57 protein-coding genes, 1 pseudogene and 1 riboswitch (2 of these 59 only partly in view) are annotated in these 54,373 nt (G+C 63.3%); of the genes and pseudogenes, 25 read left to right on the top strand and 33 right to left on the bottom strand.

What is annotated here, in order from left to right; all coding sequences use genetic code 11:
• Window positions 1-396, top strand: the 3' portion of a protein-coding gene (locus NKK47_RS13805; protein WP_352577246.1) for a lysoplasmalogenase family protein. The gene continues 276 nt to the left of window position 1, outside the view; 396 of the gene's 672 nt are visible here — the last part of the coding sequence; its start codon lies off the left edge, out of view; its stop codon occupies window positions 394-396.
• Between the two features lie 4 nt (window positions 397-400).
• Here NKK47_RS13805 and NKK47_RS13800 read toward each other — a convergent pair whose 3' ends face one another.
• Both NKK47_RS13800 and gloB read right to left on the bottom strand, forming a co-directional pair.
• Complete coding sequence (locus tag NKK47_RS13800) at window positions 401-829, bottom strand: cupin domain-containing protein (protein WP_352577244.1); 429 nt, start codon at window positions 827-829, stop codon at window positions 401-403.
• Between the two features lie 21 nt (window positions 830-850).
• Window positions 851-1,618 carry a hydroxyacylglutathione hydrolase gene (gloB, locus tag NKK47_RS13795; protein ID WP_352451211.1) on the bottom strand — a complete coding sequence of 256 codons (768 nt, stop codon included), beginning with the start codon at window positions 1,616-1,618 and terminating at the stop codon, window positions 851-853.
• A 98-nt stretch (window positions 1,619-1,716) separates the two neighbouring features.
• Here gloB and NKK47_RS13790 point away from each other — a divergent pair, with 98 nt between their 5' ends.
• The 3 genes from NKK47_RS13790 (at window position 1,717) to NKK47_RS13780 (ending at window position 5,330) form a co-directional block, all read left to right on the top strand.
• A complete protein-coding gene (locus tag NKK47_RS13790) occupies window positions 1,717-2,487 on the top strand; it encodes a class I SAM-dependent methyltransferase (protein ID WP_352451212.1) in 771 nt (256 codons plus the stop codon).
• Window positions 2,488-2,614: 127 nt separating this feature from the next.
• Window positions 2,615-4,447, top strand: a complete 1,833-nt coding sequence (locus NKK47_RS13785) for an ABC transporter ATP-binding protein/permease (protein WP_352577242.1) — start codon at window positions 2,615-2,617, stop codon at window positions 4,445-4,447.
• 76 nt (window positions 4,448-4,523) lie between these two features.
• The gene (locus tag NKK47_RS13780; RefSeq protein ID WP_023677905.1) at window positions 4,524-5,330 is read left to right on the top strand and encodes a DUF1194 domain-containing protein; all 807 of its coding nucleotides are present in this window, start codon (window positions 4,524-4,526) and stop codon (window positions 5,328-5,330) included.
• A gap of 18 nt (window positions 5,331-5,348) precedes the next feature.
• Here the strand turns inward: NKK47_RS13780 and NKK47_RS13775 are convergent, their stop codons facing one another.
• Window positions 5,349-6,374 (bottom strand): RNA polymerase subunit sigma-70, encoded by a 1,026-nt coding sequence (locus NKK47_RS13775; protein WP_352577240.1) that lies wholly within the window; start codon window positions 6,372-6,374, stop codon window positions 5,349-5,351.
• 42 nt (window positions 6,375-6,416) lie between these two features.
• Entirely contained in the window at window positions 6,417-7,163 is a 747-nt protein-coding gene (locus NKK47_RS13770; RefSeq protein WP_352577238.1) for an SDR family NAD(P)-dependent oxidoreductase, read from the bottom strand.
• Between the two features lie 192 nt (window positions 7,164-7,355).
• Here NKK47_RS13770 and NKK47_RS13765 point away from each other — a divergent pair, with 192 nt between their 5' ends.
• Window positions 7,356-7,718: a DUF1330 domain-containing protein gene (locus NKK47_RS13765; protein WP_352577254.1), complete on the top strand. Its 363-nt coding sequence runs from the start codon at window positions 7,356-7,358 to the stop codon at window positions 7,716-7,718.
• An 85-nt stretch (window positions 7,719-7,803) separates the two neighbouring features.
• Here the strand turns inward: NKK47_RS13765 and NKK47_RS13760 are convergent, their stop codons facing one another.
• Window positions 7,804-8,010, bottom strand: a complete 207-nt coding sequence (locus NKK47_RS13760) for a hypothetical protein (protein WP_352483502.1) — start codon at window positions 8,008-8,010, stop codon at window positions 7,804-7,806.
• Between NKK47_RS13760 and NKK47_RS13755 the strand changes: the two genes are divergently transcribed.
• A complete protein-coding gene (locus NKK47_RS13755) occupies window positions 8,009-8,230 on the top strand; it encodes a hypothetical protein (protein ID WP_352577236.1) in 222 nt (73 codons plus the stop codon). The genes NKK47_RS13760 and NKK47_RS13755 overlap by 2 nt on opposite strands.
• Before the next feature lie 51 nt (window positions 8,231-8,281).
• Here the strand turns inward: NKK47_RS13755 and metW are convergent, their stop codons facing one another.
• Both metW and metX read right to left on the bottom strand, forming a co-directional pair.
• On the bottom strand, window positions 8,282-8,896 hold the full coding sequence (metW, locus tag NKK47_RS13750) for a methionine biosynthesis protein MetW (RefSeq protein ID WP_352471435.1): 615 nt from the start codon (window positions 8,894-8,896) through the stop codon (window positions 8,282-8,284).
• A gap of 58 nt (window positions 8,897-8,954) precedes the next feature.
• Entirely contained in the window at window positions 8,955-10,124 is a 1,170-nt protein-coding gene (gene metX / locus NKK47_RS13745; RefSeq protein WP_292661143.1) for a homoserine O-acetyltransferase MetX, read from the bottom strand.
• A gap of 92 nt (window positions 10,125-10,216) precedes the next feature.
• Window positions 10,217-10,294: riboswitch (SAM riboswitch) on the bottom strand.
• 138 nt (window positions 10,295-10,432) lie between these two features.
• Between metX and hisC the strand changes: the two genes are divergently transcribed.
• Both hisC and NKK47_RS13735 read left to right on the top strand, forming a co-directional pair.
• Entirely contained in the window at window positions 10,433-11,542 is a 1,110-nt protein-coding gene (hisC, locus tag NKK47_RS13740; protein WP_352577234.1) for a histidinol-phosphate transaminase, read from the top strand.
• Between the two features lie 6 nt (window positions 11,543-11,548).
• The gene (locus NKK47_RS13735) at window positions 11,549-12,484 is read left to right on the top strand and encodes a prephenate/arogenate dehydrogenase family protein (RefSeq protein ID WP_352577232.1); all 936 of its coding nucleotides are present in this window, start codon (window positions 11,549-11,551) and stop codon (window positions 12,482-12,484) included.
• A gap of 134 nt (window positions 12,485-12,618) precedes the next feature.
• On the opposite strand, the gene NKK47_RS13730 is transcribed toward NKK47_RS13735, so the two are convergent.
• Window positions 12,619-13,620 (bottom strand): DUF2125 domain-containing protein, encoded by a 1,002-nt coding sequence (locus NKK47_RS13730; RefSeq protein ID WP_352452468.1) that lies wholly within the window; start codon window positions 13,618-13,620, stop codon window positions 12,619-12,621.
• A 114-nt stretch (window positions 13,621-13,734) separates the two neighbouring features.
• On the opposite strand from NKK47_RS13730, the gene NKK47_RS13725 reads away from it, so the two are divergent.
• Window positions 13,735-14,268, top strand: coding sequence for a gamma-glutamylcyclotransferase (locus NKK47_RS13725; protein ID WP_352452467.1), 534 nt, complete (start codon window positions 13,735-13,737; stop codon window positions 14,266-14,268).
• Between the two features lie 40 nt (window positions 14,269-14,308).
• On the opposite strand, the gene NKK47_RS13720 is transcribed toward NKK47_RS13725, so the two are convergent.
• The gene (locus NKK47_RS13720) at window positions 14,309-15,289 is read right to left on the bottom strand and encodes a quinone oxidoreductase family protein (protein ID WP_352577230.1); all 981 of its coding nucleotides are present in this window, start codon (window positions 15,287-15,289) and stop codon (window positions 14,309-14,311) included.
• A gap of 344 nt (window positions 15,290-15,633) precedes the next feature.
• Between NKK47_RS13720 and NKK47_RS13715 the strand changes: the two are divergent.
• A pseudogene (locus NKK47_RS13715) lies at window positions 15,634-16,580 on the top strand (aldo/keto reductase).
• A gap of 78 nt (window positions 16,581-16,658) precedes the next feature.
• Complete coding sequence (locus NKK47_RS13710; RefSeq protein ID WP_352577228.1) at window positions 16,659-17,279, top strand: LysE family transporter; 621 nt, start codon at window positions 16,659-16,661, stop codon at window positions 17,277-17,279.
• A 27-nt stretch (window positions 17,280-17,306) separates the two neighbouring features.
• On the opposite strand, the gene NKK47_RS13705 is transcribed toward NKK47_RS13710, so the two are convergent.
• The gene (locus NKK47_RS13705) at window positions 17,307-18,107 is read right to left on the bottom strand and encodes a lysophospholipid acyltransferase family protein (RefSeq protein WP_352577226.1); all 801 of its coding nucleotides are present in this window, start codon (window positions 18,105-18,107) and stop codon (window positions 17,307-17,309) included.
• 107 nt (window positions 18,108-18,214) lie between these two features.
• Window positions 18,215-19,123, bottom strand: coding sequence for a LysR family transcriptional regulator (locus tag NKK47_RS13700; protein ID WP_352577224.1), 909 nt, complete (start codon window positions 19,121-19,123; stop codon window positions 18,215-18,217).
• 131 nt (window positions 19,124-19,254) lie between these two features.
• On the opposite strand from NKK47_RS13700, the gene NKK47_RS13695 reads away from it, so the two are divergent.
• Entirely contained in the window at window positions 19,255-19,875 is a 621-nt protein-coding gene (locus NKK47_RS13695; RefSeq protein WP_352540196.1) for a pyridoxamine 5'-phosphate oxidase family protein, read from the top strand.
• A gap of 29 nt (window positions 19,876-19,904) precedes the next feature.
• Here the strand turns inward: NKK47_RS13695 and NKK47_RS13690 are convergent, their stop codons facing one another.
• The 3 genes from NKK47_RS13690 to ftsE form a co-directional block, all read right to left on the bottom strand.
• Window positions 19,905-20,669 (bottom strand): YdcF family protein, encoded by a 765-nt coding sequence (locus NKK47_RS13690; RefSeq protein ID WP_352577222.1) that lies wholly within the window; start codon window positions 20,667-20,669, stop codon window positions 19,905-19,907.
• Window positions 20,670-20,757: 88 nt separating this feature from the next.
• Entirely contained in the window at window positions 20,758-21,741 is a 984-nt protein-coding gene (locus NKK47_RS13685) for a cell division protein FtsX (protein ID WP_352577220.1), read from the bottom strand.
• Window positions 21,734-22,393: a cell division ATP-binding protein FtsE gene (ftsE, locus tag NKK47_RS13680; protein ID WP_023677923.1), complete on the bottom strand. Its 660-nt coding sequence runs from the start codon at window positions 22,391-22,393 to the stop codon at window positions 21,734-21,736. The genes NKK47_RS13685 and ftsE overlap by 8 nt, the downstream gene beginning before the upstream one ends.
• Before the next feature lie 236 nt (window positions 22,394-22,629).
• Here ftsE and NKK47_RS13675 point away from each other — a divergent pair, with 236 nt between their 5' ends.
• The 3 genes from NKK47_RS13675 to NKK47_RS13665 all read left to right on the top strand — a co-directional run bounded on the left by NKK47_RS13675 (window position 22,630) and on the right by NKK47_RS13665 (window position 24,198).
• Window positions 22,630-22,920, top strand: a complete 291-nt coding sequence (locus tag NKK47_RS13675; RefSeq protein WP_352456694.1) for a hypothetical protein — start codon at window positions 22,630-22,632, stop codon at window positions 22,918-22,920.
• 184 nt (window positions 22,921-23,104) lie between these two features.
• Window positions 23,105-23,647, top strand: coding sequence for a hypoxanthine phosphoribosyltransferase (gene hpt, locus NKK47_RS13670; RefSeq protein WP_254816654.1), 543 nt, complete (start codon window positions 23,105-23,107; stop codon window positions 23,645-23,647).
• Between the two features lie 179 nt (window positions 23,648-23,826).
• Window positions 23,827-24,198, top strand: coding sequence for a response regulator (locus NKK47_RS13665; RefSeq protein ID WP_023677925.1), 372 nt, complete (start codon window positions 23,827-23,829; stop codon window positions 24,196-24,198).
• A gap of 18 nt (window positions 24,199-24,216) precedes the next feature.
• Here the strand turns inward: NKK47_RS13665 and NKK47_RS13660 are convergent, their stop codons facing one another.
• Window positions 24,217-25,167, bottom strand: coding sequence for a DMT family transporter (locus NKK47_RS13660; RefSeq protein ID WP_352577218.1), 951 nt, complete (start codon window positions 25,165-25,167; stop codon window positions 24,217-24,219).
• Window positions 25,168-25,390: 223 nt separating this feature from the next.
• Between NKK47_RS13660 and NKK47_RS13655 the strand changes: the two genes are divergently transcribed.
• Window positions 25,391-26,248, top strand: coding sequence for a LysR substrate-binding domain-containing protein (locus NKK47_RS13655; RefSeq protein ID WP_023677927.1), 858 nt, complete (start codon window positions 25,391-25,393; stop codon window positions 26,246-26,248).
• A 72-nt stretch (window positions 26,249-26,320) separates the two neighbouring features.
• Here NKK47_RS13655 and NKK47_RS13650 read toward each other — a convergent pair whose 3' ends face one another.
• On the bottom strand, window positions 26,321-28,936 hold the full coding sequence (locus tag NKK47_RS13650) for a TIGR02302 family protein (protein WP_352577216.1): 2,616 nt from the start codon (window positions 28,934-28,936) through the stop codon (window positions 26,321-26,323).
• A 212-nt stretch (window positions 28,937-29,148) separates the two neighbouring features.
• On the bottom strand, window positions 29,149-30,090 hold the full coding sequence (locus NKK47_RS13645) for a threonine/serine dehydratase (protein WP_352577214.1): 942 nt from the start codon (window positions 30,088-30,090) through the stop codon (window positions 29,149-29,151).
• Window positions 30,091-30,153: 63 nt separating this feature from the next.
• Here NKK47_RS13645 and NKK47_RS13640 point away from each other — a divergent pair, with 63 nt between their 5' ends.
• Entirely contained in the window at window positions 30,154-30,456 is a 303-nt protein-coding gene (locus tag NKK47_RS13640; RefSeq protein ID WP_023677929.1) for an ArsR/SmtB family transcription factor, read from the top strand.
• Between the two features lie 10 nt (window positions 30,457-30,466).
• On the opposite strand, the gene lysA is transcribed toward NKK47_RS13640, so the two are convergent.
• From lysA to argH, 3 genes are all read right to left on the bottom strand, one after another.
• On the bottom strand, window positions 30,467-31,735 hold the full coding sequence (lysA, locus tag NKK47_RS13635) for a diaminopimelate decarboxylase (protein ID WP_023677930.1): 1,269 nt from the start codon (window positions 31,733-31,735) through the stop codon (window positions 30,467-30,469).
• A 15-nt stretch (window positions 31,736-31,750) separates the two neighbouring features.
• Window positions 31,751-31,957: a hypothetical protein gene (locus NKK47_RS13630; RefSeq protein ID WP_023677931.1), complete on the bottom strand. Its 207-nt coding sequence runs from the start codon at window positions 31,955-31,957 to the stop codon at window positions 31,751-31,753.
• A 71-nt stretch (window positions 31,958-32,028) separates the two neighbouring features.
• Window positions 32,029-33,429, bottom strand: coding sequence for an argininosuccinate lyase (gene argH, locus NKK47_RS13625; RefSeq protein ID WP_352577212.1), 1,401 nt, complete (start codon window positions 33,427-33,429; stop codon window positions 32,029-32,031).
• A 35-nt stretch (window positions 33,430-33,464) separates the two neighbouring features.
• Between argH and tlpA the strand changes: the two genes are divergently transcribed.
• A complete protein-coding gene (tlpA, locus tag NKK47_RS13620) occupies window positions 33,465-34,148 on the top strand; it encodes a thiol:disulfide interchange protein TlpA (protein ID WP_352577210.1) in 684 nt (227 codons plus the stop codon).
• 2 nt (window positions 34,149-34,150) lie between these two features.
• Here the strand turns inward: tlpA and NKK47_RS13615 are convergent, their stop codons facing one another.
• Entirely contained in the window at window positions 34,151-36,583 is a 2,433-nt protein-coding gene (locus tag NKK47_RS13615) for a bifunctional diguanylate cyclase/phosphodiesterase (protein ID WP_352577208.1), read from the bottom strand.
• A 296-nt stretch (window positions 36,584-36,879) separates the two neighbouring features.
• Here NKK47_RS13615 and ugpB point away from each other — a divergent pair, with 296 nt between their 5' ends.
• From ugpB to ugpC, 4 genes are all read left to right on the top strand, one after another.
• Window positions 36,880-38,190 (top strand): sn-glycerol-3-phosphate ABC transporter substrate-binding protein UgpB, encoded by a 1,311-nt coding sequence (gene ugpB / locus NKK47_RS13610; RefSeq protein WP_352577206.1) that lies wholly within the window; start codon window positions 36,880-36,882, stop codon window positions 38,188-38,190.
• Window positions 38,191-38,271: 81 nt separating this feature from the next.
• Window positions 38,272-39,156 carry a sn-glycerol-3-phosphate ABC transporter permease UgpA gene (gene ugpA, locus NKK47_RS13605; RefSeq protein ID WP_023677936.1) on the top strand — a complete coding sequence of 295 codons (885 nt, stop codon included), beginning with the start codon at window positions 38,272-38,274 and terminating at the stop codon, window positions 39,154-39,156.
• An 8-nt stretch (window positions 39,157-39,164) separates the two neighbouring features.
• Window positions 39,165-40,013 (top strand): sn-glycerol-3-phosphate ABC transporter permease UgpE, encoded by an 849-nt coding sequence (ugpE, locus tag NKK47_RS13600; protein ID WP_023677937.1) that lies wholly within the window; start codon window positions 39,165-39,167, stop codon window positions 40,011-40,013.
• A 7-nt stretch (window positions 40,014-40,020) separates the two neighbouring features.
• A complete protein-coding gene (ugpC, locus tag NKK47_RS13595; RefSeq protein ID WP_352452447.1) occupies window positions 40,021-41,088 on the top strand; it encodes a sn-glycerol-3-phosphate ABC transporter ATP-binding protein UgpC in 1,068 nt (355 codons plus the stop codon).
• A gap of 22 nt (window positions 41,089-41,110) precedes the next feature.
• Here the strand turns inward: ugpC and NKK47_RS13590 are convergent, their stop codons facing one another.
• The 3 genes from NKK47_RS13590 to NKK47_RS13580 all read right to left on the bottom strand — a co-directional run bounded on the left by NKK47_RS13590 (window position 41,111) and on the right by NKK47_RS13580 (window position 44,950).
• Complete coding sequence (locus NKK47_RS13590) at window positions 41,111-42,193, bottom strand: ABC transporter ATP-binding protein (RefSeq protein ID WP_352577204.1); 1,083 nt, start codon at window positions 42,191-42,193, stop codon at window positions 41,111-41,113.
• Window positions 42,190-43,773 (bottom strand): ABC transporter permease, encoded by a 1,584-nt coding sequence (locus NKK47_RS13585; protein ID WP_352577202.1) that lies wholly within the window; start codon window positions 43,771-43,773, stop codon window positions 42,190-42,192. Before NKK47_RS13585 ends, NKK47_RS13590 begins: the two co-directional genes overlap by 4 nt.
• Window positions 43,774-43,942: 169 nt before the next feature.
• The gene (locus NKK47_RS13580; RefSeq protein WP_352577252.1) at window positions 43,943-44,950 is read right to left on the bottom strand and encodes an iron ABC transporter substrate-binding protein; all 1,008 of its coding nucleotides are present in this window, start codon (window positions 44,948-44,950) and stop codon (window positions 43,943-43,945) included.
• 202 nt (window positions 44,951-45,152) lie between these two features.
• Here NKK47_RS13580 and NKK47_RS13575 point away from each other — a divergent pair, with 202 nt between their 5' ends.
• Window positions 45,153-45,695, top strand: a complete 543-nt coding sequence (locus NKK47_RS13575; RefSeq protein ID WP_352489432.1) for a sigma-70 family RNA polymerase sigma factor — start codon at window positions 45,153-45,155, stop codon at window positions 45,693-45,695.
• Between the two features lies 1 nt (window position 45,696).
• On the top strand, window positions 45,697-46,335 hold the full coding sequence (locus NKK47_RS13570; protein WP_352577200.1) for an NrsF family protein: 639 nt from the start codon (window positions 45,697-45,699) through the stop codon (window positions 46,333-46,335).
• Between the two features lie 8 nt (window positions 46,336-46,343).
• Here the strand turns inward: NKK47_RS13570 and NKK47_RS13565 are convergent, their stop codons facing one another.
• The 7 genes from NKK47_RS13565 to NKK47_RS13535 form a co-directional block, all read right to left on the bottom strand.
• The gene (locus NKK47_RS13565) at window positions 46,344-47,222 is read right to left on the bottom strand and encodes a 3-hydroxybutyryl-CoA dehydrogenase (RefSeq protein ID WP_352577198.1); all 879 of its coding nucleotides are present in this window, start codon (window positions 47,220-47,222) and stop codon (window positions 46,344-46,346) included.
• 114 nt (window positions 47,223-47,336) lie between these two features.
• Window positions 47,337-48,266: an electron transfer flavoprotein subunit alpha/FixB family protein gene (locus NKK47_RS13560; protein ID WP_352577196.1), complete on the bottom strand. Its 930-nt coding sequence runs from the start codon at window positions 48,264-48,266 to the stop codon at window positions 47,337-47,339.
• Between the two features lie 19 nt (window positions 48,267-48,285).
• Window positions 48,286-49,035 carry an electron transfer flavoprotein subunit beta/FixA family protein gene (locus tag NKK47_RS13555; RefSeq protein ID WP_023677947.1) on the bottom strand — a complete coding sequence of 250 codons (750 nt, stop codon included), beginning with the start codon at window positions 49,033-49,035 and terminating at the stop codon, window positions 48,286-48,288.
• 208 nt (window positions 49,036-49,243) lie between these two features.
• Window positions 49,244-50,047, bottom strand: coding sequence for a rhomboid family intramembrane serine protease (locus NKK47_RS13550; RefSeq protein WP_352570548.1), 804 nt, complete (start codon window positions 50,045-50,047; stop codon window positions 49,244-49,246).
• 50 nt (window positions 50,048-50,097) lie between these two features.
• Complete coding sequence (locus NKK47_RS13545) at window positions 50,098-50,679, bottom strand: cob(I)yrinic acid a,c-diamide adenosyltransferase (RefSeq protein WP_023677949.1); 582 nt, start codon at window positions 50,677-50,679, stop codon at window positions 50,098-50,100.
• A 29-nt stretch (window positions 50,680-50,708) separates the two neighbouring features.
• A complete protein-coding gene (locus NKK47_RS13540) occupies window positions 50,709-50,900 on the bottom strand; it encodes a twin transmembrane helix small protein (RefSeq protein WP_023677950.1) in 192 nt (63 codons plus the stop codon).
• A gap of 23 nt (window positions 50,901-50,923) precedes the next feature.
• Window positions 50,924-51,790, bottom strand: coding sequence for an SDR family oxidoreductase (locus NKK47_RS13535; RefSeq protein ID WP_352577194.1), 867 nt, complete (start codon window positions 51,788-51,790; stop codon window positions 50,924-50,926).
• 57 nt (window positions 51,791-51,847) lie between these two features.
• Here NKK47_RS13535 and NKK47_RS13530 point away from each other — a divergent pair, with 57 nt between their 5' ends.
• Window positions 51,848-52,702: a YihY/virulence factor BrkB family protein gene (locus tag NKK47_RS13530; protein ID WP_292656768.1), complete on the top strand. Its 855-nt coding sequence runs from the start codon at window positions 51,848-51,850 to the stop codon at window positions 52,700-52,702.
• Here NKK47_RS13530 and NKK47_RS13525 read toward each other — a convergent pair.
• Window positions 52,669-53,559 (bottom strand): DMT family transporter, encoded by an 891-nt coding sequence (locus tag NKK47_RS13525; protein WP_023677953.1) that lies wholly within the window; start codon window positions 53,557-53,559, stop codon window positions 52,669-52,671. The genes NKK47_RS13530 and NKK47_RS13525 overlap by 34 nt on opposite strands.
• 149 nt (window positions 53,560-53,708) lie before the next feature.
• Window positions 53,709-54,373: the 3' portion of a tRNA glutamyl-Q(34) synthetase GluQRS gene (gene gluQRS / locus NKK47_RS13520; RefSeq protein ID WP_352577192.1), read on the bottom strand. Its footprint extends 211 nt past the window's final position; 665 of the gene's 876 nt are visible here — the last part of the coding sequence; its start codon lies off the right edge, out of view — the gene reads right to left on this strand; it ends in the stop codon at window positions 53,709-53,711.

The following is a 54,373-nucleotide window of genomic DNA, read 5'->3' as shown; positions in this document are numbered from 1 at the left end:
GCCGCGCACGTACTTTACGTCGTGCTGTTCCTGCGCGCCGGCAGCGGCCTCGGGCTGCTCTCGGCCGAACCGTGGCGAGGAATTATTGCCCTGGCGATGGCCGTGTTGGCGGTGGCGATGGTTTTCGCGCTCCAGCGCCGCATCGGCCCGGCCTTGCGTTTGCCGATCGATGTGCATGCCGCGGCACTGCTTGCCATGGGCATTGCGGCGCTCACCCTGAACAGCGTCGGGGTCATTGGCGGCATCGTCCTGCTCATGCTGTCCGACGGGCTGCACGCTGCGGAAAAGTTCCTGCTGCCCGCCATCTCGCCGCACCGCATTTGGGTGCGCCATGCAGTCTGGGCGCTGTATTACGTCGGCCAGCTGGCGATCACGCTGGGTTTGCTGCTGGGCTAGGTGCCTAGGGCGTTCCCGGCAGCCAGCCTGGTTCGGCAAGTTCGAAGGCGGCGAAATCGAAACCCGGCGCCACGGTGCAGCCGACCAGGGTCCATTCGCCGAGGCTGCGTGCCGACTGCCACCGGCCTGCCGGCACGACGATCTGCGGTCGCTCGCCCGCGGCAAGTGCCGTACCGAGGACCTGCTCTATGACGGGACCGCCTTCTCGGTGTATCGACAGCGCCAGCGGCGCGCCGTCATAGAAGTGCCAGACCTCCGCCGCGTCCCTGACCCGGTGCCAGGCCGACAATTGGTCCTTCTCGAGGAGGAAATAGATCGCCGTCGAATGGCCGCGCGTGCCTGCCGCGCCGTCGCGAAAGGTCTCGGCATACCAGCCGCCTTCCGGATGCGGCTTCAGGCCGAGCAGGGCGATGATTTCGGCGGAACTGGTCATGACCCTAGCTCCTGGCGCCGCTCAGAAATTGTCCTTGCGCTTGCGGATCTCGGCGAACACTTCGGCATCCGAGGCCTTCTCCAGGCCGAGATGCCTGCGGATCGCCGGATCGTGCCAGCGCAGGAACGGATTGGTCGACAGTTCCTCGCCGATCGTCGTCGGCAGCGTCGGTTTGCCGTCGGCGCGCAGCGCCTCGACCTTGGCGGCGCGCTCTTTCAGCGCCGAATTGGTCGGGTCGACGGTGAGCGCGAAACGGGCATTGGCCAGCGTATACTCATGGCCGCAATAGATAACCGTCTCGGCCGGCAGCGCCGCGAGCTTCTTCAGGGATTCGTACATCACCGGCGGCTTGCATTCGAGCAGCCGCCCACAGCCGAGCGCAAACAGCGTGTCGGCGGCGAAAGCCACTTTCGACGCCGGCAGATGATAGGTGACATGGCCGGCGGTATGGCCGGGTGTGGCGATGACCTCGATCCGCTCGTCGCCGAGATGGACGACCGAGCCTTGCTCGACAGTTTCGTCGATGCCGGGAATCTTTGCCTTTTCGGCTTCCGGCCCGACAATGCGCAGCTTGAAGCGCTCCTTCAGCGCCAGATTGGCCTCGACGTGGTCGAGATGGTGGTGAGTGGTCAGGATCATCGTCGGGGTCCAGCCGGTGCGCTTGATCGCCGCCAGGATGGGCGCCTCCTCGGGCGCATCGATGAGCGCCGTCTGACCGCTTTTCGGGTCATGCACCAGCACGCCGAAATTGTCGCTGCGGCACATGAATTGTTCGATCTCGACCGGCATCGCATCTCTCCCTTTATTGCCGCAGACATAGGGCGCCTGCCAGCCGATGTCATCTGCCTTTGTTGAACTTGGACTGCTTCGAAGCTACCGTTCCGCGCATGCATTCAGACATTGTCGATCTCCGTTCGTTTTATTCAACCACGCTCGGCCGCCTGGCCGAACGCTCGATCACCATGGCGCTGTCCTCGATATGGGCCGTCGTGCCCAACGAGCGGCTGGTCGGCCTCGGCTATACCTTGCCGTGGCTGGAACGCTTCGGCAGCGATGCCGAGCGTGTCTTTGCCTTCATGCCGGCAACACAGGGCGCGGTGGTCTGGCCGGCGACCGGGCCGACGGCGACCGCGCTGGTCTTCGATGAGGAACTGCCGCTGGTCGATTCCTGCATCGACCGCATGCTGCTCGTCCATTCGCTCGAACATGTCGAGAACCCGCGCGAGACGCTGAACGAGATCTGGCGGGTGCTGTCGCCGGCCGGCCGTGTCGTCATCGTCGTGCCCAACCGGCGCGGTGTCTGGGCACGCTTCGAGCATACGCCTTTCGGCAATGGCCGACCGTTCTCGCGCGGCCAGCTGACCGAATTGCTGCGCGAAGCGAATTTCACGCCGGCGGCGTGGTCCGATGCGCTGTTCTTCCCGCCGTCGCCGCGACGTTTCATGATGCAGTTCCATAACGTGCTGGAACGCGCCGGCCGGCGCTTCTGGCCGATCTTTTCGGGCGTTATTGTCGTCGAGGCGCAGAAGCGGCTCTATCAAGGCGTGCCGGTTGCCCAGCGCGCGTCCCGCCGCGTCTTCGTGCCGGTTCTCTCGCCGCATGGCGCGCCGACGCTTGGCCGGCTGTCGCGGGCCGAACACCCGGCACCGCCAGGATGACGCGTTCGTGATCCGAGACGTGCTTTTTCACGCCTATCTGACGATATCAGGTTTGCTGTCCGATTGAAGGCCGTGCGGCCGATCCTATGACCGGTTTGGCATTGCTCCGAATGCAAGGATTTAACCGATGGATGATCGTCCGGATGTCGAGGCCAGCGCCCAGAAGCTTGCCACGTCGATCGAAGCCAGCAGCCTGCGTGAGCAGCTGGCAACAATCAAGATAGCGCTGACCACCTCGCCGGTGCGAAAACAATTGCTTTGGGCAGCGATCGGCATCGTCGCCGTCATCGTGGCGAGCTCAATCGGGCAGGTTCTGCTCAATCGCTGGAACCAGCCTTTCTACGACGCGCTTGCGCGGCGCGACATGCCGGCTTTCCTGCATCAGCTTCTGGTCTTTGCCGGCATCGCCGGCGGGCTTGTGGTGCTCAATGTCGGCCAGACCTGGCTCGACCAGATGCTCCGCCTGAAGCTGCGCGAGGCGCTGACGCTCGACCTGATCGACGAATGGATGCGGCCGGCGCGTGCCTTCCGGCTGACCCATGCCGGCGCCATCGGCGTCAATCCCGACCAGCGCCTGCAGCAGGATGCCGGGCATCTCTCCGATCTTTCCACCGGTCTTGGCATCGGCCTGCTGCAGTCCTGCATCCTGCTTGCCTCGTTCGTTGGGGTCCTGTGGTCGCTGTCTTCCGGCTTCGTCTTCCACATAGGCGGCCATTTGCTGGCCATACCCGGCTACATGGTCTGGGCGGCGATCCTTTATGCTGGCACCGCCTCCTGGTTGAGCTGGCTGGTCGGGCGACCGTTGATCCGCTTCAACAACGATCGCTATACGCGTGAAGCGGAGCTGCGCTCCTCGGTGGTTCGCGTCAACGAGAATGTCGATGCCATCGCGCTGGCGCACGGCGAGGCCGATGCCAGGCGCCGGCTCGAATTCGATCTCGGCATGGTGCTGGGCGCCATGCGGCGCATCTACAGCGCCCAGATCAATCTTTCCTGGGTTACCGACACCTATGGCTGGATCACTGTCGTCGCACCGATCCTGGTCGCCTCACCGGTCTATTTCGCCGGCGATATCAGCTTTGGCGGCCTGATGATGGCCGTCGGCGCTTTCAACCAGGTCCATTCGTCGCTGCGCTGGTTCATCAACAATATCGGCGGCATCGCCGATTGGCGCGCTACGCTGATGCGGGTCGCCGACTTTCGCATCGCGCTTGGCGACACCGACGCGCTGCACCATACGGAAAGGCGCATTTCGTTCGGCGAAAACCCGGACGGCAGCCTGACCTTCGAGAAACTCGAGGTCGCCTCGCCGGAGGGATGCACCAAGCTTGCCGAGCCGCATGTCGAAATCCGCGCCGGCGACCGGGTCATGATCACCGGAGATCCGGGCGCCGGCAAGACGCTGTTCTTCCGGGCCATTGCCGGTCTGTGGCCATGGGGCAGCGGACGGATCGGCATGCCGGCCGGAGAAGCGCCGATCTTTGTTCCGCGTACCCCCTATTTCCCGCTCGGCAAGCTGCGCGAGGTGCTCAACCATTCAGACGGCGCGGCGGAGGCGAGCGATGCCGAGATCTCGGAGGTGCTGGCCGATGTCGGGCTGCAACGCCTGTCGTCCTCGCTCGATCGCTCGGCGCGCTGGGAGCGTGAGCTCAGCGACGACGAGCAGCGTCTGCTGGCCTTTGCCAGGCTGGCCTTGCGACGGCCGAAATGGGTGATCATCGACGAGGCGCTGGACGCGTTCGACGGCCCAACGCTGAGGCAAGTGCTGTCGATGCTGGAGAAGCGCCTTCCCGACGCCGCGATCCTCAATATCGGCCGCGGCCAGCACAATGCCCGCTTCTTCCGGCGGGCGTTGACCATCGTCAAGGATGCCGGCCAGCCGCCACTCAAGCCGGCCCGTATCAGGGCAGGTGCCATCGAACCGCCCCCGGTTGTCGTTTCGGCTGGCCGAAAGAAATAGAAGGCAAGCTTTATTTCGCCGCGATCGCGGCGAAAAACTGTCGCGATCGTTTCAGATGGGAACGTTCCGATCGGCCATGCTTGACGCTCTCGCCCTGCTCGCCTGCCTTGCCTGCACCCCGGCGGCACCTGCGGCCGCACCGGCCAATGCAATTGCCGTCGATGTCGAGCTGGTGCTGGCCGTCGACATCTCGCAGTCGATGGATGAAAGGGAGTTTGCCCTGCAGCGCGCCGGCTATGTCGCGGCGCTGCGCCACCCCGACTTCATCAACGCCGTGCGTGCCGGCACCTTCGGCCGCATCGCCATCGCCTATTTCGAATGGGCCGGCACCATCCGCGACGATGCGGTCATTGCCTGGCAGGTCGTCGACAGCAAGGAGAGCGCCAACGCTTTCGCCGACAAGATCGCGGCCCGCCCGTTCAGGAGCTTTCGCGGCACCTCGATTTCCGGTGCTGTGGCTTTCGGTGCCGAGCTTTTCAACGGCACGGCCTTCACCGGCAAACGCCGCGTCATCGACGTCTCGGGGGACGGCCCAAACAACACCGGCTTGCCGGTCACAACGGCACGCGATGCGGCGCTGGCGAAGGGCATCGTCATCAACGGGCTGCCGATCCTGATCAGCCCGTCACCCACCTTCAGCCATCTCGACCGGTACTATGCCGAATGCGTCACCGGCGGGCCGGGCTCGTTCGTGCTGCCGATCTATGCTGCTTCCGAATTCGCCACCGCCACTCGCCGCAAACTGATCCTCGAGGTCAGCGGCATCGAGTATCCCAAGGTGGATCCGAGGACGATCCGCATCGACGCACCGATCGACTGCCTGCAAGGCGAGCGCGACCGAAGGTTTTTCTCGGACCCATATTTCCCGGAACTCGACCGATAAGGCTGGCCCAGGGGTAAGCTAAGCTGGTGGCAGGCCGAAGGCCGGGAACAGAGATGGCCCGAGCGGCCCTATGAAGATCGTCAAGGAAGCGATCCCGCCCTCGGCTGCGTCGAACACATGCAGGGAATGGGCCCGCCATTCAGGGCCGTCGTGGCTGCGGGAATAAACCCCGACCGCCGGCTGGGCATTGGCACGGGTGGCCAGCGTGCGAAAGCCGCCAAACCTCGGCCAGACGGTCTCGAAGAAACCGCGGATCGCTTCGCGGCCTTGATACCATTCACGCCAAGGCGGCATGGTATAGATGGCGTCCTCACGCAGCAGCTCGATCAAGCTGTCGAGATTGGCGGCCTGCCAAGCCTGCATGTAGCGTTCGAGCAGCAGGCCTTCTTCGGGGCTGGGCCGTGATCGGCTGGCCGGCCGTCCCTGAGGATAGCGCGCTGCAAGGGTTGCGCGGGCGCGCTGCAACGCGCTGTTGATCGAAGCCGTCGATCCGCCCAGCAAACGCGCCGTCTCGACGGCCGACCATCCGAGGACGTCGGCAAGCAGCAGCGCGGCGCGCTGCCTGGGCGGCAGATCCTGGATCGCCGCGACGAAGGCGAGCTGGACGGCCTCGCGGCTCTCGTAACGGGCTTCCGGACCTGGCTCGCTGCCGGCAATGTCTGGAAGCTCGGCGTCGGGGTAGGGCTCCAGCCAGGCGATGTCGGCTACCGGCCCGCCTATGGCCGCCCCGTGCGAGGGCGGCCGTCCGGGTTCCCGGAGAATGCGACGCGCCCTCGACCTCGCCTTGATGGCGTTGAGGCAAGCGTTGGTGGCGATCATGTAGAGCCAACCGCGAACCGAACCTCGCCCGTCGAACTCTGATCTTGCGCGCCAGGCGCGAAGCAACGTGTCCTGGACGAGGTCGTCGGCCTCGTGCAGCGAACCCATCATGCGATAACAATGCAGCTTGAGCTCGCGGCGATGCGCGGCCGTGACCCTCTCGAAGGCCAGCCGATCGAGGATCGGCTGGCGTGATGGTTCCAGAGGTGGTTGAGCGTCTGTCATGTGGCTTGTGCGGTTACGAGCGAGCGTTGCATTACGCGCCCCTCAGGCGGCCGGGGCAAGCCCGCTGCCGCTCACCATGAAGGAACTGCCTTGCGGCTGGCCGGTGGCGAGTGCGACCACCGCCCGTCCGACATCGGCCGGCGTTTGCATGTCGGTCATGGCGGCGTTGAAGTCCGCCGGCTGGATGCCCATATAGGCCGCTATGCTGTCGACGCCGGCCTTGCCCACGCCGGTTTCCGGCATGATGCGCATCGGCGCGAGCGCCATGAAGCGCAGGCCGAGGCCAAGCCGGTCGGCCTCCTTCTGGCTATGACCGGCCAGGAACATCTGCATGCGTTTTGCGCCGGCATAGCCGCCGGCGTTCGGTGGTCCGCCGGTCAAGGCCGCGCCGCTGGAGATCAGAACGATCCGGGTCCCCGGCTTGAGCGGACGCCGCAGAGCGGCCCGGCAAAACAGGAACGACGCCTTGACGTCCGTGTCCCAATTTGCCGAGAACGCCTTCCAGTTCTGTTCATGCACCGGCGCAGAAGGCGCCAGCGCACCTGCGCAGATCACCAGCACGTCCGGCTCAAGCGCGGCGAAGACCTTATCCGGGGCGGAGTCCACCGTAGCATCGACCGCGAGCGTCTTCACGCCCGAGACCTCCCAGGCAAATTGCGCCAGGGCCTGTTTTCCGCGGGCAACGGCCAGCACCGTCGCTTTCTCCTTGAGAGCCGCCTCCGCGATCGAGCGGCCGACACCACGGCTGCCTCCGACGACGACGACATTCTGATTTTGCAACGATCCCATGGATCACCTCTCGTTCCCGGCCGCCGGACCATCCAGGCGCGCTCATCGATAAGGACAGCGCAGGTGGGTGGAAATCATCGGTGCCAGGCGGAAATATCTTTCAGGTGACGGCAGCCGCGCTTCGTTTTTGTATTCAGTGTCATTACCTCTGGGGTAATCGACCAGCGCATTACGTCTCGGCAAACTGCTCCCATCAAGCCGGTTGTCCGGCCTTCGACCACAAGGAGATACGCCACGACCGCCTATGCCGTCGCCCATATGCGCCAGGTCACGCCGGGGCCGCAGATCGTCGAGTACCTGCACAAGATCGATGAAACGCTGGAACCGTTTGGCGGCCGCTTCGTGGTGCACGGAGGCGAGGTGGAAGTCGTTGAAAACACCTGGCCGGGCTATCTCATAGTCATCGAGTTTCCCAACCGGCAGCAGGCACGTGCATGGTACGACTCGCCCGCCTATCAGGAGATATTGCCGCTGCGTACCGGCAATTCCCAGTCCGACGTGGTCTTCGTCGACGGCGTCCAGCACCCGCACAAGGCCACGGACGTGCTTGAATAGGGGGAATGATCGGGTACAACCGGCGTCTATGGTGCCGCCATCTATCTGGCGGCACCGAATTTGGATCGCGTCTGCATTGGCAGCTTCACCGCCCCTGCAGCACCTTGATCGCGTTGGACATGTCGCCGTGCGACAATGCAGCCAGGTAATCCGAGTAGTTGATCCTCCCGTTCGCGAAGCCGTTCATCAATCGCGTGCAGAACGTGTGTTCCAATCCGGCATCCGGGACGTTCATGAGCGCGGCGAGGTTTGCCCTTTCAACCTTGCCGAACCGCATCTTGAATTTGGTCATGCACCGCTGGATCGCCTGCCGTTTCAGCGCCGGGCTGCCGCTCAACGCGACTTGTCCATTCTGGAAATCGGTCTTCGACGTCGTGCATCCGGAAATCAAAGTGGCCGACATCAAAGCTATTGCTAATACTAACGTCTTCATTGCTTCCCCCAAACCAACCCGTTTGAGACCTGTTAAAGCAACAAAGAATGCCGGGCAACTTCATTGGATTGAAAATTGAAAATATGGTTTCTTGCGCAGGTCTGAGGTTCGTTGCTTCTGCCTGTCAAACCTATCGTTTCAGCAGGAATACCGCTTGCTGGCCGAAAAAGTTCCAGAACCACCAAGGCATGGAGAAACCGATCCGCTGGCCGTTGGCGTCGAGCGCGGTTGCCTTTTCCACTGTCGCGCCAAGCTCGTCGCACAGATTGACGAAGTCGCGAATGGTGCAGAAATGGATGTTGGGCGTGTCGTACCAGGAATAGGGCAGGTCCTTGGTCACCGGCATGCGGCCGTTGAAGAGCAGCGAAAGGCGCACCCGCCAGTGGCCGAAATTCGGGAATGAGACGATGGCGCGGTTGCCGATCCGGAGCAGTTCGTCGAGCACCAGCTTCGGATTGCGGGTCGCCTGCAAGGTCTGCGACAGAACGACGAAGTCGAAGCCCTTGTCGGGATAGAATTGGAGATCCTTGTCGGCATCGCCTTGAATAACCGACAGGCCGCGCGCCACGCATTCGTTGACGCCGCGCTGCGACAGTTCCAGCCCGCGGCCATCGACCTTCTTGGTCTCCTGCAGCAATTCGAGCAGCAGGCCGTCGCCGGAACCGACGTCCAGCACCCGCGACTGCGGCGGGATGAGATCGGCGACGACTTCGAGGTCGACGCGCTGGGCGCGGTTGACGCTCATGCCTTCGGCTCTTGCTCGGCACATGGTCCTGATCCGAACAATCCGCAACTTTTCGGGGTCATGCGCCGAGCCCTCTCGCCCGCGCGGCCGAGGCGATGAAGCCCTTGATGGCGGCGAACAGTTCCGGTTCGTCGAGCAGGAAGGCGTCGTGGCCGCGGTCGGTCTCGATCTCGACGAACGATACCGAGGCGCCGGCCGCGTTCAGCGCGTGCACGACCGAGCGGCTCTCCTCGGTCGGGAACAGCCAATCGCTAGTGAACGAAACCAGGCAGAAGCGCGTCTTGGTGCCGGCGAAGGCATCGGCCAGCCGGCCGCCATGGTCGGCGGCGAGATCGAAATAATCCATCGCCCGCGTCATGTAGAGATAGGAGTTGGCATCGAAGCGATCGACGAAGGTCATGCCCTGATGGCGCAGATAGCTCTCGATCTGGAAGTCGGCATCGAAGCCGAAGGTCAGCGCTTCGCGGTCCTGCAGGTTGCGGCCGAACTTGCGGTGCAGCGCTGCTTCCGACAGATAGGTGATGTGGGCGGCCATGCGCGCCACCGCCAGCCCCTTTTCCGGCCGCTTGCCATGCTCGAAATATTTGCCGCCATGCCAGTCCGGGTCGGCCATCACTGCCTGCCTGCCGACCTCGTGGAAAGCGATGTTCTGCGAGGAATGGCGGGCACCGGTGGCGATCGGCAACGCCGAGAAGACGCGCTCCGGATAGCTGGAGGCCCATTGCAGCACCTGCATGCCGCCCATCGAGCCGCCCAGCACGCTGAACAGCTGTTCGATGCCGAAATGCTCGACCAGCATCAACTGCGCCCGCACCATGTCGCGGATGGTGATGATCGGCAGGTCGAGCCCGTAGGGCTTGGCGGTGGCGGGATTGGTCGAGGCGGGGCCGGTGGAGCCGAGACAGCCGCCGATGACGTTTGACGAGATGACGAAGAAACGGTCGGTATCGATGATCTTGCCGGGACCGATCAGCACTTCCCACCAGCCCGGCTTGCCGGTCACCGGATTAGTGTTGGCGACGTGCTGGTCGCCGGTCAGCGCATGGCAGACGAGGATGGCGTTGGAGCGCGCATCGTTGAGCGTGCCATAGGTCTGGTAGGCGATCTGGAACGGCGACAGCAGCGTGCCGGCGTCGAGCTTGAGCGGCTTGTCGGCGCCGAAACGCAACACCGGGCTCGACGGCTGGTCGGCCTCGTTGTTGGTTTTTCGAGCGCGCAAAGCGACCATTACATCTCCTTGCCCGGCCTTCCGTTGTCCGCCGGTCTGGGCAACAGCCAGCCCGGGCAACAAAAAACCGGCCATGCCTTCGCAAAGCCGGTTACAAGATGCAAACGGCCCTTTAGCAAGTTGTTTAACGTGGCTGCAAGCCGACCGGCCAAATCACCACGGAACTGTCGATGCTCTTCTATGACTCGCGCGTGGGTTCGTCAACGGCAAGTTCTTGATCCCGAATTGCCGCCCCTCGACATTCCGGGCCACGGCTTGTATTTCCGCTGCGGCCTCCCGATGGAGGCATCCTCGACGGATTTCATGGAATGAGCCAGACACCGGATCAGACACGTCCAACGCCCCGCGCCGGCATCATGGACATCGAAGCCTATGTGCCCGGCAAGAGCGCGGCGCCTGAAGGTGTCGCCAAGGTCCATAAATTGTCGGCGAACGAGAACCCGCTCGGTCCTTCGCCAAAGGCGATAGAGGCCGCGCGCGCGGTCGCCGACAAGCTCGCGGTCTATCCCGACGGCAGCGCCAGGCGCCTGAGGGAAGCGATCGCCGAGGTGCACGGGCTCAACCCGGCGAACATCGTCTGCTCCAACGGCTCCGACGAGATTCTGGGCCTGCTGGCGCAGACCTATCTCGCACCCGGCGACGAAGCCATCATCACCGAACACGGCTTCATGGTCTACAAGATCTACATACAGTCGGCCGGTGCCGTCCCGGTAACGGTCAAGGAGACCGATGAACGCGCCGACATCCATGCGATCGTCGCTGCGGTGACGCCGGCTACCCGGATCATCTTCCTTGCCAATCCAAACAATCCAACCGGCACCTACGTGCCGTTCCAGGAGGTGCGCCGCCTGCATGCCGGCCTGCCGCGAAACGTGCTTCTGGTGCTGGATGCAGCTTACGCCGAATATGTCCGGCGCAACGATTATGAAGCCGGCGTCGAGTTGGTGGGCAGCGCGGAAAACGTGGTCATGACCCGCACTTTCTCCAAATTGGGCCTGGGCGGGGCGCGGATCGGCTGGATGTATGCGCCAATGCACGTCATCGACGCGATCAACCGCGTGCGCGGGCCTTTCAACGTCAATGCGACGGCGATCGAGGCCGGCATCGCGGCGATCCACGACCGCGCCCATATCGAACGCAGCGTCGCGCACAACGAGACCTGGCTAGCCTGGCTGAGCGAGCAACTAAGCGGGCTCGGGCTGCGGGTGACGCCGAGCGTCGGCAATTTCATCCTCATCCACTTTCCCGAGGACAAAAAGCATTCGGCGGCGGCCGCCGACGACTACCTCAGTGCACGCGGCTACATATTGCGGCGCGTTTCCGGCTACGGTTTTCCGAACGCGCTGCGCATGAGCATCGGCACCGAAGAGGCCAATCGCGGCGTTGTCGCAGCACTCGCGACATTCCTGAAAAGCTAGAACACCATGACCTCACCGATGTTCGAAAAGATCGCGCTGGTCGGCATCGGCCTGATCGGCTCGTCGCTGGCCCGCGTCATCCGCCGCGAGGGACTCGCCGGCCAAGTCGCGATTTCGACGCGCAGCGACGCGACGCTGGCACGCGCGAGCCAACTCGGCCTTGGCGACACCTATACGACGGATGCGAAAGAGGCGGTTCGCGATGCTGATCTGGTTATCGTTTCGGTGCCGGTCGGCTCTTCAGGCACGGTCGCCGCAGAGATCGCGCCGGCGCTGGAGAAGGGCGCCATCCTCACCGATGTCGGCTCGACCAAGGCGTCGGTGATCGCGCAGATGCAGCCGCACGTGCCTGATGGCGTGCACTTCATCCCTGGCCATCCTTTGGCCGGCACCGAAAAATCGGGACCGGACGCCGGTTTTGCCGAACTGTTCGAGAACCGCTGGTGCATTTTCACGCCGCTGCCCGGCACCGATCCCGCAGCACTGGAAAAGCTCTCGGAATTCTGGCGCCGCTGCGGCTCCAACATCGACACGATGGACCCGCAGCATCACGACATGACGCTGGCCATCGTTTCGCACTTGCCGCACATCATCGCCTATAACATCGTCGGTACCGCCGACGATCTGGAGTCGGTGACCAAGTCCGAGGTCATCAAATACTCGGCTTCCGGCTTTCGCGACTTCACCCGTCTCGCGGCGTCCGACCCGACCATGTGGCGCGACGTCTGCCTGCACAACAAGGACGCCATTCTCGAAATGCTGGCGCGGTTTTCCGAGGATCTGTCCTCGCTGCAGCGGGCGATCCGCTGGGGCGACGGCGAAAAACTGTTCGACCTGTTCACCCGCACCCGCGCCGTCCGCCGCTCGATCATCGAGGCCGGCCAGGACATCGACGTACCGGATTTCGGCCGCCAGGCAGTCGAACACCCGCCGAAGGGATAAGCCGCGGCAGGCCGATCGCAGGCCGGCCCGGCTTACAGCGGTTCATCGTTTCACAGAAACGCCGAACCGCTCTATCTCTTTGTTTTTGCGCAATTCCGGACGGAAAACCGTTTCACACTTTTCCTGGAGTTGCTCTAGTCGAGCGGCTTGATCTTGCCGAGCGGGATGAAGCCGAGCGAGGCCTTGCCCCTGACGATCTTCAGCGGCATCGACGGCTGGTTGCCGAGCAGCGCCAGTCCGGCAAAGCCGGTTTGGATCTGTTTCTTCTGCTCGGGGATGGCGGTGGCGAGGATTGCCGCCACGGCCTTTGGATCATTGAGCCTGATCGTCAGGTCGGCATTTATGAGACCGTCGTCATCGACCGACAGCGGTCCGGAAACGGTGATGCGCGCAGTTCCGGACGACAGATCGAGCTTGTGGATTTCGGCCGCCTGGCCGCGCAGGCTCTTCGGATTTGCCTTGATCAGCGTGACGCCGTTCTTCAGCGTCAGGTCGCCGCTGCCGTCGAGCGGCGGCAAGACGCGCCCGTCGATGGCCGCCGCGTCGATTTCAAGATCGGTGAAATTGCCGGCATAGTCGATGTCCGGGCCGTTTGGGCGCAATTGTCCGGTGGCGGTTCCGGCGCTGAACAGCGAGACGGGATCGGTGTCGTCTGCCGGATCGGTCTGGCCGGACAGGCCTTCTGCCTGCAGCGAGAGGCGCCTCGGCAGCGGCCAGGACAGCTTCATGTCGGCCCGCAGATCATCCCAGTCGATCCAGAGCGGGGTCATGCCGGGAACTGAGGTCCTGAGCGGCCCCCTGAGCTCGGCGGCAGGCGACAGAAGCCGCGTGATCTGCGTGGCGGCGTTGATCTTGCCTGTCGATGCCGCGACGTTGCGGCTGTCGTCCTCGTAAGCCAGGCTGTCGCAGGAAACGGTGAAGCTGAAGGGATAGCCGCTGACCGCGAGATTGGCGCAGTCGGCCTTGATGCCTTTGTCGTCGAGGTCGGCGACCGCCTTTTTGGTTGCGCTCTCGACCAGGTCCGCCAGGTAGAACCAGCCCGCGCTGTAGATGCCGAACAGCACGAGAATGAAAGCGGCAAGCCACAACAGGCGGCGACGTTGGCTGGGCGGCGGGCGCTCGTCACTTGACGTCATGCTGCGGCTTTCGTTAACGCGGGGTGGCACGGGTGGGCTGTCGCTTGCGGCACCAATAGGCAGACGGACTGAAACACCACCGGTGAGGTGGTCGTCACAATCAGGCTTGGCGATATGGGCGATTTTTGGGTTTTTGGCTACGGCTCACTGATTTGGCGACCGGGATTCGCGCATGTCGAGACGCGGCGCGCGCGCCTGCATGGCTACCGCCGTTCGCTCTGCGTCTATTCTTTCGTGCATCGCGGCACGCGCGAACGGCCGGGCCTGGTGCTCGGCCTCGACCGCGGAGGCTCCTGCATCGGGCTGGCGTTCCGGGTTCCAGGCGAGCTGCGCAACGAGGTCATTACCTATCTGCGCGAACGCGAGCTGGTCACCAACGTCTATCTCGAACGTGTGCTCAGCGTTCGCCTCGACAAGAGTGAAACGGATGGGAGCGGGACGGTCGAAGCCATCGCCTATGTCGTGGACCGCAGCCATGAGCAATATGCCGGTGCGCTCGACCCGGCCGAGGCGGCGACCGTCGTTCGCGGCGCCGTCGGCCAGTCGGGGAGGAATGAGGACTACGTGCTCAGCACGCTGGAGCACCTTGAAGCACTGGGTATCAGCGACCACTGGCTGGAAGAGGTGACAAGACGGATCGCGACGTAGCTTCTTTTATCGTTGACCATGATGTTTTCGGTGGTCTGGGCTACATCCTGAAAATCTGTTTTCCAAGATCGGCGCGATCCAGGCTGTTTGCCACGGCAAGCTTGAACTCGGTCAGCGCGTGGAGACCGCCGACAGGAACGTGGAAGCCGGGCTGGCCGAAGGTGTCGATAACCTCGCGTAGCACAGGCCGGTCGGCTTCGGCCGGCGGCGAAAAGAAATAGCGATAGATATTCGCCCTGATCTCGACGCCGCTCAGCAACACATCGAAATTGTGCAGTTCGAAGCGCTCGGCACTCATGCCGCCATTGATCACCATCTGCCCGCCGAGCGCCAGGGTGCGGATCAATTCGCCGCTGACAGGTCCGCCGACATTGTCGATAATCCCGTTCAATCCGGCGCCACCGGTGATATCCATCACCGCTTCCCGGATACTTGCCTTCAAGTCAGAAAGGTCAAGAATGGCGGCGGCGCCAAGCGTCTTCAGATCGAAGCTTTGGTGCGAGTGCCGCACCAGCGCGATGACGTTGATACCGCGTCGTTGGGCGAACTGCATCACCATTGTCGAAATCGACGAATAGCCGGCCGTGACAGCCAGCCACTGGCCAGGCCGCACACGGGAATCCACCAGCAGATCCCACGCGGTAATGGGGTTCACCATCTGCCCGGCGCGTTCGACCGGATAGCCGGCAGGCAACGGGATCAGCCATTCGGCGGGAATGGCCGCGTACTCGGCCCAGCTGCCATAATAGCTGAATGCGACAAGCGTGCCCGGTTCCAGCAAGACGTTCGCGCCGACGGCTTCGACGATGCCGGCGCCATGGTTTCCTGCGACCTGCCGGGGAAAATGCGGCTTCTTCGGTTCGGGATAGAGGTTCTGGATAAACAGGAAGTCGCCCGGATTGATCGAGGCCGAGACCATCCTGACCAGCACCTCGCCGTCGCCGATGCGCGGCATCGGCAGGTCGTCCATGTAGAGCACGTCGCGCGGCGAACCGATGGCGTCAAATACAATTGCTTTCATTCCGGTCTCCACAACAAACGATCCGGGGCAAACAGTCCGGGCTTGGCCAGACCGTGCCGAGATTTGCGTCGGCGCCGCGGAACCTATGGCCGGCCGGCAAAGGTCTGAATTGGCAGATTTGACAATCTATGTGCTAAACTTGCCAGATTGTTTCCTCAGAGGGTACTGGTTTGGAAATTCGGGACAGCGTCTTGAAGCCCGACACGGCGCGGCGGGTCGCGGTTTTGTGAAGCGCCGGCGGGCTGGAAAAGAGGCTATGCGTTTGACGTTGCCACGGTGCGACATAGGTTAGCCCGGTCGGCGGCTCCCACCCGCCCCAGCATGAATCACCATGGAGATCAGCCTTGCAGAAACGTCGTCTCGGTCGCACCGACCTATCCATCGCGCCATTGGTTCTGGGCGGCAATGTGTTCGGCTGGACCGCCGATGAGAAAACCTCGTTCGACCTGCTCGACCGCTTTGTCGACGCTGGCCTCAACGCCATCGACACGGCCGATTCCTATTCGCGCTGGATTGCCGGCCACCAGGGCGGCGAATCCGAAACCATCATCGGCCGATGGATGAAGAGCCGTGGTAACCGCGACAAGGTTGTCGTTATCACCAAGGTCGGTTCGGATATGGGACAGGGCAAGAGGGACCTGTCCGCCGCCTATATCGAAAAGGCCATCGATGCTTCGCTGAAGAGCTGCAGGTCGATACAATCGATCTCTATCTGTCGCACTGGCCTGATCCGGCCACTCCCTATGAGGAAACGCTCGGCGCCTACCAGAAACTGCTCGACAAGGGCAAAATCCGTTATGCCGGCGCTTCCAACCTCGACGCCGCCCAGTTGCGGGCCGCACTTGACGTAGCAAGCCTGCGCGGCCTGCCGCGCTACGAGGTGCTGCAGCCGGAATACAACCTTTACGACCGCTCGTCCTTCGATGGTCCGCTGCGCGATCTGTGCGCGGCCGAGGACATCGGCGTCATCACCTATTTCAGCCTCGCCAAGGGGTTTCTGAGCGGCAAGTACCGCAGCGAGGCCGACCTCGGCAAAAGCCCGCGCGGTGGCGGTGTGAAGGGCTATCTCAACACCCGCGGCATGCGCATTCTCTCAGCGCTCGATGCCGTTTCAGCCAGACATTCGGCCAAGCCAGCGGAAGTGGCGCTTGCCTGGGTCATGGCACGGCCCGGCGTCACCGCTCCGATCGCCAGCGCGACGACGCTCGACCAGCTCGACAGCCTGGTGCGTGCCGCATCGTTGCAGCTCAGTCCGGACGATATCGCCGAGCTCGACAAGGCCAGCGCATAGCCGCGCACGATCGTTCAAGACCGGCGCCGCTGCCTTGCCCTACCGTCCCTGCCTCGTCGCAGGATGCAGGGACGCCGCATGGCCGGACAGGGTCTTCTCGATCAGCAGCTATGGCAGCAATTGCTGGCGCTGGTGCTGGCATCGGCCATCGTTATGGGCAGCCCGGGGCCGGCGACGATAAGCGTCACCGCGGTCGGTGCTGCGTTCGGCCTGCGCGATTCGCTCCGTTATGCCTCGGGAATCGTTGTCGGGACGGTCCTCGTGCTTTTGGTGGTGGCGACGGGCATCATGGCCGTTCTCATCGCGCTGCCGAAGCTCGCAGCGCTGTTGGCGGTCGCGTCAGCAGCCTACATCCTCTATCTGGCGTTCAAGATAGCGACGGCGCCGCCACTGGCGGCACGCATTGGTGGGGCGGCGCTTCCCACTTTCCTGGGCGGGTTCCTTCTGGCCGTTGCCAATCCGAAAGCCTATGTGGCGATTGCCGCCGTGTTTGCCGGCGCGTCTTCCGGCGCCGGCGGTCTTGCTATTTCAGCCAAGCTGGCGGTCCTCGCCTTGATGATTGTTGCCATTCATCTCTTGTGGCTTCTCGCCGGCGCGGCTTTTGCACGTTTGCTGCGCAAACCGCTGGCGTCGCGGATCATCAATCTGGTGTTTGCCGTGACGCTGGTTGCAACAGCCGCCCTGGCTGCCTTGCCGTGAGCCTTTCTGGCATCCGCCGCGGGTGTCTCAGCCTTTCAATTCAGGTTTCGCATCCAGCTCACCAAGCCGTTTCATTGCCGTCGGCGGCATCGGCGGCGGGTTCGGCGTCTGCGACGCTTCGACGAGGAGCTGGTCGCAGGCGGCCTCCGTCTCGCCGATCAGCCGTTGCATGAATTCGTCCTTGCCGAGGCCGGGCGGGATCGGTGGCAGGAAGCGCGCCTTGATCGTGCCGGGATAGCGCAGGAATTTGCGGCGCGGCCAATAGAGGCCGGCGACGTGAGCGACCGGCACCACCGGAATGCCAAGTTGCGCGTAGAGTTCGACGATGCCGTATTTGTAGACCGGTTCGTCGCCCGGCGCCCGGCGGGTGCCCTCGGGATAGATGATCAGCTGGCGCGGATTGCGCGCCAATTCCTGTTTGGTCGCGGCGATCACCGTCTTCAATGCCTTCGAGCGGCTGCCGCGGTCGACAGGAATCATCCGCATCTTCAAAATGTACCAGCCGAAGAACGGGATCCAGGTCAGCTCCCGTTTCAATATGTAAACGGGATCGTCGAGATAAGGCAGGAAAGCGATCGTGTCCCAGAAGGACTGGTGCTTCGGCGCCAGGATGAAGGAGCCGTCAGGCAGGTTTTCCTGGCCGGTGATCTCACTTCTGGTGCCGGCGATCTTGTCGTAGAGCCACATGCTGGTGCGCGACCAGAATTTCGGCACGAACCAGGCGCGATGGCGCGGCGACAGGAAATAATACGGGGTCCAGACGATCATCTGGACGATCAGATTGAGGTAAAAGGCGAGATTGAACGCCAGCGAGCGGATATGGAGCATACAGCAAGTGCCCGGTGAGGAGGTGTGCGTTGGTTACACCAAGCGCCGGCAAAAAGGAAACGCTGCGAGGCGGCCGATCGGCCCGGCCTTGCGATGGGCCGTCTTCTTCACGTTTGCCACGCCGCCTGCAGCAGGCGCTGTCTCAGGCGCGGGGCGGCGAAGTCGAGGAATGCGCGCAGCTTCACCGGCAGTAGCCCCTGGCCGGCATGGACGAGGCTCACCGGCCATGGGTCTGGCTCAAACTCTTGAAGCACCGGGCGCAGCGTACCCGACCGGACTGCGGCGGCGATCTGGTAGGAAAGCAGCCTCGTCACGCCGACGCCGGCAATCGCCGCATCGATCGCTGCCTCAGCCGTGTTGACCCGTAACCTGGAGCGGACCGGCACGCTGACTTCGGTCTTGCCGGTGGCGAAGCTCCAGGCTGCGGCGGTGAGCCCTTCGAAGGTGATGGCACTGTGTGCTGCAAGCTCTTGCGGCGTTTTCGGTGTGCCGTGCTCGGCGAGATAGGCCGGGCTCGCGCAAACGACGCGGCGGATTGAACCCAGGCGGGTGGCGATCAGGCTCGAATCGGCAAGCTCGCCGATGCGGATGGCGAGGTCGATGTGCTCTTCGACCAACTGGGTTATCCGGTCGGCGAGTGTCAGCCGCACACCTACCTCAGGATAGACGGAGAGGAAGCTGGTGACGACCGGCAGCACATGCAGGCGGCCGAAGACGATCGGCGCAGTGACGATGAGTTCGCCGGTCGGGGCATTGTATTCGCCGGCGGCTATTCGCTCGGCCTCGCCGACCTCGTCGAGAATGCGACGACAGGCGGCGAGATAGGCATGGCCTGCATCGGTCAGCGACAGCTGCCGCGCCGGGCGGTTCAACAGCCGTGTCTTCAGGTGCTTTTCCAGGTCCGAAACCTTGCGGCTGACCGTCGTCAGCGGAATGCCGAAGCGGCGCCCGGCAGCCGAGAGGCTGCCTGTCTCCGCCGCGGCAACGAACAGCGACATGGACTGGAGGCGATCCATAGCTCTCCCGAAAATTTGCCCTCCCGAAAAACGGAAGGATAGATTGCAGACATGGCATCTGCATCTCGAAGATGGAAGGACCTATTTCCTGACTAGCAATGCAGCGCAGCTTGGCGCTTGAGGAGGCTTCCATGAACGCTCACACCAGCGATGTTGCTTTCACTCCGACGGTGAAGGCGATTCAGGCGCGCAAGGGCTCGCGCCAGGCCTATGCCCGTGTCGAGGAGCGTGGCGGCTGGCAGGCGGCAATCACGCCCGATCTCGCCGCCTTCATCGAGGCGCAGACCAGCGTCTTTCTGTCGACCGCCAATGCGGACGGGCAGCCTTACATCCAGCATCGCGGCGGGCCTGCCGGTTTCCTCACGGTGCTCGACGAACGGACGATCGGCTTTGCCGATTTTTCCGGCAACAGGCAGTTCATCACCCAGGGCAACCTCAGCGACAACCCACAGGCTTTCCTATTCCTGATCGATTATGCGCACCGGCAGCGCATCAAGATCTGGGGCAGGGCGCGCGTCGTCGAGGGCGATGCCGAGCTGACGGCAAAGCTGATGCCGCAAGACTATAAGGCGCGACCCGAGCAGGTCATCCTGTTTACGGTTTCGGCTTGGGATTCAAATTGCTCGCAGCACATCCCGCAGCGTTTCGAAGCGGCCGACGTGGCGGCGGCGCTGGGCGAACGCGACAAGCGCATCGAACGGCTCGAACAGGAGATCGCACGCTTGCGATCAGATGCAGCAGCCAGGGAATAAGAGCTAGGGAATAAAAGTGCCGGTGCCGTTCAGTTTCCGCCCGCGGCGTCGGCCAGCGTGACGCCGTTGGGCGATTGCTTCACCGGCATGATGCCGCGCGCCAGCGCCAGCAGGTATTTGTTGTATTCGGTGAACAGCACGCGCAGCGCTTCTGGCTTGGTCAGCCAGCCGCCATTCTCGAGGTTGGTGTTGACCACCGGATAGGGCTCGAGCCTGGCGCCGTGCAGCAGCCGGCCCATTTCCAGCAAGCTACGCGGCATATGATAATTGTTGGTGACGAGAATGACCGTGCCGTAGGCATGGTCCTCGACCCATTTGGCACTTTCCTCGGCATTGCCGATCGTGTCGAGCGCGGCGCGGTCGATGTCGACGCAGCAGGAAAACAGCCTCTTGTCGCCGCCGGTCGCGGCCTGAAGCTGGCGGCGGCTGGCGGAGGGATGGACGCCGCTGATCAGCAGCCGCTCGCCCTTGCCTAACGCAAGCAGGCCCATCGCAGCGTCGAGGCGCGACTGGCCGCCGGTCAGCACGATGATAGCGTCGGCCCTTGCCGGATCGGCGGGCGTAGTCAGGCGGCTGACGGTATTGGCGAACCAGCCGAAGCCGGCGACAAACAGCGCCATAAAGGCGAGCAGAAGGAGAGCCGAGATGCGCAAGGAACGGGCTGCCAGCAGCCGCCCATGTTTGGCGAACTGATCCGGCTTGGCAAATTCATCAGGCTCGGCGAATACAGGCGGGCGCGCAACCAGCACTGGCATGCATCCAGCGGTATCGGTCGAGTCCCGAACGTCCATCATGAAATGGTTAATCCCGAAATACGGCCTTTGGTAGGAAAAAAATGCAATTTTCGTGACGATGCGTTTTCATCCGTGATCGATCTTTCCTTTAGCCGGCGTCCGGCTGGCGAATGTCGATGTCGCTGAGATAGGTAACCACGGTGAAATGGGAGGTTGCCGCCGTCAGCGCGCCGATCACCAGCACCATGACAGCGACCCCGAGATAACCCGCCGAGCCGATGGCGAAATTGCCGAACAGGGCGGTCGCCTGGTCGGCCTGCGGCGTTGCCATGTTGCGTGACGACCACCAGGAGAAGACGATGAAGACCAGGATCGCCGCGGCGCCGCCTGCCGCGGCGCCCTTCATGCCGGTGACCAGAAAATGCCGGCGGAATTCGCGCGCGATGAAGCGCGCCTCGGCGCCGACAAAATGCAGCACCTCGATGATGTGACCATTGCCGGCCATGGCGCCGCGCGTTGCGAACACAACGGTCAGCACCGTCGCCGACAGCATCAGCGCCAGCACTGCAATACCGATCGTTACCGTGGTGCGGGCCATGGCAACCAGCCGGTCGACCCAGGTGCGATGATCGTCGAGCGAGGCACTCGGCAGCTTCGGCGTGATTGCCGCACGCAGTGCGGCGAAATCGGGCGGGTTGTTCTCATCGATGGTGATGATGATCAAGCGCGGCACCGGCAGCTCATCGATGTTCAGGCCCGAGCCCAGCCAAGGCTCGAGCAGCCGGGCCGTTGCTTCGCGGTCGACGATCCTGGCGCTTTTCACCCCAGGGAATTCGCCGGCGATCTGCGAGGCCAGCGCAAGTGCGGCCTCCATGTCGAGGCCGTCGACCGGCTTGATCTGGATGGTCGCCTCGCGCGAGATCTGGTTCTCCCAGACGGAGGCGGTGTCACGCACCAGCGTGACTGCGCCAAACGTCAGACAGGACAGAAACGTCATGATGGCGATGACCAGCACCAGCGCCCGGCCGGCGATGTTCTGCGCCGGCACGATCGGCGCCATTTTGCGCTGGACGCGGGGCTTTGCCGCCGCGGCGTCGTGACCCTCGAAATGTTCGACGGAGAGCTCAGTCATAGATGTCCAGCCTTCCGCCGGCCAGGATCATTCGCCGTGCGTCGACCTGTTCCATCAGGCCGAGGTCGTGTGTGGCGATCACCACGGCGGTGCCCAGCCGGTTGAGCTCGATGAACAACCGCAGCAAGCGTCGTGCCAGCGGCGGGTCGACATTGCCGGTCGGCTCGTCGGCGAGGAGGATCTCGGGCTGCTCGATCAACGCCCGGGCGATGGCGGCGCGCTGCTTCTCGCCGCCAGACAGCACCGGCGGCAGCACATGCATGCGCTCGCCGAGGCCGACCCATTTCAGCAGCTCGGTGACGTCGGTGCGATAGGTCGCCTCCTCGCGGCCGCGCACGCGCAGCGGCAAGGCCACGTTCTCGTAGGTAGTCATATGGTCGAGCAGGCGAAAATCCTGGAACACCACGCCGATGCGACGTCTCAGATGCGGCAACTCGGTACGCGAGATGCGCGAGCGATCCTTGCCGAAAATGGTGATCAGGCCGCGCGTCGGCTTCAGCGACATGAACAAAAGCCGCAGCAACGTCGTCTTGCCGGCGCCTGAAGGTCCGCTCAGGAACTGAAAGGAGCGCTCCGGAATGTGCAAGGAGATGTCGCGGAGAATCTCCGGACCCATGCCATAGCGGAGGCCGACATTTTCGAAGCGGATCACTTTCGACGACCTGAAATTCTCGGCGGCAAGATGCCAGCCCCTTCTGTGGAAAGACCATCGGCCGGCATGGTTAACCGACGGTTAATTTGGGGGCTTTTCGAGCGAGTCACAGGGGTTCCGGTGGGGAAGCGTTAACCATTTCCGTTTACCCAAAAGAAACGAACAGCGAACAGGTGCGGTAGTGTTGGGCCATGATGGCTGAGGATCGAACCGCGCGCCCGGTTTCCGGCGAAATCATGACCGATCCGGCCGCCGAGCCGGAACGCATCATGCGCGACGTGACCGCCGAGGTCATCGATGCCGACTATGAGGTGCTGCCCCGCCATTTTACACGTCCAGACTTTGCGCCGCCGCCTGCGCGCATGATTTCCATGCCTTCGATCGAAGGCATGGACATGTTGCGCAAGCCCGAAACCGCCGTCGAACGGCCGTTGTGGGTGCATGGTGGGCCGATCTTCTGGATTGTCGGCGTCGGTGCCGCCTTTGCCGCCTTCTGGATTTCGGGCGGCCATGCGCTGGTTCGTTAGAGCGGCGCCAGAAAATCAACAGGTCACCAGATAAACGATTCGCGACGCTCTGGGACATCCGACCGTTCGCGGGCGCCCTGCGAAAGATTTGGCCTTGCCAGCCGGCTCGACATGCCTAGAAACAGGTTGAAGACCGTTTTCGGTCGGCTTCGCCTACAAGGCGATCATTGTGGGAGGGCAGCCAATGCCAGTTGTGCGCGGCAAGGACATCGAAGTCCTGTTTTCGGCGTCCGCCATCGCGCGGCGGAACCTGGAACTTGCCAAGGAGATCGCCGGGCACGACTACCACGACCTTCTGGTAATCTCGGTGCTGAAGGGATCGTTCATCTTCGCCGCCGATCTTATCCGTGCCATGCACGATGTCGGCCTGTCGCCGGAGGTCGAGTTCATCTTCATCTCCAGCTATGGCGCCGGCACGACCAGCGGTGAGGTGAGGGTGCTGCGCGACATCGACAACGAGGTCGCCGGCCGCGATGTGCTTTTGATCGATGACATTCTGGAATCCGGCAAGACGCTGAGTTTCACCCGCGACCTCATGCTGTCGCGCGGCGCGAGGAGCTGTGCCATCGCCGTGCTGCTCGACAAGCGCATGCGCCGCCAGACCACGCTCAACGCCGACTATGTCGGCTTTGACTGCCCCGATTATTTCGTCGTCGGTTATGGCATGGACGTCGCCCACGCGTTTCGGGAATTGCCCTTCGTCGGCATCGTCAAGGGCGACGCTTGAGGCCTTTTGATAATTCTACTCCGGCGGCCACCTGCCGGTGCTCTCCGACTCGAACGTCCGCTCCGCTCCGGTTCTCGAAAACCACGCCATCTGACTCGCCGGAGCGAATTCTGAAAAGGCCTCATCGACCCTTGGCGCCTTCAGGAAACATCAACTTTTCCCCGCCAAATATCCTGCCCATGGCAAAGCTCCTGATCGTCGAGGACGATGAATCCGTCCGCACTCTCGCCGCTCGCGCGCTCGAACGCGCCGGGCATAATGTCACTGTTGCCGCCGACGGCGCACATGGCCTTTCTCTGATCCGGGCGGCGCAAGGGAGCTATGACCTTGTGCTGTCCGACATCCGCATGCCGGAAATAGACGGCATCGAGATGGCCAAGGCGGCAGCGGCGCTGTTCCCGGCGATGAAGATCATGCTGATGACCGGCTATGCCGACCAGCGCGAGCGCGCCGAGGAATTGGACGGCATTATTCTCGACGTCGTGCAAAAGCCGTTCACGCTGGCTGAAATCCGCGCCCGCGTCGAACAGGCGCTCGCCTGCTTCGCCTAAGCCCAAGGCCGACCGCCTTCAGGCGGGGTCGCAGGTCGCCGCAATGGCTGGCGCGCCGCTCCGGCGCCGGCTGGCATTGAGGGCAAACAGGCCGGCGCCGATGATGAGGGCTGCGCCTGCCGCCGTCGCTGGTCGCGGCACTTCGGCAAAGAACAGAAAACCCCATAGCGGCGACCAGATGATACCGGTGTATTCGAAGGTGGCGACGCTGTTGGCGGGCGCCAGCCGGTAGGCCTGCGACAACAGGATCATGCCGGCCGAGGCAACGAAGCCGCATGCCCCCATCTTGAGGAGATCCGGCGTCGCCGGCCAGACCCATGGCCGGACGAGGAATTCGAGACTCGGATGCACGGCGTGGTCAATGCCTGCCAGCCAAAACAATGCCGCCGCCAAGGCGGCGCCGACCAGATAGGCGCCGTTCTGATAGAAAGCCATGACAGTCGAGGATTCGGTGTCGCCGATCTTGCGTGCCATCAGCTGCGAGAAACCGTAGAGCAGAGCCGAACCTAGCGACAGCAGCGCTGCCCAGTCGAACAAGCCGGCGCCCGGGCGCACCATCACCAGCACGCCGAGCATGCCGACCAGGACGGTGGCGAGCGCCTGCCAGGACACGCGTTCGCCGAGATAGGGGCCGGCCAACGCCATGATGAACAGCGGCGCCATGAAATAGAGCGCCACCGCGTCAGCCAGCGGCAGGGCGGCGATTGCCAGGTAGTAGGCCGTATAGGAGGTGAACTGGATGAAGGCACGCATCGTCAGCATGCCGAACCGCTTCGACAGGATCGCCTGGAATCCGACATCGGCGTGGACAAGGAAAACCAGGATCGGCAGGGCGACGATCGAGCGGATCGCCATCACCTCGGTGACCGGATAGTGGCTCGACACCGCCTTGACCAGCGGGTCCTGCAGCGAAAAGACCAGCACGCCGAGACAGAGGCTGAGGATGCCGAGCACAAGCCGATTCTGCATAGGCGCTCCTGTCTCCCGCGTGCGCGGCCGAAAGCAGGCCTGCATCCGGGTAAAAAGAACCCGCCACCGTTTCGGGCAGCGGGTACGAGTGAGGACTTTTGATTGGTCCGCAGCCGATTTCCCGGCCGCATATCCAATGGGTAAGGCGACTATCGTCCGCCGTTTGACATGTTGCAAACGAATTGGAATGATGCCAGCAATCAGATTTTCTTATGGCGGGCACATGCGACCCAATCTCGACAGCGACCTGTTGCGCACCTTCGTGGCGGTCGCCGACACCGGCAATTTCACCAAAGCGGCGGAGCGGGCCGGCCGCACCCAGTCGGCGGTCTCGATGCAGATGAAGAGGCTCGAAGGCATGATCGGCGACAGCCTGTTCGAGCGCGGGTCGCGCGGTGTAGCGTTGACGCAGCGCGGCGGCGAACTCATAGCCAACGCCAGGCGCATCGTTTCACTGCTCGACGAGACGGCGGCATCGATGGTCGCGGCGCCGCTTGGCGGGCCGGTGCGCATCGGTATCCCGGAGGAATATGGCCACGCGATCCTGTCGCGGGCACTCGGCGCCTTTGCCAAGCGCCATCCTCAGGTCGACATCACCGTCCGCTACGCGCATTCCGGTGCGCAGATCGCGGCGCTCGCTGCCGGCGAGCTCGATCTGGCGGTGGTGTTCGAATGGCAGGATCTGTCCGGCGGTGAGGTGCTGATGCATGACCCGACCGTATGGGTGACGTCGGAGCTGCATCACATGCATGAGGAGCGGCCGGTGCCGATCGCGCTCTACAACCGTGCCGGTTGGTGCAAGGATTTCGCTATAAAGTCGCTGGAACAGCGCGGTCTCGCCTATCGTGTCGCCTACACCAGCGATACCAATGGCGGCCTGCGGCTCGCCGTCACCTCCGGGTTGGCGATTGCGCCGATCTCGCGCAGCAACATCCCGGCCGGCTGCCGCGAGCTTACGGCCGCCGACGGGTTCGGCGACATCGATTCCTCGAACGTGGTGCTGCGGCGCAATCCGAACGCTTCCGGCGAGGCCATCGACGGCATGGAAGAGGCGATCCGCGAGGCGTTCACCAACCGTTAAAAGTGCCGCTCAGTCCGGCGGTGGCGGCCTCCACGGACCGCACGGCGATCTTCCGAATATTGGGGGGCAGCCTTACTTCAGCTCCAGCAACCGCTCCAGATAGCTGCGCTCGATATCGGGGCTGAGTGCGTTGCCGAGCCGCTTGCGGATCGCTTCGAGGATCTGGCGGGCACGCTGCACATCGATCTCGTCAGGCACTCTCACCGAACTTCCGTCATCGGGACCCTCGCTGGTGCGGGGCCGCCCGAGCGGGTCACGGTCGGCATTCTGCTGGCGTCCGCCCTGCCCGTTGCCGCCCTGGTCGCCTTGCATCGCCTGCAGTTGCTTCATCATGTCCTTGGCGCCCCTGCGCAAGGCTTCCAATGCGCGGCCCTGGTGACCGACGGCCTGATCGCCTTCGCCCTCGCCGAGCGCCTGTTCGGCATTGCCCATGGATTTGCCGGCCTCGCCAAACCCCTCATTGGGGTCGAGACCCATGCCTTCGAGGCTCTTCCTCAATTGATCGAGCTCGCCCTGCAGCTTGCCCTGGCCTTCCTGCAATTGCTTCAGCGCATCAGCAAATTCCTGCGGCGTCATCGGCTTCGGCCGGCCGAGCGGATCGCGGTCGTCACCCGGGCCGGGTTTGCCCTCTTCGCCCATCGGGCCTGGCTCACCGTTCTCGCCGAGCTGCTCGTCGCGGTTCTGCCCGCGCTGTTGCTGGCCGCGCTGCATCTGGTCCATACGGAAAGTGTCGTTCATCATCTCCTGCTGGCGCCGCATGATCTCGCCCAGCTTGTCCATCTGCTGGCGCATCTCGCTGTCTTGCTGGCCGCCTTGCTGCTGGCGGCCTGCCTGCAGATTGTTCATCATGTCCTGCAACTCGGACAGCAATTGCTGCGCCTGGTCGCGATTGCCGGATTTCGCCAGGTTCTCGATCTGGTCCATCATGCGGTCGATGTCGCTCTGGCGCAGTTCCTGACCGTTCTGCTGCATCTGTGGCGCATTCGGATTCTGCTGCGCCCGCGCCGCGAATTCCTGCAGGAACTGGTTCATCGCCTCGCGCAGTTCCTTCATCGCCTTCTCGATCTCTTGGTCGCTGGCGCCGTTCTTGATCGCATCCTGCAGCGCCTGCTGCGCCTGGCGCAGCCGCTTCTCGGCCGCCGACAGATTGCCTTCCTCGATGCCGAGCGCGATCTCCCAGAGATAAGCGACCTCGTCGCGCAACTGGTCGTCGCTGTCGGCCATCTTCAGCCGGGTGCGGGCGCTCATGATGGCGAGGTAGTGCGCCATGTTGTCGAACGTGTCTTCCGGCCTGAGCGTGATTGCATCCATCAGGTCGAGCACGCGGTCCTTGGCATAGGCGTCGAGCGCCAGTATGCGGCGCTGCTCGACCACAGCCCGTGCCAACGGATTGGAGAATGGCCGCTCCGGCATCACCAGCGTCTTGGTTTCGCTGGTCGCCGTGTGTCCGGCACCGTCGGTGGCGACAAGCGACAGCTTGACGTTGCCACCTGCCCAGACATGGTCGGTCAGATCCTTCGTCGTCTTAGCGGCATTGGCCTTGCCGCCGCGGCGCGGCAACGTCAGCGGCATTTCCGGCGGGCCATAGAGCGGATGCGCGTTGGGCACTTGCGGATCGGCCAATGCGAAAACCGCCTTGGCGGAGGCCGCGCCATAGTCGTCGTCGATCTGGTAGTTGAGTTCGAAGGCGCCGTTGACGGCGCGCTTCGGCTCGCCGACAAAGCGGATCTGCGGCGGCTTGTCGGGAATTATGGCGAAGGCCCAGCGGCCGAGCTCGCCGTCGCTGGACTGCAGCGTCAGCGTGCCGTCGGCCGTTAACTTGCCGCTGAACTGGCGCACGGTGGAAGGCGTTGCCGGACTTGCCTCAGTCTTGGCGGCTTGCGGCCCTGTCGGATCGATGGCGCGGGTGTTGCCGCCGGTGTCGGCGTAGCTCAGCGTTTCCTCGCCCGAACCGCCGGTGACGCGCAGCGACACATCGCTGCCCTCCGGAACCGTGAAGGTCGGCGGCGCTTGAGTGGCGTTGTTGGCCAGGACCGGGGCGTTCAGGAATACCGGCGGCCTGCCGGTATAGGCCGGCGGCGTCACCCAGGCATCAATGCGCGGCGGCACGACGTCGCGGGCGGCACGGGCAACAAAACCGTCGCTCAGCCTGCCGCCCGATGGCCCGAATGAGAAGGCAAAGGCAGTGACCAACAAAAGCGCGGCAACGGCGCGCAGCGCCCACGGGTCGCGTTCCGGCACGCGTGTGCGCGGCACGTCGCCGCCAAGCTCGCCCAGCCGGTCCGCCATGCGCCGCTGATGCTCGCGCCACAGGGCTTGCGAAAAAATGCTTTCCTTGCCGCTCGGGCGATCGGTCTGGACCTGCACCGGGCTGTGCAGCAATCGGTTGGCCGCCTCGATGCGGCGGTCGACCTCGGCACTGGATGGCGTGCGGAAGAAACGCAGTGGATAGAGTGCGGCAAGCGCTGCGACGCCGAATGCCGTGATAAGACCGATCCGCGCCAGATCGGGCAAAAATGGGAACAGGCCGAGCCACGAAATGCTGAGGAACAGGCTGGCGACGATGATCAGTGGCAGCAGCAATGGCCAGCCGCGTTCGACGATTATCGAGACCTGCGTCCCCAGCCGGCTCAAGGCAAGGCGCCTGGCCAGACTGCGATCGCTGGTGAAAATGGGTCGTTGTGTCATCGGCCCTTCCTGGCCGGGCGGGATAGCCCAGGCCTTACGAGTCTATCGCATGGGCCCGAAAAGTCGATTTTCGGGAAGCACGATGCGAAGACCTAAAATCTTGGCGCGTACTTCGTGCGTCCAAGCGGATGCACATCGCCCTAAGGATACCAACAAACACGGCGAAGGCGAGGCGGTTCCCCAAAACGTGAACAATAATGCCCCGGATATTGTCAGAATTTCGCCGGATTGGCGTTTGCGCCGCAGACCAGTACGGCAACGCGCTCGCCTGCAGCCGGTGCGTAGCGGCCGGACAGGAGCGCCGCGAAGGCGGCCGCACCGCCCGGCTCGGAGATGATTCGCACGCGGTCCCACAGCGCCGCCTGGGCGGCGATAATGTCGTCGTCGCCGACCAGGATCGAGCGCTCGACGAATGCCTCGGCGATAGGAAACATCATTTCGCCGACACGCTTTGGCGCGAGCGAATCGGCGGCGATGCCCTCAGCCGGCGCGTCGACGGGTCGGCCCGCCTCGAAGGCGCGATGAAGCGTCGGCGCACCCTCCGGCTCGACCGCGATTATCCTGATGCGGCCGGAAAACCAGGCAGCGATGCCGCCGATCAGCCCGCCGCCGCCGACGGCGACCAGCAGGGTGTCGAGCTTCGGCAGGTCAGCCTCGATCTCGAGGCCGAGCGTGCCTTGCCCGACCAGCGTCTCCTCCTGGTTGAAGGCGTGGATCTGCAGCGCGCCGGATTTTTCGGCGAAGCTCTCGCTGGCGGCCAGCGCCTCGGCATAACGGGCGCCGCCGACGATCAGCTCGGCGCCGTAGCCGCGGATGCGGTCCAGCTTGGCCTGCGGGCTCACTTCGGGAACAAAGATGGTCGCCTTGTGGCCGAGTCGCATGGCGGCGTAGGCGACGGCGGCGCCGTGATTGCCGCCCGACGCGGCGACGACGCCGGCCGCAGGAACCGGCCGTTCGAGGAGATTGGTGAACGCACCACGCGCCTTGAACGAGCCGGAATGCTGCAAGCACTCAAGCTTCAGGTCGACAGGCAGAGCCGGGCGGCCGAAATCGGCCATGTCGACGCGCAGCACCGGCGTGTGGCGCACGAAGGGCCGGATGCGGGGTTCTATCGCCGCAATGCGCTCGCGTGTGATCGTGTGGCCGTGCAGCATGATTTCACTCCCAGAGTTGACATTCAGAGTTGACATTACTTAGTTACTTGGCAAAGTGCCTAAATGCAAGAGGTCGATGTCTTCAAAGCAATCGCCAACGAGCGCAGGCTCCAGATCCTCGATTGGCTGAAGGACCCGCGCGCGCATTTTCCGCCGCAGACGGACGGCGATCTGGTCGAGGACGGCGTCTGCGCGCTGCTGATCGCGGAAAAGCTGGGGATCACCCAGGCAACGCTCAGCGAGCATATGCGCGTGCTCACCCAGGCAGGGCTTTTGCGCAGCAAGCGCATCAAGCAGTGGATATTCTATCGCCGGAATGAGGACAGAATCGCTGAGACCAGGGCGCTCATTCAGCACCGGCTGTAGCTGCAGAGTTCTACTCCAACCAGTCCGGCACCGAGTCCAGTCCGATCAGCTCGTCATAGGTCTGGCGCGGGCGCACAACGTGGAAGCGGTCGCCGTCGACCAGCACTTCCGGTACCAGCAGCCTGGTATTGTAGGTGCCGGCCTGAACGGCGCCATAGGCGCCGGCGGTGGAGACAGCGATCAGGTCGCCGGATTTCAGCCGGGGCAGGTCACGGTCGAGCCCGAGATAGTCGCCGGTCTCACAAACCGGGCCAACGACGTCGACCTTCATGCGTGGTGCAGCGGCCGGCTGCTGCGCCACCGGCCTGATGTCGTGGAAAGCGTCGTAAAGCGTCGGCCGGATCAGGTCGTTCATCGCGGCGTCTACGACGAGGAAGTTCTTGGCGTCGCCCTCCTTCACGAAGATCACCTGCGAGACCAGGATGCCGGCATTGCCGACGATCAGCCGGCCTGGCTCGAACATCACTTTCAGCCCAAGTTTGGCAACATGCTTCCTGACGATCTGGGCATAGGCATCGGGCAAAGGCGGCGGGTTGTTGTCGAGGCGGTAGGGAATGCCAAGGCCGCCGCCGACATCGATGTGCTCGATGGCATGACCGTCGGAGCGCAAGGCGCCGACCAACTCCACCAGCAGCGCAAAGGCGTCGTCGAAGGGCTGCAATTCGGTGATCTGGCTGCCGATATGGGTGTCTATGCCGGTGACCTTGATGCCCGGCAGCTCAGCCGCGCGCGCATAGACCTTCCGCGCATGCTGCCACGGAATGCCGAACTTGTTCTCGGCCTTCCCAGTCGAAATCTTCTTGTGCGTCCTGGCGTCGACATCCGGATTGATGCGCAGCGAGATCGGCGCGATCTTGCCCAGCGCGGTGGCGCGGGCCGACAGCAGCTCCAGCTCCGGTTCGGATTCGACGTTGAAACAGAGAATGCCGGCCGAGAGCGCAAAATCCATTTCGCGCGCGGTCTTGCCGACGCCCGAAAACAGGATCTTGCTTGCCGGGATGCCGGCCGCCAAAGCGCGGCGCAATTCGCCCTCCGAGACCACGTCGGCGCCGGCGCCGAGCCCTGCCAGCACCCTCAGCACGGCCTGGTTGGAATTCGCCTTCATGGCATAGCAGACGAGAGCATCGAGCCCGGCAAAGGCCTCGGTGAAGACGCGAAAATGCCTGGTCAGCGTCGCCGTCGAATAACAGTAGAACGGCGTGCCGACGCTGGCGGCGATGTCTGATATCGCCACGTCCTCGGCATGCAGCGCGCCGTCGCGGTAGTCGAAATGGTTCACGAGATTGGTCCGAAATCAGAGCAGCGGGTCGAGGATGAATTTCTTGTCCTCGACAGGTTTTTCCGGCTCCGGCGGCAAAGGTTGCTTGGCCTTCTCGGCGTCCTTGCGGGCCTGCACGGCTGCCGCGTACGGCGTGTCGAGCGCAGCCTTCCTGCCGCAGGCCGCAACGGTGGCCATTGCCGCCAGCAGCGTCAGCGTCACCAAAATCCTGCTTCCGGTCATCGTGCCATCCGTCCGAAACTGTTGCCCGCAGCCGCTTCTAGCCGAGTTTTGCGGCCATTGCACCCCGCGTCTTACGCCTTGGCGAGCCGCTTTTTCCAGTAGCGGATCTGCTTGCGCACCTCGGACGGCGCGGTGCCGCCGAAGCTCGTGCGGCTCTTTACAGAATTCTGCACGGCAAGAACCGAAAACACGTCGGCGCTGATACCGGGGTGAATGGACTGCAGATCCTCCAGCGAAAGCCTGTCGAGCCCGATCTTCCTGTCCTCGGCCAGCGCCACCGCCCGGCCAGTGATATGGTGCGCCTCGCGGAACGGCAGCCCGAGCGTGCGCACCAGCCAGTCGGCGAGGTCGGTCGCAGTCGAATAGCCGGCGCCGGCCGCCTTTTTCATCGCGGCAGTGTTCACCGTCATGTCGCGCACCATGCCGGTCATTGCCGCCAGCATCAGGTCGAGCGTCTCGGCCGCGTCGAAGACGGATTCCTTGTCTTCCTGCATGTCCTTGCCATAGGTCAGCGGCATGCCCTTCATCACCGTCAGCAGGCCGACGAGGTGCCCGGTGACGCGGCCGGTCTTGCCGCGCACCAGTTCGGCAGCGTCCGGGTTCTTCTTCTGCGGCATGATCGACGAACCCGTCGAGAAACTATCCGACAGCCTGACGAAGCCGAATTGCGGCGTCGACCAGATGATGATCTCTTCGGCCAGCCGCGACAGATGCGTCGCGCAGATCGCCGCCAAGCCCAGGAACTCGAGCGCGAAATCGCGGTCCGAAACACTGTCGAGCGAATTGCGCATCGGCTCGCGGAAGCCAAGCGCCTTCGCCGTCTGGTGCCGGTCGATGGAAAAGCTGGTGCCGGCAAGGGCGGCGGCGCCGAGCGGGCTTTCATCCATCCGCTCAATCGCATCGCGGACGCGAGACAGGTCGCGCGCAAACATCTCGACATAGGCCATGCAGTGGTGGCCGAAGGTCACCGGCTGCGCCGCCTGCATGTGGGTGAAGCCCGGCATCACCGTTGCCGCATGCTCCTCGGCCCGATCCAGGAACGCCGTGATCAGGCCCTTCAGCGCCTCGGCGACGCGACAGCACTCGTCCTTGACCCACAGCCTGAGGTCGACCGCCACCTGGTCGTTGCGCGAGCGGGCGGTATGCAGGCGGCCGGCGGCGGGGCCGATCAAATCGGCCAGACGGGCCTCGACATTCATGTGGATGTCCTCCAGCCTGGTCGAGAACTCGAATGTGCCGGCCTCGATCTCTGCCAGGATCGTGTTCAGCCCGTGAGCGATTTTTTCTTGATCGGCCGCCGAAATAATGCCCGTTTGCGCCAGCATCTGGCTATGGGCGATCGAGCCGCGAATATCCTGCGCATAGAGTTTGCGGTCGAACGAGATCGACGCGTTGATCGCTTCCATGATTGCGGCCGGACCCGAGGCAAAACGTCCGCCCCACATCTGGTTGCTGGCCTTCTTGTCGTTCATCGCTATAACCCGTGCTCCGGAGCAGTTTTTCAAAAATGGCAGACGGCAATAGATTTTTCCCGGCTTTGCGTCTCATCCTCGCCGCTTTGGTTGCGGGCGTGCTGGCCGGCGCGGTCGCGGTATATGTCAGGGAAAGCAGTTCTGGCAACAAGGCGCCCGCGCAAGTGGCCGCCGGCGGCGGCAAGGACGACGTCGCCTGCGCCGCCAAGACCGACCGTGCCAAGAAGATCGCCGCCGCTGCCACCGGCCAGGTTGCCGCGCTTTTGCCGGCGGATCCGCCGCAATCGCTGAAAAGCCTTGCCTTCAACGGCCCCGACGGCAAGCCGACGACGATCGCCGATCATGCCGGCAAGACGGTGCTGCTCAATCTGTGGGCGACATGGTGCGCACCTTGCCGCGCCGAAATGCCGGCGCTCGATGCGCTGCAGAAGGAGATGGGCAGCGATGCGTTTCAGGTTGTTGCCGTCAACGTCGATGCCGGCGACGATGCCAAACCGAAGAAGTTCCTGGAGGACACCGGCGTCAAGTCGCTCGGCTACTATCGCGATACCACGATGGCGCTGTTCAACGACGTCAAGACGCGCGGCCTGGCGCTCGGTCTGCCGGTCACCATGCTGATCGATGGGCAAGGCTGCCTGATCGCCCATATGAATGGCCCGGCCGAATGGTCGGGGCCGGATGCCAAGCGACTGGTCGAGGCGGCGCTTCAGCCGGGATAGGCTCAGACCGTGCGCAGGCGCGGCTTGAGCACGGCAATGCTTGCGCCGCGTCGGCTGGCGGTGCGGATTGCCGGAGCGGCCACGCCCGTCAGTTCCCCGAATGTCTCGATCGGAGCCGGTTTGCCGAGGTAGTAGCCTTGCCCGATCTCGCAAGCCTCGGCGTCCAGGAACTGCAATTCACCCGGCGTCTCGATGCCTTCTGCCAGAACCGGTAGGCCGAGACCGCGTCCAAGCCCCAGCACGGCGCGAACGATCGCCGCGAACTGGGCGTTCTTGTCGACCGATTTGATGAACGACCCGTCGATCTTGATCTTGTCGAAGGGAAAGGCGCTGAGGTTGGACAGCGAAGAATAGCCGGTGCCAAAATCGTCCATCGCCACATGCACGCCAAGCGCCTTGACCTGCCTCAAGGTTGCCAGCGCGCGCGGCATGTCCTTCACCAGGGCCGTTTCGGTGATCTCCAGTTCGAGCCTGCCGGGGGCCAGGCCGGATCTCGTCAATGCGTCGTGCACCTTGCGGCTGAAGTTCGGATTGTGAAGTTGCACGGCGGAGACGTTGACGGCGACCATCAGCGGGTTTGTCCAGCGAACAGCATCGTTACAAGCCGTCGTCAGCACCCAGTCGCCGATCTGCGCGATAGCGCCACTGTCCTCGGCCACGGGGATGAAAACGGCCGGAGAAATGTCACCCCGCTCAGGGTGCTGCCAACGGACCAGGGCTTCGAAGCCGATCATCCTGCCGCCGCGGATCTCCTTCTGCGGCTGATAGACGAGGTGGAACTCCTTGCGGGCGATCGCCTGGCGCAATTCATGCTCCATCACGCGCTTGTCGCGGGCCGCGGTGCCCATGGCTATCTCGAAAAACCGATAAGTGTCCCTGCCTTCGGTTTTGGCGCGATGGAGTGCCGTGTCGGCATGGCTGATCAGGCCGGCCTGGTCTTCGGCATCCAGCGGAAAGAAGGCGATGCCGATGCTGGCCGAGACGAGGCCGGAGCCGACCGAAACCCTGTTTTCCTCCCGGATCGCCGCCAGCAAGTCCTCGGCTATCCGGCCTGCGGCCAGGGGGTCGGGGAGGTTCGGAGCTATGATGGCAAATTCATCGCCGCCGAGACGCGCGAGCATCTGTCCGTGGCGCGGGATGCCGGAAATGCAGTGCGCCAGCTTCTGCAGCATAGCATCGCCGGCCCCGTGGCCATAGAGGTCGTTGACTTGCTTGAACCGGTCAAGGTCAAGCAGCAGGAGCGCCAGATGTCCATCCTTGCCGCCACGATCCATCGAGGCGAATTCTGCTTCCAGCCGGGAAGAAAAGCTCCGCCGATTGGCAAGCCCGGTAAGCGGATCGAAATGCGCGAGGCGGAGGATCTCTTGTTCTGCCTTCTTGCGCTCACGGATGTCGCGAACGGCAAGCACCGTATGAGGCCTGCCGCAGTAGGTGATTTTCCTGGCGATCAGCTCGACAGGAATTCTCGCCCCGTCACTGCCCCTTAACTTCGCTTCCTGCGCCTGTTCGCCGAAGCCGGACATATCGGCTGCGCTCTGTCCGTCGAAAAGCTCGCCGAATTGCATCGTGTTCAGGGTGGCTGTCGCTGTTCCGGTCAGCTTCGCCATACTGTCATTGGCGCTGACAATGCGGGTGCCATCGCAAACGATCAGACCTTCCACCGCCGCATTGGCGAGATCGTGCATGCGATCGGCCTCGAGCTTCTGGCGGCGAAAGCGCAGGTCGATCCACAGCGCGGCACCCGATAGCACAAGGATTATCAGGCTGGCGACCGCTGCGGCAAAGGCCTGGGAAATGGGCTCGATGGAATGTTCGGATATTTCAATCGAGGAATCCGGAATGATCGACACCGCAGCCATCGCGATGAAATGCAAGCTGCAAATCGCCAGCGTCAAAAGCGCGGCGCCGCCGAAAGTCGCGAGCGCTGACGGACGGCGCAAGACGACAAGGAGCGCCAGTGCCGCGAGGGTCACGCCGGCCAGAAGCGATATCGCGACAAGGAGCAGGTTCCATACGACCCGGCTTTCGACCTCGAAAGCTGCCATGCCGATGTAGTGCATCGTCGCGATGGCGCCGCCCAGAATGGCGCCACCGGCGAGGAAATAGTCGATGCCGCGGCGCAAGGTGGCGACCCACATCCCAAGCGCGGTCATGATAACGGCGGCGGCAAGCGAAAAGGCGGATAATCCCGGATTGTATGCGTTCGGTATTCCCGGCGTAAACGCGGTCATGGCGATGAAATGCGTCGCCCATATGCCGAACCCGGTCGAGGCCGCGGCGATCATCAGCCAGACAAGCCGGTTTCGCTCGGTCGATCGGCCGACATGCTTAAGGAGATTAACCGCTGAGAAGCAAGAAATTCCACAGACGAGTGCGGCAAGCGCAACCAGTCTCGGATCGTGCTGACTTACAATACAATTATAGACCGTCAGCATCCTGGTTCACTCGGTCTGCCAAAACGAACAGGGGAGGTGTGACTGATTAGCTCTTGGAGATTTTAACGAATGGTTAACCCGCGGGCCATGAGGCGGGTCTTTTCGGGGGAAAACCGACGCCGCTGCGCCGAAAAGACGGTGATGTGATTTCTGGCGCCCGGTTTCGGTAGCGAGTGCACTTTAGGAAGGAATGATGTTCATTGATCCGCAATAAAACCGTTGTCCGATTGTCATCAGCGCCACATATTGGCTTTGCGGAAGTGCCCCTTTCGCCAATGACAAACGGGAGATGAAACATGAAGTTCTTCGGCTTTGCGGCCGGTATCGCCGCCACCGTGACCCTGCTTTCCACCACCTCCGCCTTCGCCGTCACGCAGATCAGCTGGTGGCACGCCATGACCGGCGCCAACGCCGAGGTCGTCGCCAAGATCTCCAAGGATTTCAACGCCAGCCAGAGCGACTATGAGCTCGTTCCGGTGTTCAAGGGCACCTATCCGGAGACGCTGAATGCCGGCATCGCTGCCTTTCGTGCCGGGCAAGCGCCCGATATCCTCCAGGTGTTCGACGTCGGCACCGGCGTGATGATGGCGGCCGAGGGTGCGATAAAGCCGGTGGCCGATGTGATGACCGGCGCCGGGATGACTTTCGACAAGAGCCAGTATCTGCCCGGCATCGTCGGCTATTATTCGAAGCCGGACGGCACCATGCTATCGTTCCCCTACAACTCTTCCTCGCCGATCCTCTACTACAACAAGGACATCTTCCAGAAGGCAGGCCTCGACGTGAACAATCCGCCCAAGACGTGGAACGAGGTGTGGGAAGCTGCCAAGAAGATCAAGACGAGCGGCGGCGCCCCTTGCGGCTATACCTCGACCTGGCTGACCTGGATCCACCTGGAGAATTTCGCGGCGTGGAATGACGTGCCTTGGGCCACCCAGCAGAATGGCCTGGCCGGCGGTGATGTCGAACTCAAGATCAATGCGCCGATTTTCGTCAACCACTTCCAGGCGCTCGCTGACCTGGCCAAGGACGGCACGTTCAAATATGGCGGACGCACCTCCGAAGCCAAGCAGATATTCCTCGCCGGCGAATGCGGCATCTTCACCGAATCGTCGGGCGGCCTCGGCGATATCGTCAAGTCCGGCATGAACTATGGCATCGGCCAGCTTCCTTACGATAGCGACGCCAAGGGTGCCCCGCAGAACACGACGCCGGGCGGTGCCAGCCTCTGGGTGTTCGGCAACAAGTCGGACGAGGAATACAAGGGTGTCGCCGCCTTCTTTGCCTATCTGTCCAAGACCGATGTGCAGGAATATCTGCACCAGAAGTCGGGATACCTGCCTGTGACGCTCGCCGCGTATGAGGCGACGAAGAAATCAGGCTTCTATGACAAGAACCCCGGCCGCGAGACACCCATCCTGCAGATGATCGGCAAGTCGCCGACCGACAATTCGAAGGGCGTGCGCCTGCCGAATCTGCCGCAGGTGCGCGATATCCAGAACGAGGAGCTGGAGAAGATGCTGGCCGGCCAGCAAACCGCCCAGCAGGCACTCGACAATGCGGTTGCGCGCGGCAACGCGGCGATCAAGGAAGCGCTGGAGAACTGACGGGATTATCTCGGTTAGTCGGTTGGAATATCGCCCACGCGAGCCGGCGTGGGCGATACCTGGATAGCGAGGGAAATCAGCCTGTCTCCACGCGTCGTCTTTCCCAACAAGATCCTGCCCTACCTGCTGGTGGCGCCACAACTCGCCATCACCCTGGTTTTCTTCTACTGGCCGGCCGGTCAGGCGCTTTACCAGTCGATGCTCAGGCAAGACCCGTTCGGGCTGAAGAGCAGGTTCGTCTGGTTTGCCAATTTCCGGAAGGTGCTGGCCGATCCGGCCTACCTCAACTCGATCAAGGTCACCGTAGTGTTCTCTCTTGCGACCGCGATCGTTGCCATGGTTGTGGCCCTGCTGCTCGCGGTCATGGCCGAGAAGGCCGTGCGCGGCAAAGGCCTCTATCGCACACTGTTGATATGGCCTTACGCCGTGGCGCCGGCGATTGCCGGCATGCTTTGGCTTTTCCTGTTCAATCCCTCGATCGGCTCGTTGGCCTATTTGCTGAGAAGCCTCGGCATCGTATGGGACCCGCTGCTCAACGGCACCCACGCCATGATCCTGCTGGTGTCGGCTGCTGCCTGGAAGCAGATCAGCTACAACTTCCTGTTCTTCGTCGCCGGCCTGCAGGCGGTGCCGAAAACGCTGATCGAAGCGGCGGCCATGGACGGCGCCGGCGAAACCAAGCGCTTCTGGACCATCGTCTTCCCGCTGCTTGCGCCGACAACCTTTTTCCTGCTGGTCGTCAACACCGTCTATGCCCTGTTCGACACGTTCGGCATCGTTCATGCCGTCACCGGCGGCGGGCCGGGCAAGACGACCGAGACGCTGGTCTACAAGGTCTACAATGACGGCTTCGTCAATCTGATCCTGGGCGATTCGGCGGCGCAGTCGGTCATCCTGATGGCCATCGTCATTGCGCTCACAGCGATCCAGTTCCGCTATGTGGAACGCAAAGTCCATTACGGCTGAGGGCAGCGATGATCGGCCAGTCCCCGCTCCGCACCTTCATCGCCCATGCCGTGCTCATCCTCGGCATATTGATCGTGGCTTTTCCGATCTACTACACCTTCGTTGCCTCGACGCACACGCTGCAAACGATCCTCAGGCCGCCCCTGCCGCTCTTGCCCGGCGACCAGCTATGGAACAATTACAGCGAGGCGCTGTTCGGCGGCATCGGTCGTATCGGCGGGGTCAGCGTCGGCAGGCTGCTCCTCAACACCACGATCATGGCGCTCGGCGTTGCGGTGGGAAAGATCTTCATCTCGATCCTGTCGGCCTACGCGATTGTGTTCTTTCGCTTTCCGCTGCGCATGACCTTCTTCTGGCTGATCTTCATCACCTTGATGCTTCCAGTCGAGGTGCGCATCCTGCCGACCTACAAGGTGATGGTCGATCTCGGCATGATCGACACCTATGCCGGCCTGATCGTCCCGCTGATCGCCTCGGCCACCGCAACGCTGCTGTTTCGCCAGTTCTTCATGACCATACCGGGCGAATTGGTCGAGGCGGCGCGTGTCGACGGTGCCGGGCCATGGCGCTTCTTTTTCGATATTCTGGTGCCGCTGTCGCGGACAAACATCGCCGCGCTGTTCGTGATCCTCTTCATCTATGGCTGGACGCAGTATCTTTGGCCGCTGCTCGTCACCAACAGCAACGACATGAACACCATCGTCATCGCGCTGAGAAAGATGGTTTCCTTCGCCGATGCCGACACCCAATGGCACCTGGTGATGGTCACGGCAATGCTGGCCATCGTGCCGCCGATCCTGGTGGTCGTGCTGATGCAACGCTGGTTCGTGCGCGGTCTGGTCGAATCCGAAAAGTGAGAAGCCGATGGCGACCGTGGATCTGAAGGATGTCAGGAAAATCTATCCCAGCGGTGTCGAGGCCGTGAAGGGCGTTTCCATCGCCATTCCCGACAAGGAGCTTTGCGTGCTGGTCGGCCCCTCCGGCTGCGGCAAGTCTACGCTGCTGAGGATGATCGCCGGGCTGGAGACGATTTCTGCCGGTACTGTCGCCATCGACGGCAAGGTGGTCAACGCCATTGGCCCGACCGAGCGCGACATCGCCATGGTGTTCCAGAACTACGCGCTCTACCCACATATGAAGGTCTATGACAACATGGCCTATGGCCTGCGCAACCGCGGCACGCCGAATGACGAGATCGACAGCAGGGTACGCTCGACTGCCAAGGTGCTGGAGCTTTCGGCGCTGCTCGACCGGCGCCCGCGCGAGCTTTCCGGCGGTCAGCGCCAGCGCGTCGCCATGGGTCGCGCCATCGTACGCAACCCGAAGGTCTTCCTGTTCGACGAACCGCTGTCCAACCTCGATGCGAAATTGCGCGGGCAGATGCGCATCGAGATCAAGAATCTGCAGCGCTCGCTTGGCGTCACCTCGGTTTATGTCACGCACGACCAGCTTGAGGCGATGACGCTGGCCGACATCCTCGTCGTCATGAACGCCGGCCTGGTCGAGCAGACCGGCGCGCCGCTTGATGTGTACGAGAAACCGGCCTCGACCTTCGTCGCTTCGTTCATAGGCGCACCGCCGATGAATCTGCTGGCGCTCACAGGGGCCTCCCCAAGCTCGGTATTGGCGGACGGCACTGTGATTGGCTTGGCGCCTCGACAGGGCAAGGCAGTGACACTAGGCTTTCGTCCGGAGGACGCCGACATCACCTTCGCGGCAGAGGCGCCGGCCGGCGCGCTCGCGCTGCCGGCAACAGTGGAAGCGGTCGAACCGGTCGGTGCCGAAAGCTTTCTCCATTGCGTGGCAGCCGGCAGCCGCATCGTGGTGCGCGTCTCAGGCCGCGCTAGCGCCAAGCCAGGCGACCAATTGCGCGTCGTGGCTAGGTCCGAAAAGCTGCATTGGTTCGATCAGGCGGGCAAACGGGTCGATTGAAGTCGGCCTTGCGCAAAACCGTTCAGGCAAACACATGCGCCTTGCCCGACACGGTCAGCCGGACGATCTCGCCGATCGCCGGCGCGTCCATGCCCGGCTTGCGCAGGATCAACGGCGTATTGCCGATGGCGGCGGCGTCGGGCGGATCGGGGCTGTTCAACAGACGCACCGCGATGGTGCACATCGAGCCGGCGAACTCCGATTCCGTCACCTCGCCGAACAGCATGTCCGGCGTGCCGGACATGCCTTCACGCGATGTGCGTTTCAGCAACACCTGCTCCGGCCGCAGCATGATGCGAGCGACGTCGCGCCGCTCCGAGCTGTCGACAGCGATGCGGCCGAGCGGCGAGATTGCGAAGCCATCGGCGATCCTTGCCGGCAGGACGATGGCGTCGCCAAGGAACTCGGCGACCATCCTGTCCTTCGGCTTGAAATAGAGCTCGCGCGGCGTGCCGACCTGCGAGAATTTGCCGTCGCGCATCACCGCGACCTGGCTGGCGAATGACAGCGCCTCGGCCTGGTCGTGGGTGACCAGGATGGTGGTGATGCCGGCGGTTTCAAGGAGCTCGGCCACGGCCTTGCGCATCGAGGCGCGCAGGCCGGTGTCGAGCGCCGAGAACGGCTCGTCGAGCAGCATCAGCCGCGGCTTCATGGCCATGGCGCGGGCGAGCGCGACGCGCTGCTGCTGGCCACCGGAGAGTTCGTGCGGACGGCGCTTCAGGATACCTTTGTCCAGCCCGACGACATAGGCGAGCTCGGCGATGCGCTCACTGCGCTTTTCCTCGTGACGCCCCATGCCGAAGCCGATATTGGCGGCGATGCTCAGATGCGGGAATAGAGCGCCGTCCTGCGCCACCAGCCCGATGCCGCGGCGATGCGCCGGCACGGCCGTGTCGCCATCGGCCAGCACCTCGCCATCAAGCACGATGCGGCCCTGGTCCGGCGCCTCGAAGCCGGCGATCAGCCGCAGCAAGGTGGTCTTGCCGCAACCGGACGGCCCGACGACAGCCGTACGGCTGCCGCTGGCCACGCTGAGGTCGACGCCGGCAAGTGCTGCGACCGGCCCGTAGTGCTTGTGGATGCCGCTCAGCTCGAGAAAGCTCATCGCCCGGCCATCCGCTTCGACTGGACGTAGAGCAACCAGGTCAAAGGCAGCGACATCGCCACCATGATCAGGGCATAAGGCGCCGCCGACGCATAGTCGATCTCGCCGCTATAGGACCAGAACGCCATGGCCAGCGTGCGGGTGCCGTTGGGCGCCAGCATCTGGGTTGCGGTCAATTCGTTCATGATACCCAGCGCGACCAACGCCATGCCGGCTGCGGCGCCCGGCGCCGACAGGCGGATGGTCGTCGACCACAGCGCCTTGAGCGGCGACCGGCCGAGGCTGGAGGCGGCGCGTTCGAGCTCGACCGGCGCCTGTGCGATCGACGCCCTGAGGCTAATCAGGGCGCGCGGCAGGAACATCAGCGCATAGGCGACCAGGATGGTGAACAGGGTCTGGTAGAGCGGCATGGCGATACGCACGGCGATGGTGACCAGCGCCAGGGCGATGACAACGCCGGGCAACGCGCCGACGATATAGTTGCAGCCCTCCAGGACGCGTTGCAGCCGCCCCGGCGCGCGGATCGAAATCCACGCCATCGGCATTGCCGCGACGGTGGCGAGCAGCGCGCCGGCAATTGCTAGGAACAGCGTTTGGCCAAGCGCCAGGCCGATCTCGTCGAGCCGCCAGACATCGGCGCCGCCGGCCATGAGCCAGCGGCCGATAGTGGCGAACGGCACGCCGAGCGCCAGCAGCGTGGTAATGGCAGGCAGCAGCAGGCAAGGAATGGTGGCGCGCCCAAGGCCCGTGCGCTGCTGCTGGCGCGCAGCACCCGAACCGACGCGGGCATAGCGCTCCTCGCCGCGCACCAGCACCTCCAGCCCGAGCAGCACAAGGCAGCAGGTCACCAGCACGCCGGCCAGCATGTTGGCGGCGGGACCGTTGAAGGTCGACTGGAACTGGTCGACGATCGCGGTGGTGAAGGTGTCGAAGCGGATGAAGACATAGAGCCCGTATTCGGCCAGGAGATGCAGGCCGACCAGCAGGGAGCCGCCGCAAATGGCGAGCCGGAGCTGCGGCAGCACGACACGCCTGAACACACGCCACGGGCCGAGACCAAGGGCTGCCGCTGCATCCTCGAGAGCGGGATCGAGCCGGCGCAATGCCGCCGCCACCGGCAGATAAAGGAAGGGGAAATAGGCGATGACCGACACAAGCACGCCGGCCCACAGGCCGTGCAGTCTGGGCACCATGGTGACCCAGGCGTAACTGTGGACGAAGGCCGGAATGGCGAGCGGCGCCACCGACAGCCAGGCCCATAGGCGGGCACCCGGCAGATCGCTGCGCTCGGTCAGCCAGGCCAGCATGACCGACAGCACGATCGAGATCGGCACCGCCAACACCACCAGCAGGCTGGTGTTGACCAGAAGTTCGCCGACGCGCGGCCTGAACACCAGCGCCGCCACCGTTTCCCAGCCGGTCTGCACCGCCACCCAGACGATGAAGGCAAGCGGCAGCAGCGCGAAAAGCGAGACAAAGACGGCAGCCAACGCAATCCATGAGACCGACCAACGACGTGCCCGCACGGCCGTGGCGTCGGCCGGCAAGCCTGGGCGTGCGAGATCGATCGCGGATTGCATCAGATCAGACGTTGCGCCAGCTCCGCCCGGAGGCGGAAACGATCGGCGGCGGATAATCTCGCGGGTAGCTTGTGGTCATAGGCAAATGCCATCTTGAAAACAGAGCGCTCCTGTGGAAAGCGAATTCCCACAGGAGCGCAGTCGGTTGCCCTTTTAGGACGAACGCCGGCTAAAGCAAGCCGGCCGCCGTCATCAGGTCGGTCACCTTTTTCGAGTTCAGCGTCGTCGGGTCGACTTTCGGCGCCTGCAGATCGGCCAGCGGCACCAGCTTCGGATTGGACTCGGCGCCCTTGCCGACTGCGTATTCGAACGAATCGCCTGTTTTCAGCACGTCCTGGCCGCCATTGCCGGTGACCCATTTCAGGAAAGCCTGCGCTTCCTTCGGGTGCTTGCTCGAGGCCAGCACGCCGCCGCCGGAAATCGAGACGAAAGCACCGGGATCCTGATGCTTGAAATAGTGCAACTCGACGTTCTTGCTGTTCTCGCCGGTCTTGGCCTGATCGCCGTAGTAGTAATAGTGATAGATCACGCCGCCTTCGACCTCGCCGGCATTGACCGCCTTCATCACCGTGCTGTTGCCCTTATAGGCGGTAAAATTCTCCTTCATCGCCTTCAGCCATTCGGCCGTCGCCGCCTCACCCTTGAGCTGCAGAAGCGCGCTGACGATCGCCTGGAAATCGGCGCCGGAGGGCGAAGCGGCCCAGCGGCCCTTCCAGCTCGGATCGGCGAGATCGAGCAGCGATTTGGGCAGCTGGTCGGCGCTCAGCTTGGTCTTGTTGTAGGCAAAGACGGTGCTGCGCGCGGCGACGCCGACCCATTTGCCGCTCGCCGGCTGGTACTCCTGCGGAACCTGGGCCAGCGTCTCGGTGCCGACCGGTGCGAACAGGCCGGCCGCCTCGACTAATGCCATGGCCGGCGAATTCTCCGTCAGGAATACATCGGCGGGCGAAGCGGTGCCTTCCGCAACGATCTGATTGGAGAAATCGCTGTCGCCGCCATTGCGGACGGTAACCTTGATGCCGGTTTCCTTGGTGAATCCCTCCGCCCAGGCCTTGGTCAGGTTTTCGTGCTGGGCGTTGTAGACGACGATGCCCTCGTCCTCTGCTATTGCCGGGCCGGCGATCAGGCTGATTGCAAGTGCTGTCGCACCGGCAAGGGCGGAAAGAGCATATTTCATGGCGTCGTCCTCGATTTCGATGGTCTTTGGCTTGGCACGCTGCACCTACCAATACCTGACTGGTGCAGTCAACATTGCTGGCCCACTCAATCGCTCAAAAGGAGCAAACTTTCGTGATGCTCAGCTAATTTGCCTTGGACATTATTTCGCCGGCCCCGTAACAAATCAGCGCCGAGACGCGAATATCGGGGAGTGAACTCTTGTGAGCGGCAAGGACGAAGCCGAGCTTTCACGGCTGCTGCGGGCCGCGATCGCCGGAGACGAAAGGGCCTATGCCGACTTTCTGCACCGGATCGCCGCGCTCGTTCGTGGCTTTGCCCGGCGCAAGATCGTGCAGGGCGGGGTGGATCCCGAGGATGTCGTGCAGGAAACCTTGCTGGCCATTCATGTAAAACGACACACCTGGCGCCATGATGCGCCGGTGCTGCCTTGGGTCTATGCAATAGCCCGCTTCAAGCTGATCGATGCGTTCCGGCGGCGCGGTCGGCGGATCGAGATCGAGATCGACGAAATCGCCGAGACCTTTGCCGAGCCGGAATCGGAGACGGTGAGCGAGCGCGACGTCAACCGGGCGCTCGACAGCCTGTCGCCGGCACAGCGTTCCGTCGTCTCGGCCGTATCGGTCGAAGGCCGGTCAATCGGTGAGACCGCGGCCAAATTCGGCATCAGCGAGACGGCTGTGCGGGTGTCACTGCACCGCGGGCTTGCCGCCATTGCCAAACGGTTCAGGGCGGGGCGGGAATAACATGAGGACCGAAGATCTCATCAAGGCGCTCGACGCCGATGCCCGCAGCAAGGCGCTGCCGCAAGGCACCGCCTGGTGGCTTGCCGCCGGCGCGGCCATCGTGATCGCGGCCGCGGTTTTCTGGCTGACGATCGGCCCGCGCCCCGACATTGCGATCGCCATGCACACGATGCGGTTCCTGTCCAAATTCGTCTTCGCGATTGCTCTTGCCGCCAGCGCCTTTGTCCTGGTGCGTGGGCTGTCGACGCCCGGTGCATCGACCGGCCGGGCGGTGAGCTGGATGGTCGCCGCGCCGCTGCTGGTGATTGTGGCTGTGATTCTCGAACTCTTCGCCGTGCCTGCGTCCGACTGGGGCACGCGCCTGGTCGGCACGAACATGGTCATCTGCTTGACCTTCATTCCGTTGATCGGGATCGGCCCGCTTGCCATCTTTCTCGCGGTGCTGCGCCATGGCGCGCCGACAAGGCCGGTGCTTGCCGGTGCGGCCGCGGGCCTGCTTGCCGGCGGGCTGGCGGCGACCTTCTATGCGGCGCATTGCTTCGACGATTCGCCGCTTTTCGTCGGCACCTGGTATACGATCGCGGTCGCCATCCTTGCCGTGCTCGGGGCGCTCGGCGGACGACTTTTTGTGCGCTGGTAGCGAGGCGATCAGCGTGTCGGAACGGGATGCTCGCCGCGATAGTCGTAGAAGCCGCGCCCGGTCTTGCGGCCGAGCCAGCCGGCCTCGACATATTTGACCAGCAGCGGGCAGGGGCGGTATTTCGAATCCGACAGCCCGTCATGCAGCACCTGCATGATCGACAGGCAGGTATCGAGCCCGATGAAATCGGCAAGCTGCAGCGGCCCCATCGGATGGTTGGCGCCGAGCTTCATGGCGGTATCGATGGCGTCGACCGAGCCGACACCTTCATAGAGCGTGTAGATCGCCTCGTTAATCATTGGCAGCAGGATGCGGTTGACGATGAAGGCCGGGAAATCCTCCGAGACGGTGATCGTCTTGTCGAGCTGCTTCACATAGGTTTTTGCCGCCTCGAAGGTCTGGTCCTCGGTGGCGATGCCGCGCACCAGTTCGACCAGCTTCATCACCGGAACCGGATTCATGAAATGTATGCCGATGAAGCGTTCCGGCCGGTCGGTCTGCGAAGCCAGCCGTGTGATCGAGATCGATGACGTGTTCGTCGCCAGGATGGCCTCGGGGTTGAGCTGCGGGCAGAGCTGGGCATAGATCTTGCGCTTGACCGTCTCGTCCTCGGTCGCTGCTTCGATCACCAGATCGACGCCCGCAAGGTCGGCCATGGCCGGTGCCGACGAAATGCGCGCCATCGCCTCATTGCGCAGCTTTTCCTCGAGTTTGCCGGAGCCGACCTGACGGGCCATGTTGCCGCTGATCGTAGCGATGCCCTTTTCGATGCGGTCGGGCGAAATATCGTAAACCAGCACCTTATAGCCCGCCAGCGCCGACACATGGGCGATGCCGCCACCCATCTGGCCCGCGCCGATGATGCCGATCGTCTCGATCTTGCTCATTACCCGATCCCGTCGAGGCCTTTGCGGCCCGTTTTTTGTGCAGTGCAAACTAAAAGGGCGGGGCGACTTCGTCTACCCCACCCCTCAGAATTTAATACGCTTTGGCAGAAGGCGTCAAAGCGCCTTTTGCAGTTCCGGCAGAATGACGAAGAGATCGCCGACGAGACCGTAGTCGGCGACCTGGAAGATCGGCGCTTCCTCGTCCTTGTTGATGGCAACGATCACCTTCGAATCCTTCATGCCGGCAAGGTGCTGGATGGCACCGGAGATGCCGACGGCAATATAAAGGTCGGGCGCTACCACCTTGCCGGTCTGGCCGACCTGCCAGTCGTTCGGCGCATAGCCGGCATCGACGGCGGCGCGAGATGCGCCAACCGCCGCACCGAGCTTGTCGGCGACCGGCAGGATGACCTCCTGGAACTTCTCGGAGGAGCCCAGCGCACGGCCGCCCGAGATGATGATCTTGGCCGAGGTCAGCTCTGGACGGTCGGTCTCGGAGAGCTTGTTCTCGACAAAGCTCGACAGGCCGGGATTGGCCGCCGCCTGGACCGTCTCGACCGGCGCGGAACCGCCCTCGGGTGCTGCCTGGAAGGAAGCGGTACGCACCGTGATGACGTTCTTGGCGTCACTGGACTGCACCGTCTGGATGGCGTTGCCGGCATAGATCGGCCGCTTGAAGGTGTCGGGCGACACGACTTCGATGATTTCAGATATCTGGGCGACATCGAGCAGCGCTGCCACGCGGGGCGCGACGTTCTTGCCCGATGAGGTCGCCGGCGCGATGATCGTCTCGTATGGCTCAGCAAGCGAAACGACGAGTGCCGCCAGCGGTTCGGCGAGACGCTCGGTCAGTTCGTCGGCGTCGGCGAGCAGCACCTTGGTGACGCCCTTGAGCTTGGCGGCGGCGTCCGCTGCCGGCTTGGCACCTTTGCCGGCAACCAGCACATGCACGTCCGAACCGATCTGCAGCGCCGCCGAAAGCGCCTTGGCGGTCTGGTCGGAAAGCGCAGCGTTGTCGTGTTCGGCAATCAGAAGAATTGTCATTTTTTATCCCTTCCTGGCCTTACAGCACGCCGGCTTCGTTTTTCAGCTTGTCTACCAGTTCGGCGACGCTCTTGACCTTGACGCCCGCCTTGCGGCCGCCCGGCTCCTCGGTCTTGATCACTTTAAGCCGCGGCTTGACATCGGCGCCGTAATCGGCAGGGCTCTTCTCGTCGAGCGGCTTCTTCTTGGCCTTCATGATGTTGGGCAGAGACGCGTAGCGTGGCTGGTTCAGCCGCAAATCGGCCGTGACGATCGCCGGCATCTTCAGTTCCAGCGTCTGCAGGCCGCCATCGACCTCGCGCGTCACCGTGGCCTTGTCACCGTCGAGCACGATCTTGGAGGCGAAGGTGCCCTGCGCCCAGCCGAGAAGTGCGGCCAGCATCTGGCCGGTCTGGTTGGAATCGTCGTCGATCGCCTGCTTGCCGAGAATGACAAGGCCGGGCTGTTCTGCCTCGACGACGCCCTTCAGCACCTTGGCGACGCCCAGCGGCTCAGTCTGCTCGTCGGTCTTGACCAGGATGGCGCGGTCGGCGCCCATGGCGAGCGCCGTGCGCAAGGTCTCCTGTGCCTGCTGCGGCCCGATCGACACGACGATGATCTCTTCGGCCTTGCCAGCTTCCTTCAGCCGGATCGCCTCTTCGACCGCAATCTCGTCGAACGGGTTCATCGCCATCTTGACGTTGGCGAGTTCCACCGCCGAACCGTCCGCCTTCACCCGGACCTTGACGTTCGCATCCACAACCCGCTTCACGGGCACAAGGATCTTCATTTGCCTGTCACCTCTTTCACGATAGTCTCTTCACGCTCGTCGGGCGCGCTATAGCAGCGTGCACCTCTTCAGAGTTGTCGAAAGCCGACATTCCGGACGGAATTCTGGTCTTCGCCACGCCAGTAGGGTGGCGCTTCCGTAGTTGCGGCGACCCCGCGCGTCAATATCCGGGGCGCACTCGGATCCTCGGCGAAGCACTCAAATCGGTTCAGTCCGGACCGGAAACGGTCCCACGGCCCCAGCGCGGCGCCGGCTGCGCAGGTTGTGGGTCGCTTGGCGCCGGCTCCACGGCTACGGGCACCGGACCGGCGACCACGGCCGGCTCCTCGTCTGCGCCGGCGAGTAGCGGTACGCCGCGGCTGCGCAAGACAAGCACCAGCACGGCTCCAGCGATGATGCCGCCAATATGGCAGGCCCAGGAAACCTGATCCTCGCCCCCCTGGGCGAACATGAAGATCTGGAACAGGATCCACAGGATCAGCGGGATGAAGGCCGGGATGCGCAACGGGATGCGCGCGAAGACCAGCACCCATACCTTCACCCGCGGATAAAGGATCAGATAGGCGGCGACCACACCGGCGATGGCGCCCGACGCGCCAATCAGCGGCACCGGCGAATCCCAGGCAACCAGACCCTGGAAGAAAGCGCCGGCGATGGCGCAAAGCAGGTAGAAGACGAGGTAGCGGACATGGCCGAGTGCATCCTCGACATTGTCGCCGAACACCCACAGGAACAGCATGTTGCCGCCGAGGTGGAAGATATCCGCGTGCAGGAAGGAATAGGTCAGATAGCTCAGGCTCTCCGGAATGACGACAAATTGGGGAGCGAGCTCGACGCTGTCATGCACAACCGACGGGATGAAACCGAGGCCCAGCACCGCGGCGTTGGCGAAATCCTCGCCGCCCAGTGTGGTGACAAAGTAGATCAGCACGTTGAGCGCGATCAGGCTGATCGTCACATATTGCAGCTTGATGTGCCGCAGCCGGTTGGTGTCGTAAAGCGGGATAAACATCAGGCCTCTCCCGCTTCCAAAACCTGAAGATCGTGGATGACCCGGCAGATTCAGCGGTTCTTGCCGGGAACCCATAGCACGTCGGCATTTCCGTTGTCATTGACCGCGCGTGCGGCGACGAACAGAAAGTCCGAGACACGGTTGATGTATCTTATCGCCTCGCGGTTGACGTGCTCGTCCGGGTCTTGCGACAGCGCCACCATGATGCGCTCGGCGCGGCGGGCCACCGTGCGGGCGAGGTGAAGGGCAGCCGCTGCCGGCGTACCGCCGTTGAGCACGAAGGATTTGAGCGGCTCAAGGTCCTTGTTGAGGAGATCGATATCCTGTTCGATGCGGTCGGTCTGCGAGGCGATGATGCGCAACGGCTCGTAGTCGAGCGGCTTGCCATTATCGGGGACTGCCAGATCGGCGCCGAGGTCGAAAAGGTCGTTCTGGATGCGGCCGAGCATCGCATCGATCGCCGGATTTACTGCCGCGGTATGAATGCGGGCCATGCCGATGCAGGCATTGGCCTCGTCGACCGTGCCGTAGGCGTCGATGCGAAGGTCGGATTTCAGCCGCCGCTCGCCAGAGCCGAGGCCTGTGGTGCCATCGTCGCCAGTGCGGGTGTAGATCTTGTTGAGCTTGACCACGGGTTACCTCCCGGCTGGTGGCTGCTGCGTCACTTACGGGTGAAATACACCGCCAGCATGATCAGCACCAAGGCCACGAACTGCAAGAGCACGCGCGTCTGCATCAGTTTGTTGGAGGTCATGCTGGAGCCGCCGCGCATCATGTTGATGAGGCCGCGGATCAGTACGATCACCACGGCGACCATAACGAGAACGGCGAGGATGTTGAAGACGGTTGCCATGGTGTGTTCCAGTTGGATTGCGTTCAGGCGCGTTTGGCGAGCAGACGGTAGAGTGCCGATGACGGCAGGATGCGTTTAAGGATCGCGCCGATCCTGGCCGGCACAGTTACCACATAATGCGGGCGCGGGCGCCGCGACAGAAGCGCATGATGCAAGGCGGAATAAACCACCTCCGGCCCGGGCTTCAGCCGCGATGTGCTGCCGCCGGCCCGCAGCCGTTTGAGTTGCGCCGCATAGGCGAGGCGATGAACGGACTTCTCGTGATCGATATTTGCCAGGAACCACGCAAGGCTGTTGCTGGCGATCTTCGATTTCACCGGCCCCGGCTCGATCAGCGAAACATGGATTCCGCTGCCGAGGAGTTCTTGGTAGAGGGACAGCATCAGCCCTTCGATAGCGTGCTTCGATGCCGAGTAGGCGCCGCGGAAAGGCACCGGCGCCAGGCCGAGGATCGACGAGCAATGAACGAGACGACCATGGCCTTGGCGGCGCATCACCGGTACGACACGGCGAGTGAGGTCATGCCAGCCAAAGACATTGGCCTCGAACTGCTGCCGTAAAGCCTCGACCGGCAGGTCCTCGACGGCGCCGGGCTGTCCGTAGGCGCCATTGTTGAAGAGCGCATCGAGCCGGCCGTCGGTCCGTTCCAGCACCGACGTCACCAGCGCCTCGATCGATCCGGACTCGGTGTAGTCCAGATAAAAGGCCTCGATGCCGTCGGCCTCGAGCGCAGCGATATCTTCGGGCTTTCGGGCCGTTGCGAACACCCGCCAGCCTTCCTTCTTAAGAGCATGGGCGCAATAGGCGCCTATACCGGAAGAGGCACCTGTGACAATGATGGTGCGCAACTCTTCTCCGGGAGGAATGGTGGTTTGACCTAGGGTTGTCATTTACCGCAAACCCTTCCCATATTCGCGGCGTCGGGACAATCGAAGGGAACGCGGTTCTTGTTGCGGAAGATCGTAGCCCTCAAACGCGTCCTCTACGACGCGCTCGGCCATTTCAACACCGACGACGGCTGGGCAATGGCCAGCCATCTGGCGATCACCGCGCTGATGGCGCTTTTTCCTTTCCTGATCTTCGCCACGACGCTGGCGAGTTTTTTCGGCGCGCAGGCTTTCGCCGACACCGCCGTGCACCTTGTGTTCGACACATGGCCCGAGCAGATCGCCAAACCGATCGCGCGCGAGGTGCTCAACGTGCTTACCGTCCGGCGCAGCGACCTGTTGACCTACGGTATCGTGCTTGCCGGATATTTCGCCTCGAACGGCATCGAGGCGCTGCGCACCTCGCTCAACCGGGCCTATCGCGTCTCGGAAACGCGCGGCATCATCTACCGGCGGGTGCAGAGCATCATCTTCGTGCTGATCGCGACGGCCGGGTTTTTGGCCATCAGCGTGCTGCTGGTCTTCGCGCCATTGCTGGCACGGCTGGCCGAGTCGCATTTCGAATGGATAAAACCCTATATGGGCACGATCACGCTGTGGCGTTACGTCATCGCCTCGGTAGTCATCATCGGCGGCCTGTTCGCCGTGCATTTCTGGTTGCCGGCCGGCAAGCGCCGCTTCGTTTCGATCGTGCCTGGCATCATCTTCACGCTGGTCGGCTGGCTCATCGGGTCGACCATCTTCGCCGCCTATCTCGATCATTTCTCGTCCTATGTGACGACCTATGCCGGCCTCGCCTCGATCATGATCGCCGTCGTGTTCCTCTATATCGTCTCAGCGATCTTCATCCTCGGTGGCGAGCTCAACGCCGCGATCAGCCGCTATTTAGAGGCGCGTGCGCGCGTCGGCGGCTGAGCCGTCGCCAGCCCGACGCCGAGCGTCGCGATCGCCATGCCGGCGATCTGGAGCGGGCTCAAGTGCTCACCGAACAATGCCCAGGCGATGACCGCGGTGACAGCCGGCACGAGGTAAAACAGCGAGGCGACCTTCGACATTTCGCCGTCGCGGATCATCACCATCAACAGGAAGATGGCGCCGATCGACAGCACCAGCACGAGCCAGGCCATGGCGAAGATCAGTTCGCCGTTGACGATGACCGTTCGGGTCTCGAAGGCGAGCGAGGCCAGAGCCATCACCGATGCGCCGCCGACATATTGCCAGAACGTGGCAGCCACCAGATCGCCGCCGGAAGCAAAGCGCTTCTGCCAGATGGTGCCGGCGCTCATGCCGAGTACCGAGACCAGCGAGGCGCCCAGTGTCTCGGCCGTCACGCCGCCGCCGAGCGCACCGAGCTTCGGCCAAAGCACGATCACCACGCCGATCAACCCGAGGCCGAGACCGGCCCAGTGGCGCGGCAGGATGGCCTCGCCGAGAAGCCGGCCGGCGAGCACTGCCGTGATCAGCGGCTGCAGGCCGACGATCAGGGCTGAAAGTCCGGCGGGCATGCCCCGGTGGATTGCCCAGAACACGCCGCCGAGATAGATGCCATGCATCAGGATGCCGGCACCGGTCGCGTGCAGCGCCTCATCGCGGGTGGCGCGGCTCGAACCAAGTGCGGCCATCAAAGCGACAAGCAGGATTGCGGCCAGGACAAAGCGCGCGGCCAGGAACGTAAAGGGCTCCGCCCACGGCATGGCATAGCGCGCGCCGATGAAGCCGGTCGCCCACAGGACGACGAAAGAGGCGGGGATGAACCGCTTGAGGCTGTGCATTTCCGGAGGCCGCGATGAATTCGGGTGAGGGATCGATTGCGGCGACTGCTTAATGCCGTTCGGGCCGGCAAGCAAAACCAAACGGTTGATCCATAGAGTCATTTGAATTGAAGGAGCGCCGTTGATGGCCGCGAGCTCACCGGTCTAGTCTAGAAACCGACCAGCCGCTTGAGATCGGCGGGCGATGCGCCCGCCTTACGCTGGGCGGCAAGGCCGGTATCGCCAAGGCTCTTCGACAGTTTTCGTCCGTCCGGGCCCAGGATCAGGCGATGGTGAAAATAGGCCGGCTGCGGCAGGCCAAGCAGTTGCTGAAGCAGCCGCTGCACGCTGGTCGCGGAATAAAGGTCCTGGCCGCGCACGACATGGCTGACGCCCTGCAGCGCGTCGTCCATGGTGACGGCGAGGTGATAACTGGTCGGGATTTCGCGGCGCGCCACGACCACGTCGCCCCAATCCTGCGGATGGGCTTCGACACGACGCGTCGCGGAGAGCGTCTCGTCCGTGTGTTCGGCCCATGACAGGTCCTTGCCGGCGCGCGCTATTGCCGCATCGACGTCCAGCCGCCAGGCAAATGGCACATTTTCGGCGACGCGCCGCTTGCGTTCGCTCGCCGTCAACGCCTTGTCGGCGGCGGGATAGAGCGGCACGCCGTCCGGGTCGCGAGGCCAGTCGCGGCCGCGCTTTTCGCTGTCGGCGATGAAGGCGCGGATCTCACTTCTGCTCATGAAGGCCGGGTAGACAAGTTCTTCCTTGATCAGCCGCTCGAGCATCGCCCGATATTCGGCAAAATGCTCGGACTGGCGGCGCACCGGTT

This window comes from Mesorhizobium sp. M0019 (genome assembly GCF_040323975.1).
Lineage (GTDB): Bacteria > Pseudomonadota > Alphaproteobacteria > Rhizobiales > Rhizobiaceae > Mesorhizobium.
The sequence above is the reverse complement of the archived record's forward strand: the minus strand, read 5'-3'. Positions and strand labels throughout refer to the sequence as shown.

Excerpts from the sequence above, each read along its gene's own strand:
- NKK47_RS13800 (WP_352577244.1), bottom strand. The coding sequence starts at position 829 with ATGACCAGTTCCGCCGAAATCATCGCCCTGCTCGGCCTGAAGCCGCAT.
- gloB (WP_352451211.1), bottom strand. The coding sequence starts at position 1,618 with ATGCCGGTCGAGATCGAACAATTCATGTGCCGCAGCGACAATTTCGGC.
- NKK47_RS13790 (WP_352451212.1), top strand. The coding sequence starts at position 1,717 with ATGCATTCAGACATTGTCGATCTCCGTTCGTTTTATTCAACCACGCTC.
- NKK47_RS13785 (WP_352577242.1), top strand. The coding sequence starts at position 2,615 with ATGGATGATCGTCCGGATGTCGAGGCCAGCGCCCAGAAGCTTGCCACG.
- NKK47_RS13780 (WP_023677905.1), top strand. The coding sequence starts at position 4,524 with ATGCTTGACGCTCTCGCCCTGCTCGCCTGCCTTGCCTGCACCCCGGCG.
- NKK47_RS13775 (WP_352577240.1), bottom strand. The coding sequence starts at position 6,374 with ATGACAGACGCTCAACCACCTCTGGAACCATCACGCCAGCCGATCCTC.
- NKK47_RS13770 (WP_352577238.1), bottom strand. The coding sequence starts at position 7,163 with ATGGGATCGTTGCAAAATCAGAATGTCGTCGTCGTCGGAGGCAGCCGT.
- NKK47_RS13755 (WP_352577236.1), top strand. The coding sequence starts at position 8,009 with ATGCACCGCTGGATCGCCTGCCGTTTCAGCGCCGGGCTGCCGCTCAAC.
- NKK47_RS13760 (WP_352483502.1), bottom strand. The coding sequence starts at position 8,010 with ATGACCAAATTCAAGATGCGGTTCGGCAAGGTTGAAAGGGCAAACCTC.
- metW (WP_352471435.1), bottom strand. The coding sequence starts at position 8,896 with ATGAGCGTCAACCGCGCCCAGCGCGTCGACCTCGAAGTCGTCGCCGAT.
- metX (WP_292661143.1), bottom strand. The coding sequence starts at position 10,124 with ATGGTCGCTTTGCGCGCTCGAAAAACCAACAACGAGGCCGACCAGCCG.
- hisC (WP_352577234.1), top strand. The coding sequence starts at position 10,433 with ATGAGCCAGACACCGGATCAGACACGTCCAACGCCCCGCGCCGGCATC.
- NKK47_RS13735 (WP_352577232.1), top strand. The coding sequence starts at position 11,549 with ATGACCTCACCGATGTTCGAAAAGATCGCGCTGGTCGGCATCGGCCTG.
- NKK47_RS13730 (WP_352452468.1), bottom strand. The coding sequence starts at position 13,620 with ATGACGTCAAGTGACGAGCGCCCGCCGCCCAGCCAACGTCGCCGCCTG.
- NKK47_RS13725 (WP_352452467.1), top strand. The coding sequence starts at position 13,735 with ATGGGCGATTTTTGGGTTTTTGGCTACGGCTCACTGATTTGGCGACCG.
- NKK47_RS13720 (WP_352577230.1), bottom strand. The coding sequence starts at position 15,289 with ATGAAAGCAATTGTATTTGACGCCATCGGTTCGCCGCGCGACGTGCTC.
- NKK47_RS13710 (WP_352577228.1), top strand. The coding sequence starts at position 16,659 with ATGGCCGGACAGGGTCTTCTCGATCAGCAGCTATGGCAGCAATTGCTG.
- NKK47_RS13705 (WP_352577226.1), bottom strand. The coding sequence starts at position 18,107 with ATGCTCCATATCCGCTCGCTGGCGTTCAATCTCGCCTTTTACCTCAAT.
- NKK47_RS13700 (WP_352577224.1), bottom strand. The coding sequence starts at position 19,123 with ATGGATCGCCTCCAGTCCATGTCGCTGTTCGTTGCCGCGGCGGAGACA.
- NKK47_RS13695 (WP_352540196.1), top strand. The coding sequence starts at position 19,255 with ATGAACGCTCACACCAGCGATGTTGCTTTCACTCCGACGGTGAAGGCG.
- NKK47_RS13690 (WP_352577222.1), bottom strand. The coding sequence starts at position 20,669 with ATGATGGACGTTCGGGACTCGACCGATACCGCTGGATGCATGCCAGTG.
- NKK47_RS13685 (WP_352577220.1), bottom strand. The coding sequence starts at position 21,741 with ATGACTGAGCTCTCCGTCGAACATTTCGAGGGTCACGACGCCGCGGCG.
- NKK47_RS13675 (WP_352456694.1), top strand. The coding sequence starts at position 22,630 with ATGACCGATCCGGCCGCCGAGCCGGAACGCATCATGCGCGACGTGACC.
- hpt (WP_254816654.1), top strand. The coding sequence starts at position 23,105 with ATGCCAGTTGTGCGCGGCAAGGACATCGAAGTCCTGTTTTCGGCGTCC.
- NKK47_RS13665 (WP_023677925.1), top strand. The coding sequence starts at position 23,827 with ATGGCAAAGCTCCTGATCGTCGAGGACGATGAATCCGTCCGCACTCTC.
- NKK47_RS13660 (WP_352577218.1), bottom strand. The coding sequence starts at position 25,167 with ATGCAGAATCGGCTTGTGCTCGGCATCCTCAGCCTCTGTCTCGGCGTG.
- NKK47_RS13655 (WP_023677927.1), top strand. The coding sequence starts at position 25,391 with ATGCGACCCAATCTCGACAGCGACCTGTTGCGCACCTTCGTGGCGGTC.
- NKK47_RS13650 (WP_352577216.1), bottom strand. The coding sequence starts at position 28,936 with ATGACACAACGACCCATTTTCACCAGCGATCGCAGTCTGGCCAGGCGC.
- NKK47_RS13645 (WP_352577214.1), bottom strand. The coding sequence starts at position 30,090 with ATGCTGCACGGCCACACGATCACACGCGAGCGCATTGCGGCGATAGAA.
- NKK47_RS13640 (WP_023677929.1), top strand. The coding sequence starts at position 30,154 with ATGCAAGAGGTCGATGTCTTCAAAGCAATCGCCAACGAGCGCAGGCTC.
- NKK47_RS13630 (WP_023677931.1), bottom strand. The coding sequence starts at position 31,957 with ATGACCGGAAGCAGGATTTTGGTGACGCTGACGCTGCTGGCGGCAATG.
- argH (WP_352577212.1), bottom strand. The coding sequence starts at position 33,429 with ATGAACGACAAGAAGGCCAGCAACCAGATGTGGGGCGGACGTTTTGCC.
- tlpA (WP_352577210.1), top strand. The coding sequence starts at position 33,465 with ATGGCAGACGGCAATAGATTTTTCCCGGCTTTGCGTCTCATCCTCGCC.
- NKK47_RS13615 (WP_352577208.1), bottom strand. The coding sequence starts at position 36,583 with ATGCTGACGGTCTATAATTGTATTGTAAGTCAGCACGATCCGAGACTG.
- ugpB (WP_352577206.1), top strand. The coding sequence starts at position 36,880 with ATGAAGTTCTTCGGCTTTGCGGCCGGTATCGCCGCCACCGTGACCCTG.
- ugpE (WP_023677937.1), top strand. The coding sequence starts at position 39,165 with ATGATCGGCCAGTCCCCGCTCCGCACCTTCATCGCCCATGCCGTGCTC.
- ugpC (WP_352452447.1), top strand. The coding sequence starts at position 40,021 with ATGGCGACCGTGGATCTGAAGGATGTCAGGAAAATCTATCCCAGCGGT.
- NKK47_RS13590 (WP_352577204.1), bottom strand. The coding sequence starts at position 42,193 with ATGAGCTTTCTCGAGCTGAGCGGCATCCACAAGCACTACGGGCCGGTC.
- NKK47_RS13585 (WP_352577202.1), bottom strand. The coding sequence starts at position 43,773 with ATGCAATCCGCGATCGATCTCGCACGCCCAGGCTTGCCGGCCGACGCC.
- NKK47_RS13580 (WP_352577252.1), bottom strand. The coding sequence starts at position 44,950 with ATGAAATATGCTCTTTCCGCCCTTGCCGGTGCGACAGCACTTGCAATC.
- NKK47_RS13570 (WP_352577200.1), top strand. The coding sequence starts at position 45,697 with ATGAGGACCGAAGATCTCATCAAGGCGCTCGACGCCGATGCCCGCAGC.
- NKK47_RS13565 (WP_352577198.1), bottom strand. The coding sequence starts at position 47,222 with ATGAGCAAGATCGAGACGATCGGCATCATCGGCGCGGGCCAGATGGGT.
- NKK47_RS13560 (WP_352577196.1), bottom strand. The coding sequence starts at position 48,266 with ATGACAATTCTTCTGATTGCCGAACACGACAACGCTGCGCTTTCCGAC.
- NKK47_RS13555 (WP_023677947.1), bottom strand. The coding sequence starts at position 49,035 with ATGAAGATCCTTGTGCCCGTGAAGCGGGTTGTGGATGCGAACGTCAAG.
- NKK47_RS13550 (WP_352570548.1), bottom strand. The coding sequence starts at position 50,047 with ATGTTTATCCCGCTTTACGACACCAACCGGCTGCGGCACATCAAGCTG.
- NKK47_RS13540 (WP_023677950.1), bottom strand. The coding sequence starts at position 50,900 with ATGGCAACCGTCTTCAACATCCTCGCCGTTCTCGTTATGGTCGCCGTG.
- NKK47_RS13535 (WP_352577194.1), bottom strand. The coding sequence starts at position 51,790 with ATGACAACCCTAGGTCAAACCACCATTCCTCCCGGAGAAGAGTTGCGC.
- NKK47_RS13525 (WP_023677953.1), bottom strand. The coding sequence starts at position 53,559 with ATGCACAGCCTCAAGCGGTTCATCCCCGCCTCTTTCGTCGTCCTGTGG.